Below are 47,670 nucleotides of genomic sequence, written 5' to 3'. Positions count from 1 at the left end.
ACAGCCATAACCCTTCATGTATATGGGGTCATGGCTGTTTTTTCTTTGTTTTAACTGCAAAACTCAGGTTATTATAGCACGTTTTCAAAATAGCTAAAACCCCAACAAAAAAACCACCCAACTCGGGTGGTTTCTAGCGCCTAATCAAGCGCCCATTTATTGATCGTTAATTTTGCTTGGCCTTCGAAAGCAACCAGATCATGATTTTGCTCCGGATACATTCGTGTCGTCAACACATAATCACCATCATTAACAAATATCTCTAGCGAAGAACGATCAGAAAAAATATGCAACTGAGTCAAGCCGTCAAGTTCAACTGTACGCTGATCTCGACCAAAACCAGACGCTCCTAACTCTAAATGTAAACGTTTATTATCATGATCATAACGAAGCACTGTATCCTGTCTCAAATGAAGTACAAGCTCACTTTCAACACGCTCAACCTCAACAATCAGTTCATAAACTTCACCAAATAACTGCTCATTCTGATAATGATCAGTCAATTCAAAAGTATCTTCAAAATGTTGTCCGCGAAGTTTTTTATACTCAGGCAGGGGTCTCTGCTTTAAGCGCCCCTGTTCAATCGACAGTTCTCGAGGCAATGTCATAGCATGTTGCCAGCCCTGTTCAACAGTTGGATTCGTAATCGCCCCATCCTCATCAGGCAAACCCATCCAACCCCATAAAATACGCCTCCCCTGCTCATCCAAGAATGTTTGTGGCGCATAAAAGTCAAATCCACGATCTAGCTCAACAAATTTTTCCTGACTAGAAAACTGCATCAGAGACGGATCAAGCTTACCTAACATATAGCCCGCTTGATAAACATTTTGATAGAGGTATCCTTCCGGCTCAACACCCTGTGGTGAAAAAATTAACACATCTTCACCATCAAGCGAAAAATAATCAGGACATTCCCACATATAGCCCAACTTTTGATCAGGACCTGCAAATACACCTTGATAACGCCAATCAACCAAATTATCCGACTGATAGACGATCACTTGCCCCTGACTCTCTAGATCCCTAGCACCTAGTAACATATAATACCTTTCACTATGCTTAAATACCTTCGGATCACGAATATGCTGACTAAATTCTTTAGGATAATCATCGGCATGAATCACACAACCAACTTTCTGAATCGTAAAACCACCATCATGACTCACCGCATGAACCGTATTCTGCTCACGTCCAGACGAGATATAATCATGGTCACCAAGATGCTTCACATTCCCAGTGTAAAAATAATGAATTTGCCCATCCTCAACATAAGCCGTGCCCGAATACACACCATGCAAATCATAGGGCTGATCAGGATAAAGCGCAATCCCATGATCTTCAAACGTCACTAAATCAGTTGACGTTTTATGCCCCCAATACTTCAAACCACCCTCTGCATCATACGGCGAATATTGATAATACAAATGATAGATACCATCGTGCTGCATCACACCATTTGGATCATTCAACCACCCAATCGGTGGCATCACATGATACTTCAGGCGCCACTGATCCTGGTCAACCATTTTTTCCAAAGACCCTAAGTTCATTTTTTGATAAAAATTGTTTAACTCTTTATGGAGAGGGTTCATTCGTTTCCTCCTTCTTTACTCGTCTCAATTAATTTCATCCCGGATCGTTTTTGATTGCACACGTACAAGAATAAACGCAACACTAAATGAAACAGCGATCACTAAAATATATTGGATAAATACCCAAATGCTACTCGTATAAAGTAATAAGCCAGGTACAAAGGTAATTCCCATACCAGTTGCCGCTAGGCCTAGTATAGACGTCAGCAGGCCACCAGCTGCACCACCGACCATACCTGAGATGAAGATGCGAATATGGCGTAAATTAACACCGAATAGTAATGGTTCAGTAATTCCAAATAAAGTTGAAGCCGTCGAAGATAAGGCATTACTTCGTTTCAATTTATCCCGCATTAACATCGCTGTGGCAATCGCAGCTCCAAACTGACCAGCCATACTTGCTGTTCCTAATGTATTTAACACGTTCACACCTGTATCATTGAGCAAACTTATTTCAATAATACTAAGCGAGTGATGCAGACCCGTTATTACAAGTAATTGCTGGAATGCAGCATAAATGATATAACCAATTCCTAATGGTGCCTCAACTAAATAGACAATTGAATTAATGACACCTGTCTCTAACATTTGCAAAAACGGTCCCAAAATAAGCAACATCACTGTAATCGTAACAGTCAAACTAACAAATGGCGTCACGACTAAATCGAGCATTTGCGGGACAACTTTTCTTAACCATTTTTCTAACTTAGAAATTAACCAACCTGCAACAATCGCTGGAATAATCGATCCTTGATAGCCAACAATCGACACACCAAGCAGTGTTAACGGCTCGGCATCACCACCAGCAACTGCCCACGCATTGGGTAGCTGTGGTGCAACCATCATTAAACCAACGACAATCCCGATAATCGCATTACCACCAAACTTCCGCGTCGCACTATATGCAATTAAAACAGGTAGAAAAGCAAAGGCCGTGTCTGTTAACATTTCAAAAAGCGCTAACCACGTGTCAGACATATCCATCCCAAGTTCAACGAGTAATCCACGTAGCCCCATTAATAAACCAGTCGTAACAAGTGCAGGAATAAGTGGCACTAAAATATCAGCTAACGTTCGTACAACTCTTTGAACAGGATTTAAGTTTTTATAGACATCATCCTTAAAATCTGAATGCTGATCATCACCAGAACTTCCCCCATCCATAACTTGCTCTAAATCTTGATAAACAGCATTAACTATTCCTGTTCCAAAAATAAACTGGTGCTGACCGGTATTGAAAAAGTAACCTTTGTTTTCCGGTATCGCTTCTACTTCTTCCTTACTCACCTTACTATCATCTTTTAAAATGATTCTTAATCGGGTCGCACAGTGTTCATAATTTTGAATATTTTCTTTACCACCAACAACCTCAAGTAATTTGTCAACTGTTTCTTTGTGTTTCATTGTTTAGCCTCCTTTGAAATTATAACTTGAATTTCTCTAAAAAAATGAATGATAACAAGCATACATATTATTGATTTAACCGTTATTGACTTATGTTAAACTCTTTTTGCTTATTTATTTGTTTGTCTTTGAAGTAGTATGTGCATGATTGTAATGAATCATTACTTAGTGAGAAAAGAATAAACAAAAAAAAGGCATCAACCCGATTGATTGGTGACAATTCATATTTTGATCTTTAAACGCAAAAATCGCCTTCTATATAGAAGACGACTTGTGTATGTTGATAAATAATATTGCCACGATTGTTACCACGGCTTGTTAAAAGCCACTCACACCAATAGTTAGCTATGTATTGGTGGAGGCGGTGGGAGTTGAACCCACGTCCAGAGATATCGCCACTCAAGCATCTACATGTGTAGTTGATCTATTAGTGTTTCGCTAGCGATTCCGCCAATCAACAGGCTTTCTCGTAGCTAGTCTGATTGAACTCTTCTAGATGTCTACAGACGGAAGATATCTAGCGTATCCCGCTAAGTTTGAGACCCTAGACCCGGCACACGGGCGATGCTGGGAAGGATCCTTTACCAGTGCTTAAGCAGCTGCTAAAGAGAAATTATTTTCTTTGCCAGTTATTATTGGCGTGTAACGTTTTACGAGCCGTAACCTCGACATGCCACTTGAGCTCAAACTACCCCTGTCGAATCCAGAACGCCCCCGTAAAATAAGGGACAAAACAGTTTAAGCTTCGTATGAAGTTGTTTTGTTTCTACACTTTATTATAACAAATTGACAGGATAATGCAAGTCTTATTGCAAGCTATCTTTCAGCGCACGGTCAACGTCACGCTTAGCTTGTTTTCTTTTCAGGTCTTCACGTTTATCATATTGCTTTTTCCCTTTACCTAAACCGATCAAAATTTTAGCAACACCATTCTTAATATAAATCTTTAATGGAACGAGTGAATAACCTGCTTGTTGTGTTTCACCAATTAATTTGTTAATTTGCTTTTTATGCAGAAGTAGTTTTCGTGTTCGAGTCGGCTCATGATTATAGCGGTTTCCCTGCTCATATGGGGAAATATGAAGATTATACAAAAACACCTCGCCACGTTCAACGCGGGCAAAGCTATCTTTCATATTAACACGACCGGCGCGGATCGATTTAATTTCTGTACCTTGGAGTACGAGTCCCGCTTCATACGTATCCTCAATAAAATAATTATGTGACGCTTTTCGATTTTGAGCAATTGCTTTACTTTGATTTTTGGGCATCATCAACCCTCCTTCACTTTAAGACAGTTACAATTTTAACAGGTTCAGACTACAAATACAATCATCCCAGCAGTTGGGACTCTGTTTAAAATAATAGAAAACAAGCTTTCTACTGGATAGAAATAAACTGACTATGCGATGATAAGGTGATACTTCAATCAGTGGAGGGCTATTGACAATTGCACTGCGATATCTTTTGAATTTAAACCATTATCGAATTACCCCCACTGATCACCGATCAAAAATTAGCTGAGACACGTTTTTAACAAAATGAAAAGCAAGACTGCTGGTTATTGATTTCGGACAATATCAAAGGGGATTCCTATGCGCAAGTGCGTTATTTTTGGGATGATTATTTTAGTGAACCTGGATTATTTGAAACTATTCAATTTGAGCTTGCGCACTCCACTGCAGCGAGGCACGCGTGGTTTGATTTTACTCCTGAGGTATTTGGGAAAATTCCAAATAAAAAAGCCTTTGAAGTTCAAGACGGTTGGGTGTTATACGGTGATTTTATTAAGTAAATATGACAAATAGAGCTAATCGTGCCCTATCTCGCTGGAAAATCGTCAGAGAGGTAATGAATAGCACTTAATCGTACCCTGTCTCGCTAGAAAATCGTCAGGGAGGTAACGAATAGCACTTAATCGTGCCCTATCTCGCTAGAAAATCGTCAGAGAGGTAACGAATAGTACTTAATCGTGCCCTATCTCGCTAGAAAATCGTCAGAGAGGTAACGAATAAGCACTAATCATCAGAGATCCCCTCAAAATCGTAACGATCTCTAACGAATAGGAGTTAATCGTCAGAGATCAACCCCTGAATCAACCCGATATCTAACGAATAGAGGCTAATCGTCAGAAATCAACCTCTGAATCAACCCGATATCTAACGAATAGAGGCTAATCGTCAGAAATCAACCTCTGAATCAACCCGATATCTAACGAATAGGAGCTGATCGTCAGAGATCAACCCCTGAATCGATCCGATCTCTAACGAATAGGGGCTAATCATCAGGTATCTCACTTAAAATACCTTTGATATACAATGAATAGCAACAAATTGTTAGACATTACTCATAAAGGCCCTTAGACATTTAACAAGTACAAAGTTATCCATAACTAACGAAGTTTGTAATTTTCTAAACTAGTACGAACTAAAGCATTCGCCTAAAGGCTTGGCGAACGCTAAGTTTTCTAATGAAAAATTATTTGCGTTTTTTATTCTTGCGCGCTTTCGGTGGTTTAAGTTTTTTACCTTGTTTTTTATTCTTTGATTTTGGTTGTTCATGCTTTGGCGTTTCTTTTCTACGTGCTTTTTGCTTCATACCAACGACTTCGAAGTCAACAGAATGTTCCTCTAGATTGACATCTGCTACTTTAATTGTGATCGCATCCCCAATCCGAAAGACATTGCCGGTACGCTCACCAATTAAGGCAAAACTTCGTTCATCAAAGTGATAGTAATCATCGGTTAAATCGGTGACGTGAACTAAGCCTTCTACAGTGTTTTCTAGTTCAACGAATAAACCAAAGCCTGTCACTGAGCTGATCACACCATCAAATTCCTCGCCGATCTTGTCTTGCATAAATTCTGCTTTTTTCAGGTCGTCTGTTTCTCGTTCTGCATCGACCGCGATCCGTTCGCGTTCAGATGTATGTTTTGCGATTTCAGGCAACTTCGATTTCCAATGGTTTTGTATTTTTTGATCAATTTTACCGTTAATTAAGTAGGTCCGAATTAATCGATGAACAATTAAATCTGGGTAACGTCTAATCGGTGCAGTAAAATGTGTGTAATATTTAGTTGCTAAACCGAAATGCCCGATGCTGTTAAAGTCATATTTTGCCTGTTTTAATGACCGAAGCATCAATTTTGAAATCACCATTTCCTCTTGCTCACCTTTAACGAGATCAAGGACTTGTTGCAACGCTTGCGGATGAACTTCATTTGCTGTTCCTTTTATGTTATAGCCAAACTGACCAACAAACTGATAAAAAGTTTGCAGTTTTTCTTCATCTGGATCTTCGTGAATTCGATAAATAAACGGCATCTCCATCCAATGGAAATTCTCGGCAACAGTCTCGTTCGCAATCAGCATAAACTCTTCAATTAATCGCTCTGCGACGGATCGCTCACGGATAACAACATCTGTTGGGTGACCCGATTCATCAACGAGTACTTGTGCTTCTTTGAAATTAAAGTCGATAGCCCCACGTCCAAACCGTTTTTGACGTAAAATTTCTGCTAAGTCTTCCATCGCTTCAAATAATGGAACAAATTCCGCATATTGATCCCTGACGGATTGATCTTGATCGACGAGGATTTGATTGACCTCTTTATAGGTCATCCTTGCCGAACTATTGATCACACTTTGGAAAATATCGTGACTGACAACAACACCTTTTGGATCGATTTCCATTTCACAGCCCAATGTTAACCGATCTTCACCAGGATTTAATGAACAAATTCCATTTGACAGTCGATGTGGCAACATTGGAATCACTCGATCAACTAAATAAACGCTCGTCCCACGATCGTATGCTTCTTGATCCATCGGTGAATCTTGTTCAACATAATACGATACATCTGAAATATAAACACCGAGCTTATAATTGCCGTTAGCCAATTTTTTAACAGAAATTGCGTCATCTAAATCCTTCGCATCAGCACCATCGATGGTGACGATTTGTTCATCTCGTAAATCACGACGTCCTTCAAGTTCACTTGGCTCAATTGTTTCAGCTGTTTGCTCAGCTTGCTCCATCACTTCTGCTGGAAAATCAATTGCAATTCCGTATTTATGAATGATCGACAAAATATCCATGCCTGGATCATTTTTATGTCCAAGAATTTCAACAATTTCTCCCTCAGCTGACATCGTACCTTCAGGGAATTTAGTAATCTGGACGATCACTTTATGACCGGTAACCGCACCAAGTGATTCACTTTTTTTAATAAAAATATCATTTGGAATCCGTTTATCATCAGCAATGACAAAACCGAAGCTACCTTTGTCTTCATAGGTACCGACAATTCGTGTTGAATGGCGTTCAATGATCTGTTCAACGACACCCTCAAATCGCTTATCACCAACTGGATCGGAGATAATCCGAACAAAAACAATGTCACGGTTCATCGCCCCTTTTAAGTCTGTCGGATTGATGTAGACATCTGCTCTACTTTCATCCTCTGGGATTAGAAAAGCAAACCCCTTCTTATGCATTTGGATTGTTCCTTTAACTAAGCCAATTCGCTCTGGTAGCGAGTAACGGTTTTTCCTCGTTAAAATCAGCTCTCCATCTTGTTCTAAACTGTTTAATGCTTTGATAACTGAAGCAAAAAGTTGACCATCGTTACTGTCAAGTTCTAATGCCGTCATCACTTCCTCAACTTTAAGCGGTCGGTCTGATTCATCTTTAAAAAATCCCAATAGTTTCTCTCTTAAATCTTCCATTATCTCACCTTCTTTCTATTTAATATGTGCTTATTTTTTTGATTTAATCCCAGTTAAGTGATTCTAGAAATTGATAAATATCTTGATGAACTTGATCTCTTTTATTCCCTAGAGTAATCGCATGCCCCGCATCTTGATACCAGTTAATTTCTTTTGGATCTGCTTCAACGTGATCGTAAATATAAGTCGCACTTTCTGGATTAATAATTTGATCATCTTCAGCTTGAACAACGAATGTCGGTGCATAAATTAAATCTAGCGATTGGCGAACTTCGTTGATCAACTCGGTAATTTGACTAAATAGTGGTGCTGACTTTTTCACAAGCACCTCAACTTCTTCCTCAATCACGTCATCACTTTTGCCTTCACGTTGTTTATATTGGCTTGCATAAAAACGGAAGCCATCATCAAGTCGATGATCTTCATCTAAAATCATTGGAGTACACATAGGAACTATGCCAACGACTGGATCAGAATAACTAAGTTTTAACCCTAAAATACCACCTAAAGATAGACCGGCAACAGCGATCTTCTGATAACCTTCGTCTTTCAGCTTCTGATAGGCGTCTTGCACATCTGCCCACCACGCTTCAGCTCCACCTTCTAGCAATTGTTCTGGATTCCCACCATGACCTCGATAAATCGGTGCATAAGTAGTATAGCCTTTTGTCTGTAAGAAACGTCCGAGCATTCTAACGTCAGCACTATGGCCAGTAAACCCATGTAGTAATAATACCGCACGTTCCCCTTCTTTAAACATAAATGGTTTTGGTTGTTGCATTTTCATCTCTATTTTTCCCTCCACGAGCTTTCTCTCTAGTATGTCATTACTTTATCTTAACAAACTTACCCACCATCTGCATTAATAGTGCCTTATCAATTTTATTTAGACAACGAAAAAACCCCTCATTTTAATTAATTGAGAGGTTTGGCTCGATTCATTATTATAGTACGTAAGCTAACAGGAAAGTTAGTACAAAGAAAATTACAGAAGCAATGACTGTGGCACGGTTTAAAAACGCATCAATTCCGCGCGCCTTTTTCTTTCCAAAAAGTTGTTCTGCACCACCTGAAATTGCTCCAGATAGTCCTTCACTCTTACCTGATTGTAATACGACAAGCACAATAAGTGCGATTGAAGTTAAAATTAATAATGTTACGGCAGCACCTTGCATGGGTGTGCACACCTCCTAGACAATCTTGACAAATAATATTTTAATAACTTGGTTCAGTAAAATACACTACTACTAATTTAGCACAAACTAAGCTATATCTGCAAGCTTTTTCAGATTTTATTCTCAAGCTTCTTTCTGGTCTCTCGGTTCGGCAATTTTTAATGGATGGGTTGAATGGTTTTGGGTGTTCTATTTGGTTTAATATTTTGTGAATTCTTCTACTAATAAGGTTATTCCACTTTAATTTAGGGTATGGTACAATCAGTGTATAGCTAGAAATAATTGAGGAGGTTTTTTTGATGGCAGTAGAAAAAACAGTACGTATTACTTCAGAAACAGGTGTACATGCACGTCCTGCAACAGCGTTAGTTAATAAGGCAGGGCATTATTCGTCTGATGTTAGGTTGGCCTACAATAATAAATCGGTCAATTTAAAATCGATTATGGGTGTCATGTCGCTCGGTATTCCACAGGATGCAGAGTTGACAATTATTGCTGAAGGCTCGGATGAAGTGGAAGCACTTGACGCTATTATCGAGGTTTTCAAACAAGAAGGACTAGGTGAGTAGATTATTATGAAAAACTTACAAGGGATTGCAGCATCAAATGGGATTGCGATTGCTAAAGCATACACGCTCGAAGTACCTGACCTTTCCTTTGATACGATTAAAATTGAGGATACAGAGACAGAAATTAATAGACTACATGATGCGCTTGATGTTTCTAAGCAAGAGCTTGAAAAAATTAAAGAACATGCGCGTGTGTCTGTTGGTGATGAGCATGCAGAGATTTTCTCAGCACATTTACTTGTGTTGAGTGATCCAGAGTTAATTTCACCGATGGAAGATAAAATAAAAAATGAGCAAGTCAATGCGGAAGTTGCGCTTGATGAGGTGGCTCAAATGTTCATTAAGATGTTTGAGGATATGGATAACGAATACATGCGTGAGCGTGCGGCTGACATTAAAGACGTGACCGAGCGTGTCATGGCGCATTTACTTGGAGTGTCTTTCCCAAATCCTGCGTTGATTGATGAGGAAGTTATTGTGATTGCGGAGGATTTAACGCCTTCAGATACAGCACAATTAAATAAGCAGTTTGTCAAAGGATTCACGACAAATATCGGTGGGCGTACATCACACTCTGCGATCATGGCACGTTCATTAGAAATCCCAGCAGTCGTTGGGACGAGAACAGTTACCAATGACATTAAAGATGGTGATTTAATTATCGTTGATGGGATTGAAGGGAAAGTTTTTATCAATCCTGAGAACGATTTATTAGCTGAATATCAGGACAAGCAAGCTGATTTCGCTAAGCAAAAAGAGTTATGGGCAAAGTTGAAAGATGAGCCGACAGTTTCTAAAGATGGTGTGGCTGTTGAGTTAGCCGCCAATATTGGTACGCCGGCTGATGTTGAAGGTGTGCTAGATAATGGTGGTGAAGCGGTTGGGCTTTATCGTACCGAGTTTCTCTATATGGGAAGCAATGATTTCCCAACTGAGGATGAGCAGTTTAATGCTTATAAGTCAGTACTCGAGCAGATGGGCGACAAAGCTGTTGTCGTTCGGACGTTAGATATTGGTGGCGATAAAGAACTGAGTTATCTCGACTTACCCGAAGAAATGAATCCATTTTTAGGTGTTCGAGCCATTCGTCTTTGTTTAGAACGAAAAGACATTTTCCGTACTCAGTTACGTGCATTGTTACGTGCTAGTACGTATGGTAATTTAAAAATTATGTTCCCAATGATCGCAACATTAGAAGAATTTCGCGAAGCAAAAGCATTGTTATTAGAAGAGAAAGATAATTTAGTGGGCGAAGGTGTGGAAGTTGCTGATGGGATTGAGGTCGGCATCATGGTTGAGATTCCTTCAACTGCAGTTGCTGCCCGACAATTCGCTAAAGAAGTTGATTTCTTCAGTATTGGTACGAATGATTTAATCCAGTACACAATGGCTGCCGACCGAATGAATGAAAATGTCTCTTATCTCTATCAGCCGTATCACCCAGCAATTTTGGCGCTCGTCAATAATGTGATTGAGGCTGCCCATGCTGAGGGCAAATGGACAGGTATGTGTGGCGAAATGGCTGGTGATCCAATCGCGATTCCAATTTTACTCGGACTTGGCTTGGACGAATTCAGTATGAGTGCGACATCAATTTTACCAGCACGAACGCAAATTAAAGAACTATCTAAAGAAGAAATGGCATCATATAAAGATGAATTGCTAAGCATGTCAACCGCTGACGAAGTTGAAGCATTTATTCGTGAAAAAACAGGTCAATAACGATTAAAGCAAAACCCCCTGATGCTTCTTTTAAGCACGAGGGGGTTTTTGATTGACTTAGTCGATTTTCTTTTCAGCAATTTGTTTCAAGTAATCATGAATATAGTAAAGTAAGACTAGAGCAGTTGATAAAAACAGATTAATTCCAAGCGCACCCACAAACGCCCAAAACTCTGAAACATGTTCTGCCAACACTCCTCCTATTGGTAGCGTTGTCGCTCCGAAAAGAACCACCACAACAAAAACAATAAAACCCAACTATCCCACTCCTTTTCAGCATGATATCCAATTAATTTCAGTATAGCAGAAACCATTCGCTAAAAAGTGGTTTTTTCGATTTTATTTGTATTAATTATCCTCACTTATTACCGACCATTTAGTTCTGTTTAATTTCCTAGCAACTTAGGCGCTATTCGTTACCTCAACTAAGCATTTACCGATGTGACAGGGTACGATTAGGGGCTATTCGTTACCTCAACTGAGCATTTGCCAATGTGACAGGGTACGATTAGACCCTAGATTATTAAACCTTTTGGCAAAAACTCACCAGCCAACATCAAAAAAACTCCAACAAGTGGCTCGTCACCACTCGTTGGAGATTTTAATTTTTCAGACCAATCTAAAAATTAGTCTAAGTTATAGAACGCAGCTTTTCCAGCATATTTAGCTGTATCAACTAGCTCGTCTTCGATACGTAGTAATTGGTTGTATTTAGCAACGCGGTCAGTACGTGAAGGAGCACCTGTTTTGATTTGGCCAGCGTTTGTTGCAACAGAGATGTCTGCAATTGTAGCATCTTCAGTTTCACCTGAACGGTGTGAGATAACTGCAGTGTATCCAGCTTTTTTAGCCATTTCGATTGCTTCGAAAGTTTCTGTAAGTGTACCGATTTGGTTCACTTTGATTAGGATTGAGTTACCAATGCCTTTTTCGATACCTTCAGCAAGTTTTTCAGTGTTTGTAACGAATAAGTCGTCACCAACTAATTGTACTTTGTCGCCTAGGCGGTCAGTAAGTAGTTTCCAACCATCCCAGTCGTTTTCATCTAAACCGTCTTCGATTGAAACGATTGGATATTTGTCAACCATTTCAGCATACCAGTCAACCATTTCTTCAACAGAACGGACAACACCTTCACCTTTAAGGTTGTATTTACCGTCTTCGTAGAATTCAGAAGCAGCAACATCCATTGCTAATTTAACTTCTTCACCTGGCTTGTAACCAGCTTTTTCAATTGCTTCGATAATTGTTGATAAAGCTTCTTCATTTGACTTCAAGCTTGGTGCGAATCCACCTTCATCACCTACAGAAGTGTTATAACCTTTAGCAGCTAAAACGCTTCTTAAGTTATGGAAAATTTCTGCACCCATACGTAGAGCTTCTTTGAAAGTTGGCGCGCCAACTGGCATTACCATAAATTCTTGAATATCAACGTTGTTATCTGCGTGCTCTCCACCGTTTAAGATGTTCATCATTGGTGTTGGAAGTAATGTTGCGTTAAATCCACCTAGGTAAGTGTAAAGTGGCATACCTAAATGATCAGCAGCAGCAATTGCAGCAGCCATAGACACACCAAGGATTGCGTTAGCACCTAATTTACCTTTGTTTGGTGTACCATCTAAACTATTTAATAATTGGTCAATTACAACTTGACGCGTAACGTCAAAACCTAATAGTTCTGGTGCAATAATATCGTTTACGTTCGCAACTGCTTTAAGAACACCTTTACCAAGGTAACGATCTTTGTCACCATCACGTAATTCAACTGCTTCGTGCTCACCTGTTGAAGCACCACTTGGTACTAGAGCGCGACCGAACGCACCTGATTCTGTATAAATTTCTACTTCTACTGTTGGGTTACCACGAGAATCCATTACTTCACGTGCAAATACATCTGTAATATAAGGCATATTCTTTATTCTCCTTTGAATTTGTATTTATTTTATTAATGATTGACCAGTCATATCTTCTGGCTGATCAACATCTAATAAATCTAATAATGTTGGTGCTAAATCACCTAGAATCCCACCATCACGAAGCTCAATCCCCTCTTGAGTCACGATAACTGGAACTGGATTCGTTGTATGTGCCGTCATTGCTGTTCCATCTAATGAAACAACTTCATCAGCATTACCATGGTCAGCCGTAATAATCGCCCGACCACCTTTTTCAAGAATCTTATCAACAACTTTTCCTAAACACTCATCAACCGCTTCAACCGCTTTAATCGTTGGCTCAAGCATACCCGAGTGACCAACCATGTCAGGATTAGCAAAGTTTAAGATAATCGCATTTTGGTTACCCTCATCGATTTCCTTAAGTAACGCTTCCGTCACTTCATAAGCACTCATCTCTGGCTTTAAATCATACGTCGCAACATCCGGCGAGTTAATCAAAATTCGCTTCTCACCCTTGAATTCCGCTTCTTGTCCACCACTCATAAAGAATGTCACGTGTGGATATTTCTCAGTTTCAGCGATTCGCAACTGATTTAAACCATTGTTTGCTAAAACTTCACCAACCGTATTTTTCATTTCGACTGGTGGATAAGCGATCTCACTATTAACAGTATCACTGTATTTCATCATTGATACGAGCAAGATATTTTTTGCTGCACCTGCACCACGATCAAACTCTTCAAAATCATTGTTCGCAAAAGCTTGTGAAATTTGAATCGCACGATCTGGGCGGAAGTTATAGAAAATAATTGCATCTTCTGATTCAATTTTTGCAATCGGTTTGTCGTTAGCATCAACCATTACCGTTGGCACAACGAATTCATCATAAACGTCAACCGCATAAGCTTCATCAACAACAGCTAACGGATCTTGTGCTGTTGGACCTTGATTATAAACCATCGCATCATAAGATTTTTGAACTCGATCCCAGCGCTTATCACGGTCCATTGAATAATAACGACCTGAAATTGTCGCAAACTGACCAACACCTAATTCATCCATCTTCGCTTGAGCAGCTTCAATATATTGTTTTGCTGATTTTTGACCGACATCACGGCCATCTAGGAAGCCATGAACATAAACCTGATCAAGTCCTTTAGCTTTAGCTAATTCTAAAATAGCAAACAAGTGATTAATATGACTGTGTACACCACCGTCAGATAACAAACCGAAAATATGGAGTGCTTTATTTTTCGTAAGTGCATGATCCATTGCCTTTACTAATGATGCATTTTCGAAAAATTCACCTTCACGAATTGCAAGGTTTAGTCGAGTTAAGCTTTGATACACGATGCGACCTGCACCGATGTTCATGTGACCGACTTCCGAGTTCCCCATTTGCCCATCAGGTAAACCGACTGCTTCACCTGAAGCAATCAATTGATTATGAGGAAACTGATTCCAGTAACGATCAAAGTTCGGCGTCTTCGCCTGCTTAACCGCGTTCCCTTTTGCTTCATCACGGATCGCAAATCCGTCAAGAATAATTAATGCTGCTAATTTGTCCTTACTCATTTTGCACCAGCCTCTACTAACTTTAGGAATGAGTCAGCTTCTAAGCTCGCCCCTCCTACTAGCGCTCCATCAATATCTGATTGAGCTAATAGTTCATCGATATTATCTGGCTTCACACTGCCACCATACTGAATTCGAACGGCATCTGCTACTTCTTGTGAAATAACGTCAGCAATTGTTTCACGAATATGTGTACATACTTCATTCGCTTGTTCTGATGTTGCTGTTTTGCCTGTACCGATTGCCCAGATAGGCTCATAAGCAATCACTGATTCTTTCACTTGATCATCAGTTAAACCTGCAATTGCTTGTTTAACTTGATCAGCAACTAAATCCATTGTTTGATTTGCTTCACGTTGCTCTAATGTTTCACCACAACAAATAATTGGTGTGATACCATATGCAAAAGCAGCGTGTGCCTTTTTATTAACTGTTTCATCTGTTTCTGCAAAATACTCACGACGCTCAGAGTGACCTAGTACGACATATTCAATGCCTAAATCTTTCAACATTGCCGGGCTAACCTCACCTGTAAATGCACCATTTTCTTCATAGTGCATATTTTGGGCAGCAACTTTTAAATCTGTCCCTTTCGTCTCTTCAACGAGTGCTGCTAAGTATGGAAAAGGCGCACATACAATTGAGTCGACCTGATCTTGCGCTGGTACTTTAGCTTTTGCATCAGTTACAAAGCTTTTTGCTTCCGCTAATACTTTATTCATCTTCCAGTTTCCTGCAATAATTGGTTTACGCATAATCTGCTCCTTTTCACTTCTTGTCTTGTATTGTTTGCGAATTATTTATTACTAATCGCTGCTAATCCAGGTAATTCTTTACCTTCTAAGTATTCTAATGAGGCACCGCCACCAGTTGAAATGTGTGAGAATTTCTCAGCAAAACCTAATTGCATTGCTGCAGCTGCTGAATCTCCACCACCGATAATCGTTGTTGCATCAGAAAGGTTCGCAATCGCTTCACAAACACCAACTGTTCCTTTAGCGAAGTTTGCCATTTCAAATACACCCATCGGTCCGTTCCAAACGACTGTTTTTGCACCTTTTAATTCTTCTTCATAAAGCTTGATTGTTTCAGGTCCAATGTCTAGGCCCATATAACCATCTGGGTGCTCATCGACAGGGACAACTTTAACATCACCTTCATTAGCAAATTCTGTATTAACAACAGAGTCAATTGGTAAAACAATCTTACCATCAGCACGTGCTAATAAATCTTTTGCTAAATCAACTTTATCAGCTTCAAGTAATGATGAACCAATTTCTTTACCTTGGGCTTTAAAGAATGTAAATGCCATTCCACCACCGATAATAACTTTATCAGCTTTCTCAAGTAAGTTTTCGATTACACCAATCTTGTCACTAACTTTTGCTCCACCTAAAATAGCGACGAAAGGACGAACTGGTTGATCAACAGAATTTCCGATGAACTTAATTTCTTTTTCCATTAAGAAACCTGCTGCTGATTCGATATTAGATGCAATCCCAACGTTTGAAGCGTGAGCACGGTGAGCTGTACCAAAAGCATCATTTACAAAAAGGTCACCTAGACTAGCCCAATACTTGCCTAATTCAGGATCATTTTTACTTTCTTTGCTACCATCGATATCTTCAAAACGTGTGTTTTCAAACATAAGAACTTGACCATTTTCTAGAGCATCAATTGCATTCTCTAGTTTTTCGCCACGAGTTTCTGGAACAAACTGAACATCTTTAGCTAATAATTTTGCTAGACGATCTGCAACTGGTTGAAGTGACTTACCAGCTTTGTCTTCCTCAACTTTCACACGACCTAAGTGAGAGAACAGAATAACTTTAGCGCCTTCTTCAATTAGATGCTTAATTGTTGGAAGTGCTTGAACAATACGGTCATCATTTGTAATTTCTCCATCTTTCATCGGCACGTTAAAGTCCGCACGAACAAGAACTTTTTTACCGGCTACATCTAAATCAGTAACAATTTTTTTAGCCATTTAAAGATCCTCCAATAAAGTAGATTTAATTAAATAAGCGAGAAGCGCGAGCGCTTCCCGCTTTAAAAGCATTGTTAGTCTTGTGATAAAATTAATTAACCAAGTTTAACCATGTAGTCAAGTAAGCTAACCATGTTGCTTGTGTAACCATACTCGTTATCGTACCAAGCGTTTGTCTTAACTAATTGCTCACCATCTGTTTCGATTACTTTAGTGATTGTTGCATCAAAGATTGAACCGTAAGTACTTCCAATTACGTCACTTGATACAATCTCATCTTCAGTGTAAGCAAATGCACTGTTCGCAGCTTCTTTCATTGCAGCGTTAACTTCTTCAGCAGTTACTTTTTTATCTAATACAGTGTAGAACTCTACAAGTGAACCTGTAATTGTTGGAACACGAACTGCAGTACCGTCAACTTTTCCTTGAATATCAGGAATAACACGTCCAACAGCTTTTGCAGCACCAGTTGAAGCAGGGATAGCGTTAGCAGCACCCGCACGGTTTTTACGTCCGCCTGGAGCATCTTGCATAGCTTGTGTTGCTGTATAAGCGTGGATTGTTGACATTAGACCACGTTTGATACCGAATTTGTCATTCAATACTTTAGCAACTGGAGCTAAACAGTTAGTTGTACATGAAGCAGCAGAAACGATTACGTCGTCTTTGTTAATTACATCTTCGTTTACGCCGAATACAACCATTTTAGTTTCTTTATCACCAGCTGGTGCAGAAATTAGAACTTTTTTAGCACCTGCATCGATGTGTGCTTGTGATTTTTCTTTGCTTGTATAGAAACCAGTACACTCAAGAACGATATCAACACCTAAATCGCCCCATGGTAATTTGCTTGCATCAGCTTCTGCAAATGCTTTAACTTCTTTACCGTCGATGATTAAAGAATCACCTTCAGCTTTAACATCATATGAAACAGGACCTTGAGCAGTATCATACTTTAGAAGATATGCTAAGTCTTCGTTGCCAGTTAAGTCGTTAACTGCAACAACTTCCATGTTAGTTTCTCCTAATTCTTTGATTCGGCGATAAGCCAAACGTCCAATACGACCAAAACCATTAATAGCTACTTTAACTGTCATTCTTGTTTCCTCCTTGTATTTGAAAAAAATTTATTTAAAGGGACGAGCCCTTTATTAACATTTTTGCGGCGCCCTCATCTGTGATGAGAACATTACTTCTTCCTTGCTTGAAAAAGGATTCAATTGCTTCAGCCTTCGATTTCCCTCCAGCAACAGCAATGACTGTCTTAACATTTGACAGATCCTCTAGTTGCATGCCAACCGTTCTTACTTTAGATACAACTTGGCCTTGCCGATCAAAATAATAACCAAAAGCCTCACTTACTGCGTTTCCCTTTTTCAGCTTATCTAAAACATGATCAGGGGTTTTTCGTCTCTCGGCCATCGTACATGCGTCACCAATACCATGCATGACGACATCTGCTTGTTGAATCATTTCTAAAACTTCTCTCACACCTGGTTCTTGAATGATCGACTGATACGTTTCTTCACTTAATGGATCTGGTACATACAGTAATCGATACTCGCCGTTCATCTTATTAGCCATCTCAGCACAAATCGTGTTTGCTTGATTCTCAACACGCTCACCTAGACCGCCACGAGCAGGAACAAACAAACAATTTGTCCCATTCGTCGATGGTTGCATCATTTCGGCAACAGCCGCCATTGATGTACCACCTGTTACTGCAATTGTATCATTTGGTTTAAGTCTCGTCTGTAAAAATTCATACGCACGTCGACCTAAATCAAATTTAACCCACTCTTCCTGATCGCTATCTCCTGGTGCAATAATGACATGATCGAGATTTAATATTTGCTTTACCTTCTCTTCTAATACATCGAAACGATGCATTCTTTCAAGATAAGGTCTTAAAGCTGTCATAATCTCGTTGCCATGGTTTGTTAGCGTAACACCTTTTGGGCTCACACTGAGCAAACCTTGTTGAGTTAAAAAATCTAACTCGGTTCGGACAACCCGCTCTTTCATATTAATCTGATCAGCCAAACTGCGTCTGCCAATCGGTTGAAGCAAGTGGATTGTATGTAAGATGCGATATCTTTTTTGCATGGTTTCTAACAAGTCGGGGCATACTATCATTTGTAAATCAATTAATGAATGCATATAGTAACTCCCTCCCCTGTTTAACCTTTCGGGATGTTTTTTGACCCGGGACGGTTTTTTTTGACCCGCTCATAACAAAAAAATATCTCAACAACCAAAGTATAGCAGACCGCCTAAAATTACTCAAGATATTTGATGTAAATTTTTCTTTACAAATGAACTTTCTTGTTAGATTGCTGTTCATTATTGAGATAAGAGTTATTGGATGTTTCTTTCTTAAGCTTATCTAAATCAACTTTCAAGTCGAATAAGTAAGCAAAATACATAATTAAGCCAATAAAAGTATCTCACATCAAACACCTCAATATGATTCATTGCGACATGTTCATTATACCGAATCATAAGCAAAATGTGAATGATTATTCACCTATCAATAATTCATTAACCCCTGACAAATATGTCAGGGGTCAGTTAATTTAGATTTCGTTGTCTGGAATATCCTCATCTAAATGCTCTGTTGAAATCGGTTCTTCTGAAAACTCTTCGGCAAAACGGTGCTTACCATAGCGTTGTAGTTCTTCTGCTTTACGTCGTTCTAGCCGTTTAATTTTATTGCTCGTTCTAATGTCTTTATCGTTTTTCATGATCTGATCTCACCCCCTACAGAAAATAGTTTGGCTCGATCAGAGAAATCTATGTGTTATTTTTAGCGAGTATGATTTGGCTAGCTTTTTACTATTTAATGAAGGAACACGAATCAGGTTATTTTGACATGAGCGACTAGGAAAAAATAAAAAAAGCTTAAATGAGTGGTCATCCACTATTTAAGCAAGAAATTTTTTTGTAAAAAAGACACGCTCGGAGGGATTCGAACCCCCGACACTCGGTCCCGGAAACCGATGCTCTATCCCCTGAGCTACGAGCGCACGAATTAAAAGTGACAAGCATTATTATAGCGGATATTGTTCCTTATTTCAATTGATATTTTTTTGATTGTATTTTTTTCTAAAGTTGTCTTGCTTCTGTTATAATAGAGCTAGGTTTAATTTCCCAACTGTTAGGGAAAAATAAAGCTAGTATAAGAAAGATTAAATAATTTGACCTTTATTGACCAATTAGTTAATATAAAGGTAGAACTATTTTATCAAGTGGATATAAGGAGGAACAAGAATGAATTTAATTCCAACAGTTATTGAACAAACAAACCGTGGAGAACGTGCATATGATATTTATTCTCGTCTGTTAAAGGATCGAATTATTATGTTAGGGAGTGCAATTGATGATAACGTCGCAAACAGTATCGTCGCACAATTGCTTTTCTTAGAAGCAGAGAGCCCAGATAAAGATATTTCAATCTATATCAACTCACCTGGTGGATCGATCACAGCAGGAATGGCGATTTTTGACACAATGCAATTTATTAAGCCTGACGTGTCAACAATTTGTGTCGGTATGGCTGCATCGATGGGCGCATTTTTACTTGCTGCAGGTGCACCTGGAAAGCGTTATGCGCTTCCAAATAGTGAAGTCATGATTCACCAACCATTAGGTGGAACACAAGGTCAAGCAACTGATATTCAGATTCACGCAAAACGAATTATTGAAATGCGTGATAAGATCAACCAAATTTTATCTGACCGTACTGGGCAGCCAATCGAAGTTATCGATCGTGATACTGATCGTGATAACTTTATGTCTGCAGACGCTGCATTGAAATATGGTTTAATTGATAAAATTATGGAAAAGAAATAAGTAATAAAACATAACACCCGCTCAATTTTTCTGAGTGGGTGTTATGTTTTTCTTAAGCTTGTTCACTATAAAGTTCTTCTAAAGGCTTAGTAATTGTACGACTTACTTCGTTAATTAAGTCATTTACACGTTGTTCTTCAGCCATTAATGCTGAGATTTGCTCGTGCTGCTGAACTGTTTCAACTACTTTACGTGCTTGATCAACTTCTTCTTCCGTGATCTCTAGACCTTGCATTTGCTTTTGTTGTAGCTCAATTTGAACATTTCGGAAATTATCAAACATTTTTTTAGCGATCTCATCATTCATAACCGCTTCATAAGCTGATTTTAATCCTTGGAATTCTTCACTTTCTCTTAGCGCTTGCTCTAGTGCAGTTGCACTTTCTTGAATTGCTGACATAATCTTAAATCCTCCTAAATAATTGAGTTCTACTTACCTCGTTCATTTTCCACTGTTCAACTATAACAAACTTAAAACAAGAAACCAACTGATAACGATTATTCTTCGAAGATTTTCATTTAACACTCTAACATACGACACCAACTATTATTTTTGTTATAATTAATTCAATTCTATAACATCTGCTTTCATTTAAAATTACGAACACTTACTAAATGATCTCTAGCTAATGTACAGATGAGGGGATTCCAACAAGTGATCGTAACGACGGGTGGCGACGTCTAACTGACATACATCCTGTAGCACCGAAAGCGTCACCTAGAGTGAAAATCACTTGCCTAGCACAAACTTAAGTATTCATGTTTTATATGCGTATATACACGATTTACAAGCGAAAAAACAATAATAAACGAGGCCATTTTATGATTGAAAAATTAAAAAATATTTACACAAGTCTAATTGTCAAACAACCGAATCAAATTGAACGAGCAGCCGATTATCAATGGTTTATTACACCTGCCAATGAAATCATTGGCATTGAAAAACAAGAACTCGATAAGAAAGACCAGTCCCTATTACGACTGTTCTTAACACCATATCAGGGTGCACACCCACCTGTCACAACACGTGAAGAGAAATGGTATCAGCTTATTAACGAACAAGAAGAACCTAATTTCAAACAACAACCTAGTTTGTATCGCTTTATATTATTTACCCTATCTGAACCATTAATTGATCCAACTGATTTTCGTGAAGCGATTGATGGCTTATACTCTACTCGACCAGCAATCGTTTGGGTGAACCAACTTTCTGGAATGATCATTGAAGAAGAATCAATTATTGATGAAGAGATGCTTTCTTATGAAGAGATGATTGAAGTATTTACAACAGACTTTTATCTAGATGTTCGTTTTTACATTGGACCTTATTTATCTGAACTAAATAAAGCACATGATTACTTTTCTTGGATGCAAGATAGTTATCAGAAGCTTAACAAATTCAGTACAAAACCAGTTATGAGCTATGTAACAGCAATTCCTTATCTGTTAACGACAATCACAAATCAAGCAGATGGACGTTTCTTAATAGAAGCGATGTTAAAAGATACGGCTGACGATGAAGAACTCTTACGATCAATTCAAATTTTTCTTGAATGCAATTCCAATGTTAGTCTAGCGGCAAAAGAACTTTATATGCATCGCAACAGCTTGCAATATCGGATTGATAAGTTTATTGAAAAAACGACGATTGATGTCAAACAATTTGAAAATGCACTTGCTGTCTATTTAGTTTTATTGCTTAAACGACATTTTGATTGAAAAATTTTAGTCAATTTGTAAGCATGCACAAAAAGGTGAACTGTTTTTTGTGCAGTCTGTCCATTTACCTAATTGGGCAAATTGTGTAGACTAAGTTTATAAAGTTAAACGCTTTCAAAACAGAGGAGGATTTTATAATGGCAGAACTGTCACTAAGAAATATTGATAAAGTTTATGAGAAAGACGGCGTTAAAGCGGTATCCGACTTTAACCTTGAAATTAAAGATAAGGAATTCGTTGTTTTCGTTGGTCCATCAGGTTGTGGTAAGTCAACAACACTACGTATGATCGCTGGATTAGAAGAAATTACATCTGGTGAATTATATATCAATGGTAAATTAATGAACGATGTTGCTCCAAAAGACCGTGACATCGCAATGGTTTTCCAAAACTATGCACTTTATCCACACATGAACGTATATGATAACATGGCATTCGGTTTGAAGTTACGTAAGTTCAAAAAAGATGAAATTGACCGTCGTGTTAAAGAAGCTGCTGATATTTTAGGTCTTGAAGCATTCTTAGACCGTAAGCCAAAAGCACTTTCAGGTGGTCAGCGTCAGCGTGTTGCTTTAGGACGTGCGATTGTTCGTGACGCTCAAGTATTCTTAATGGATGAGCCTTTATCAAACTTAGACGCGAAACTTCGTGTTCAGATGCGTGCAGAAATTCAAAAACTACACAAACGTTTAGAAACAACTTCTATTTACGTTACACACGACCAAACTGAAGCGATGACAATGGCAACTAACCTTGTTGTACTTAAAGATGGTCTTATCCAACAAGTTGGTGCACCTAAAGTAATCTATGACAAGCCAGATAACATTTTCGTTGGCGGATTCATTGGATCACCTGCAATGAACTTCTTCAGTGGTACATTAGAAGATGATGGTTTCCATGTTGGCGGTAATGGCCAACTAATTCAAGTTCCTGAAGGTAAAATGAAAGTTCTTCGCGAACAAAATTATATCGGTAAAGAAGTCGTCTTAGGTGTTCGTCCAGAGGACATCCATGATGAGCCTGTGTTCCTTGATGCAAATCCTGGTTCAACGATTGAAGCTAATATTGATGTTGCTGAATTAATGGGTTCTGAATCATACCTCTATTCTAAATTAGCTGATCAAGACTTCGTTGCACGTGTTGATTCACGTACAGACATTAGCGGTGGCGAAACGTTAACACTTGCTTTCGACATGCACAAATGCCACTTCTTCGATGCTGAAACTGAAGAGCGTATCAAATAAGTAGTAATCAAATAAGTAAAGCGACATCTATAAAAGATGTCGCTTTTTTTATTTGAAATTATTGTTCAGTTAGATTAATTATTTGGACCCATTTGTTCTTGTGCTTGTTGGACAAGTCGCTTGGTAATTTCTCCACCTACAGATCCATTAGCACGGGCTGTTTCGTTTGGTCCAGGATTAACACCAAATTCTTGAGCAATTTCATATTTCATTTGATTTAATTTTTGCTCAACTCCGGGAACAACTAACTTGTTTGAACGATTTCTATCTGCCATTGTTGTTCACCTCCTTACGACTAGTATGGATAAACCTCGCAAGTTTAATCGCGCTAATAACTAGTTAGTAAGGGAAATGCTACCTCTATCAGTCAGTGAAACAATCGCTCACTTCAATCACTTGGTTGGATCATTTTTGCCGGATCAATCAGCTGATCGAATGCTTCTTCTGTTAAAAATTTAAGCTCTAAACAAGCTTCCTTTAATGTTTGATTGTCTTGATACGCTTTTTTAGCAATCTGACTCGCTCGATCATAACCAAGCTTCGGACTTAGTGCTGTCACTAACATCAGTGATGCATTTAAATCACGTTTCATCACATCTGCGTTTGGTTTCATCCCGATTAAACAACGCTGATTGAATGAACGAATCCCGTCAGCTAGCAAATGGACTGACTGTAAAAAATTATAGATAATCACTGGTTTATAAACATTAAGCTCAAAATTACCCTGGCTTGCCGCAATCCCAATCGTTGTATCATTCCCCATCACTTGAACGGTAACCATTGTTAAAGCTTCAGCTTGTGTTGGGTTAACTTTTCCTGGCATAATTGAACTTCCTGGCTCATTTGTTGGTAATTCTATTTCACCAAGACCAGCTCGTGGGCCACTGGCCAACCAGCGAACATCATTTGCGATTTTCATTAAATCGGCTGCTAAGGCTTTTAACGTGCCATGGGTTCTGACAAGTTGATCATGACTCGTTAACGCATGAAATTTGTTCTTTGCAGAATCGAACTGTGTTTTCGTTAGCGCTGAAATTTCTCTGACGACGAGATCGCTAAACTGAGAATGTGCGTTCAACCCAGTACCGACAGCTGTTCCACCGATGGCAAGCTCACGTAAGTAATTTAGATCTTCTGTCAACATCTGTTCAATTTTTTCAATCATATGTTGCCAGCCGCTAATTTCTTGACCGAACGTTATCGGCGTGGCATCTTGTAAGTGTGTTCGACCAATTTTAATCAAATCATGATACTTTTTCATCTGCTCGGTCAACGTCCCATTAATTTCCGCTAAAGCTGGGAGCAATTCCGTCTCAATTGTCAAAACAGAAGCAATGTGCATCGCAGTAGGGAATGTATCATTCGAGCTTTGTGAATGATTGAGATCATCATTCGGATGGAGTCGTTCAGCATGATTGTTATCTGTCAAAAACTGATTACCTATATATGCCAAAACTTCATTGACGTTCATATTCGTTTGGGTTCCGCTCCCCGTTTGCCAAACGACGAGTGGAAAATGCTCAATTAAACCGTGTTTCAGTACGTAATCACACGCATAAACAATCGCCTCTTTTTTCAATCTAGTCAGGTTTTTTAATTGATAATTTGCGATTGCTGCACTTCTTTTTAAAATTATAAATGCTCGAATCAGTTGTTCAGGCATTTTTTCAGTGCCAATCGGGAAGTTTTCTAAACTGCGCTGTGTTTGAGCACCCCAAAATTTTGACCGATCAACCTCAATCGTCCCAAGTGTATCGTGTTCTGTTCTTGTTTCCATTATTTGAACCCCCAGATTAATCAATATTTTCATTGTAGCATATTAAAAATGATTTCTAACTAGGCTAGAAATCATTTTTTCTGTTTATTCTTTTAATTCATAATGATAACCGAAGTATTCTTCAAGTGTTAAATTATTTTGATATAGGTGTTCCGCCAATTCCTGACCAACATAACGTAAGTGCCACGGTTCATAGCCATAGCCAGTGATATGTTCCTTGCCCTCCGGATAACGAATAATGAAACCAAAGCGATACGCATGGTTATTGATCCAAGTTCCCTCATCCGTCCCTTTAAAAGCCTCTTCAAGTCCAAATCCAACTACTGCTGCACTAACATCCATAGCTAAACCTGACTCATGCTCACTTGTGCCAGGACGTGCAGAATAGCGATTCGCAAAATCTTGACCACTTCTATTGACATGACCTTGATAAATACTTGCTTGTGTCGCATTGGAACGATAACCTGATACAGCAACAATGTCTAGTCCTTCTTCTGATGCAGCTGCAAACAAATCTTCAAGTGCAGATGCTGCGTCAGCTCTTAATAAGCGTCGTTCATCTCCTTTAGGTTTTGTGTGCGTCACATTTGGTTCTACAAGATCACTCGGACTATGTCCAACAGGTAAACGTCTGTTTTTATTGACATATACTTGAAGACTGTTTGGATTACTTACAATGTATAATCCCGTTTCTTTATCAATACCTGTAATATTTTCGGCGGCCTTTTGCTCTTCGCTTATAACTGGTTCAGCTTCATTTATTTCAGGTTCTTGGCTCGGAGCTTTTTCAGGTTCCTGACTCGGAGTTACTTCAGGCTCTTCTTCAACTACTTCTGGTTCTTCAACTTCTGGCAGCTCTTCGTCTACAATCTCTTCTTCGCCTTTGAATTCAATCCTATCTTTTTCAGTAAGAGCAATTCCTTCTTTTTCTGCAAGAAGATCAATTGTATGTAGTATCTCTTCACCTTTTAACTGGTTACAACCAGTCGCTAAAATTAATAAAGTTAAAATTAGTAATGTATAATTTCTCAAATCAAACACCTCTCTAAGACTCCTTCTATTGTAGCATAAAAATTAGCTAAAAAAAGTATTTATCACTGCTAATTATCAATAATAAGCTAAAGTAACTTTTGCCATCAGTCAACAATCATTGCCTTGTCAATCATTTTTGCTCTAGACCCACTCGTATTTGCAATGATACAGTAACAATACAATCTTTTAGAAAGGTCGTATATAAATGAATCAATATGAACAAATCAAACGAGGCGAACGAGGCGCATGGCTAAGTATTGTCACTTATCTCTTGCTTGCTTCGCTCAAAATAATCTTTGCTCAGTTGACAAATTCGCAAGCACTTCGAGCAGATGGACTCAATAATGCGACGGATGTGATCGCATCTGTCTCAATCTTAATCGGTATGAAGATTTCCCGTAAGCCACCTGATCACAACCATCATTATGGTCATTTTCGAGCAGAATTAATTGCATCATTAATCGCTTCATTTATTATGGTGACAGTCGGTTTACAAGTGATTTTAAATTCAATCCAGTTTATTTGGAAAGATCATACGAGCGAACCAGCAATGCTTGGCGGATGGGTTGCTTTAGGATCGGCAATTTTAATGTTAGGTGTTTATTTTTTCAATCGAAAGCTGGCTCAAAGAATAAATAGCCAATCACTTTATGCTGCTTCACAAGATAATAAAGCGGACGCACTGATCAGCTTAGCTGCATTTATCGGAATTGTAGGTGCGCAATTCGGCTTAATATGGCTTGACCCTTTAGCAGGAATTTTAGTCGGTATTTTAATTGTTTATACAGCATGGAAAATTTTCAGGGATGCAAGTGTCACATTAACAGATGGCTTTGAGATTGAATCGGTCATAGAAATCAGAGCCTTTATTGAAAAAGACCCAGACATCATATTGGTGAAAGATATCAAAGCTAGACACGATGGTAACCAGATTTACCTTGATTTAATTCTCTATGTCGACCCAAAAATGACGATTGAACACGCCCACAAGATTACCGATCGCATTGAGCGTGGATTGGCAGTTGAATTTAATGCTGATCAAACTCATATTCATCTTGAACCTGACCCTAACGACTCATGATTAACGATTAAAGCATAAAGTAGACAACAGCAACTGCGCCCATGACAACGAAAATAATATGTAATCGAAAGACTGCTAACACGAGCGCAACAAACCCACCAACAACCCCAATCAGTGGTTGATCAGAAACAATATTGATAATACCAGGGAATATCAATGCCCCTAAAGCGGCGTAAGGAATTAATTCAAGCCATTGAGCGACCCAATCTGGGAATTTTATTTTATCGACGATAAATGCGGGTAAAATACGAGGGATGATCGTGACAATGCTCATTAAAATAATCATCATCCAAATTGTCATAATACTCTCCTCCTTAACACTAGAAAACCAAGCCCACTAGCAACAAGCGTTGAAAGGACGATTGACCAACCTTCTTGAAAGAATTGCCCGAAGCCAAAATTTAAGATCATCGCAAGTAAGGCAATTAATCCGTAGCGAAAGTTATTCTTGACTGATGGGACGAGTAAAGCGATAAACATAGCGTATAGTGCAATACTAAAGCTTTGACTAATTGAATCTGGAATAATATCACCAACAAAGCCACCGATAAACGAACCGACAACCCACGATAAGTAAGAAACAAAGACAAAGGTGAAATAAAATAGATGACCATTCGTTTGTTTGGCCGCGTCTTTTTCAACTGTTGTGACTGAAAATGTTTCATCCGTGATAAATAATGTTGATGCGACACGCCATTTTAACGGTGTCGCCATCGTCCGATGGGCAAAAGAAAAACTCATGATAAAATGTCTAAAATTTAACACAAATGTTGCAATCACAATTTCAATCGCACTGGCATGGAGCAAAATCATATTGATCGCCATCATTTGAGAAGCGCCACCATAGACAAGTAGGCTCATCCCAGTTAATTCAAAAACGGATAAACCAGCTTGACTCGCTAGTACGCCATATGTTACCGCAATTGGAAAGTAGGCAAGCATAATCGGTAAGCCAACTTTAAAACCTCGTTTAATTTGATTAAGTGAACGCATCGAACTCCTCCTTTGATCTTATTCGGAGCTTAAATCAAAGAAATAGCTAGCCTGAAGCTAGCTACTTAATCGTCTTGCTCAGTTAAAATAAGTGGACCATTTTTTGTAATAATGAGTGTATGTTCAAATTGTGCTGAACGCCCACCGTCGATCGTACGAGCTGTCCAACCATTATCATCCATCTTACTTTGCCAAGCGCCTTCATTTAGCATTGGCTCAATTGTAATTGCCATCCCCTCTTTTAAGCGTGCGCCTTTTCCAGGTAAGCCATAGTGCGGAATATGCGGAGATTCGTGCATTGTCGGTCCAATTCCGTGTCCAGTAAATTCACGAACAACAGAGAATCCTTCCGCTTCTGCATACTCTTGAATCGCATGCCCAATGTCACCAACTCGATTGCCAACTTGTGCCTGTTCAATTCCACGGTAAAGTGATTCTTTCGTCACTTCCATTAATCGCTGTCCTGCTGGATCAACTTCTCCAACTGCATACGTCCAAGCTGAATCTGCTAAAAATCCATTTAAATTAACGACCATATCAATTGTAACAATATCACCACTATTTAGTTTGTCTGGTCGTGGAAATCCATGACAGATTTCATCATTGATCGATGCACATGTTGCATATTCATAGCCGTTATAACCGATTTGTTCTGGAACGGCCCCTCGGTCTCGCATATACTTTTCTGCGAATTGATCGATTTCAGTTGTTGTAATACCTGGTTTAATCATTGTTGCGATTTCTTTATGAATTTCAGCGAGTAGTTTTCCCGCTTCAGCCATTAATTGAATTTCGCGCTGACTCTTTCGTTGAATCATTGAGATAACCCCCTTCTTTCCATACATACTATAACATATTTAGATTTACTGTGTCTTATTTATCGATTTATCCCAACGAAAAATATCATTGAAGTTTATTCCGCTTTAGTATAGCGCTATCACTACCGCTTCGTCAAAATACTTTACTTACCGCGGAAAGCATCCACCTAGAGTGTAAATCACGAGTTTGCACTCTAACTCAATTGGTCATATTTTATACTGATTTAGTAGCGTTGCATAAAAAATTAAACTAAAATCAAGTGATTTGATCAGCTCTAAGTGAGAGGATCACACTCGCAGCTGAGAGATGTTTCGCTTTCCTCGAAAATAAAGATCAATTTTCTTCGTGCGATGCGTTTTCGAAGAAGCTTTCCTTATCCTACGGGCAGGTGTTTATGGTGGGACGAGTAATCGCAAATTACTTCGGTGGGACGAGTAACCGCAGTCCCAGTCCCAAGGCTTGAGCTAACTTAGCCAAGCAAAGACCGCTTGTCAAAGTGGATCTCAAGCTCTTGCTTTTCCTGTGGGAGTCTACACATCTCTCATCTGCTAAATTGTATCTTTCCTGCGTTAAATTGCAAAAGCTCTTTTTTATTCTGTAGGAAAGCAGACATGAGCGTAGGGAAAATATGAAGACACCAGCGGGAAAAGCGTGAGCCGAAGATCCACTTGGGGGAATGTTAGACTAAGATCGCCACGTCGTGTGGCAACGTCTAACTGACCCACGTCCTGTGCGCCCGAGGCACGCCCGCGGTAAGCGAAATATTTTCCCGTAGCGGTTGTATTGATCGATCAATATCCGTTATCTCAAACCACAATGATAAAACTTGACTTAGGAAAGAAAAGTTTATGCAACACTATTGATACTGATTAAGTAATTATGAAATTCACTCAATTAACAAATCATAAACGGCTTTATTTATGATTAAAAAATACACTTCAATTATTAGAATGTGTCCAATAATTGAAGTGCGTTTAGTTTGATTATTTAATGATTGTTCTGACGCCGTATAGACCTCCAGCAATCTTATCTTTACCAGCTTGGAATTTTACCTCAACCTTATCTTTGTCTTTCGTTTGCTCGATCGGAATTGAATATGTCCGATCAATTAGCGCACCCGCTTGAGGTGATTCAATTCTTTCCGATCCAACAACAACGCCATCAACTAAAATATCAAATTCACGATCAAAGCGAATACCATCAATATGCAGATGGTGGTCACCGCCATGATACGTCACGATTAAGCTATTTTCTTTTGCCGGATCAACCGCCATTTGATAGCTTACAAAGCCGCCATCACGCGCATCACGCCAATGACGATCAACTAAGTTGAAGTAACCCATCAATGAATTGTTTGACTGGATACCATGATCCGTTTCAGGTTGTTGCTCACCTGGTTGAACAAAATCAACGGTAATCTTACGTAACGCATCGGCTTGTTCCTTTTCATGATCAACGAAATTTTCATAAGCTTCTTGCGTTAAAACATCCCAATACACTGTGTAGCGTTCATGATGTAAATCATAAAACGGAATTAACGTCAGCTTTTGATTGCCTGGTTGACCAATTGCTTCTGTTTCAAACGTTAATGTCTCAGCATCAACTAATTGAAGTGTCGTTTCAGGTGCTTTTTCTGTCACCAATGTTGGTACATCGATTAATGGATGGTTATTGTACACTTGATGGTCTCCAACAATGTCTTCTGCAGGGTAGTTTTCCCGCCCCAATTTTCCAGCCAGCAAAATTGGTCCATAGAAAAAGGCTTTCTTTTCAGGTTGATCTTTTGCAGTGTAAGTACGCAAGCCCATCGGGAGTTGGAATGTCACCGTGTCATCCGTAAACCATTCACGCTCAATCTCATAATAACCATCGACTAATTCAAATTCAACAGCTTCTCCATTAATCTCAACCACCATATCCCCTGCCAACCAGTCAGGTTTACGGATTGAGACCGTTAATTTTTCACCATTACCTTCTTTAACGAAAAATTTACCTGATTGCTCATATGGGAACTGTGTTGCTTGAACAAATTGAAGCTCTTTATCTTCAAGGGTAATCGTTGACGGGATAAAGAGATTAACAAATAGTTGATCCGCTTTTCTCGTATAAATATTTTTCGTATAACGTGCAGGGTTTTCCATCCCACTTCCGGTACAGCACCAGAAGGAATTGTCTGGTGAGCAGTAAACTTTAAAGTGGCCTGGTTCTGTTGGAATAAAGTACGATTTCATTCCTGACTCTGGATCTTGTGAACCTAGAATATGATTGTAAAGTGCATTCTCATAATAATCCATATAGCGACTATCTGGTTGCCAATCAAATAAATGCTCCGTTAATTTTAACATATTGTATGTGTTACACGTCTCAGTTGAAATAATCCCAAGTGGTTCTGCCCCAGATGGACCAAAATGTTCCGCATTACTATTGCCACCAAATGCGTATGATCGATGGTTAACGACTTCCTCCCAGAAGAAGCGCGCAAGTTTTTGATAATCTTGATTTCCAGTAATATCGTAAAGCTTCGCCGCACCGATTACTTTCGGTATTTGCGTGTTCGCATGTTTTCCAGCTAAATCATCAATCCCTTCAACGAGAGGATCCAACACTGCTTTATGATTAAAACGTTCAGCAAGTTTCAAGAAACGTTTATCACCTGTAATTTGATAAACATCTGCCATCGTTTCATTCATACCACCAAATTCACAAATTAGCATCCGTTGAAACTGCTCATCAGTCAGCTTGCTTAAGCCCTGATCAGCCCAATTAGACAATTTGACGAGTACTGTCTTGGCTTTATTGCATGAAGCTAGTCGATACGCATCAACAAGTCCAGCATAAATTTTATGAATACTATACCACGGTACCCATGATCCACCTAGACCAAAGTTATCTACGCGAAACTCTCCTGTGAAAACTTCATCGAAACAGTCACGTGGAAAACCACTTAAATAACCATCAGGATCAAAGGATTGGACTAAAGCAAGTTCATCAATCGCATACTCTAACTTTTCTTTTAATAATAAATCACCCGTTACGTTATACATCAATGCTGCTGCCGACAACCAGTGTCCGATCGAATGCCCAGCAATCTCCATCGATTCCCACCCACCATAACGAGGTGCACGTGCTTTTTCTCCAACCGCTTCATAGCACGGTGCAATTAAACGATCGATATCAAGATAAAGTAAGTACTCTTTCCCCTTCTGCTTCGACTCTTTAAACATACCTTGATTTAAGTTTACCTTTATCACTTTTGTCATCCTTTCCACTTAGATATAAGTCTATTATGTCAGTGACCTAGTCATTAAAGAATACCGTCATTTTTAGTAAACCTATCTTTTTTTGTGTTATACTATAAATAAAAAAGGTGACAACAATGACACAAATTAAATTGTTAAGTTATCATTTACCCCTTGTTAATGAAGCAGATTACCTTGAGGACATTGACGGAAAATTAGCACATCCAAATCGATTATTAACAGATTTACATGTCTTTATCTTTGTCCAATCAGGCGAAATCGAAGTGATTGAAGATCAAACAACTTACACGCTCAAATCAGGGGACTATCTTTTTTTACACAAAGGGATTAATCATTGGGGAACGAAGCCATACAAACCGAACACAAGCTGGTATTATATCCACTTTTTCACAACCAAAACAGATACAACGAATGAATATCAATGGACAAGTTCACCCTCGATTATTGCTCAAGACAGCTATGAAAAAGTATTAACATTGCCAAAAACGGGAGCTGTCGAGCAGGTTGATTATTTTAGCACAAAACTTAAACAACTGATTGACCATCAGCGTAATGGACCGTTAATTCAATCGCTCAACTGTTATCAACTTTTTTTAGAACTTTATCAGCAAGATAAACAAACGGCACGGAAACCGCATGCAGATAAAATTGTCAAGCAAGTCCAACAACTTTGCCAAGCACATGAGCATAAACTGTCTAGTCAAGTCATTGCACAACACTTACATTTGAATTATCCATATATTTCAACAATTTTTAAAAAGGAAACCGGCAAAACCATCAATCATTATCAAAATGAATTAATGATTGAGCGCGCAATCACACTTTTTAACCAAACCGATCTCAATATAACTGAGGTCAGCGAACGATTAGATTTTCCGAATCCATTTTATTTTAGTCGAGTCTTTAAACAAATCACCGGCATCAGCCCATCCCTCTATCTAAAACAACGTTACCGACAATGATTTGTTAAAAATTCACCAACAAAAAAATCGCGATAGATATAACAAATAGAGCTAAGCGTGCCCTGTCTTGCTGGAAAATCGTCAGAGGGGTAACGATTAGCGCTTAATCATGCCCTGTCTCGCCGGAATAAGCGTCAGGGAGGTGACGAATAACACTTAATCGTACCCTGTCTCGCTCAGAAAATCGTTAGAGCGGTAACGAATAACACTTAATCGTACCCTGTCTCGCTCAGAAAATCGTTAGAGCGGTAACGATTAGCGCTTAATCGTGCCTGTCTCGCTGGAATAAGCGTCAGAGAGGTAACGAATAAGCACTAATCATCAGAGATCCCCTCAAAATCGTAACGATATCTAACGAATAGGAGCTTTTCGTCAGAAATAAACACCTGAATCAACCCGATTTCTAACGAATAGGGACTTATCGTCAGAAATCAACACCTGAATCGAGCCGATCTCTAACGAATAGGGGCTAATCGTCAGAAATCAACCTCTGAATCAATCTGATCTCTAACGAATAGGGGCTAATCGTCAGAAATCAACCTCTGAATCAATCTGATCTCTAACGAATAGGAGCTTATCGTCAGAAATCAACACCTAAATCGATCCGATCTCTAACGAATAGGGGCTAATCTTCAGCCTGAATTATTCATAGTTTATCGCAAAGTAAGTGATACCGCTTAAATAAATGCCTTTCGTTTATATGTACGCACTCACTTAAAAAGTGAACGAAATAATGAATAGTCATCTGAAGACACGAAGACTCCAGCGGGAATAGGATGAGCCGAAGATCCACTTTTGTAGCGATTTTTGCTACAAAAGTTAGCTGAGGCCATCCCCGCGGAACGCGAAGTGTCTTCAGATGACGACCTCTTGTATGAATAATTAGGGCGTCAGGTATCTCACTTAAATAACCCTTATTTTACAATGAAAAGCGACAAATTGTTAGACATTACTCATAAAGATCCCTAAACATCTGACCCGCACAAAGTTATCCAAAACTAACGAATTCTATAATTTCCTAAACAACAAAAAAAGAGGATCTCAGTTAGACTGAAATCCTCTCTCGTAATTAATAAGCACCGTAGCCCCAAGAAGCTCCGATAATGATTAATAAGATGAATAAAACAACAATTAACGCAAAACCTGACCCATAGTTATAACCTGCACCCATCTTGAACCCTCCTTTTGCTATCAATTCATTATAGAATATGATCGGAAGTTAGAAATGGGAGAGTTTTATGAAAAAATGGGTCAATGCCTGTTAAAGATAGTCTTTAATACTGTAATACTTTCCGTTAATGATCGCCGTATCATCTAAAAGAATCTTAACGAGTACATTTGCGACATCTGTCGTATTACTTAATTTATTATCTGCTTTATATTGCTTAAACTGCTCAACATCTTGAAAAGCTTCTGGACTTGTTGAGCGAATGTCACCTTGCATATTTGTATCCATAATGCTCGGATCAAATAAAATCACTTGATGACCTGTTTTTAATTCCGCTTGCTCTAGGGCAACCGTTTCTGTATAGCGATTAAGCCCGGCCTTTGATGAGCCGTATAAACTCCATCCATATGTTGAACGTCCAGCCGCTCCTGAGGAAACATTGGTAATAACCGTTTTGATTCCACAATGTTTCGCCCGCTTTAATACGAGTGAGGTTGTTAAAATTGGAGCAATTAAATTCAGTTGCATATGAGCTTGTACCGCTTCACTCGTCAGCCTCGTTGCGATATCAATCGGTTTCACGGTTGCTGCATTATTAATCAAGTAAACTAGTTCAGTATCTTTTTTAAAAACTTGGTCGTTAATTTTTTCAAAAGTCCGATCTAATTGATTTGTATCTGACAAATTACAGTTAAAATGCTGATAAGTGGCACCTGTTTCTTTGGCAACCTGCAGTAAGGAATCATTCGTCTCTCTAGCAATCCCAACAACATGGACACCAGCTTTCAATAACTGTTTAGCAGTTGAAGCGCCGAGTCCTTTTGATGAACCAGTGATAATCGCATATTTCATCTCCACCAAACCTCCAGTTTATAATCATTCACGCTATTAATTATATCGGATTTATCCCTGAAGTTCCAATCGTTAGGGAATAATTATTTAATTCAGTGCCTGAGTTAAAACAGCGATATTTCGTTCCATCAATGAAAAGTAATCATCCCCATTTTCAATATCTTCTGTTGTTAAAACCGCTAAATTGTGAATCAACAATTGTTCTAAACCAGACTCAGCTTGAATCACTTCCGCTACTCTCGGTTGGATATTTTGCTCAAATAAAATATAGTTAAGTTCTAACGCTTCAATCTCGTCCAACAATTGTGTCAGCTGACGTTGTGACGGCTCTTCGGTCGCAGAAATACCTGTAACTGCAATTTGCTCGATGTTATAATCGCGCTCCCAGTAACCAAATGCTGCGTGCGTCACGAGTATTTTATTGTGACGTGCTTGTTCGATCATTTCGGTAAATGCCGCATCTAGGTCTAATAACCGATTCGATAACTGATCGAAATGATTGTTAAAGTAATCCTGTTGTTCTGGCATCTGTTCGATCAATCTCATTAAGATGTTTTCAGCTAGTTCGTTCATCAGTTTGGGACTGATCCAAACGTGCGGATCTAAATCACCGTGATCATGTCCATGCTCATCGTCCTCATGATCGTGGTCATGATCATAATTTATTTTATCTAACCCAGCTGATGCTTCTAAAAATTCCACTTGTTCGTTTATTAACGCATCTTTAATCGTATGTGCGTAACTCTCTGAAACTTCGTCATTAAAAATAAATAAATCTGCTTCAGCAATCTCAACCATCAGCTTAGAAGTAGGTTCAAACGAGTGTGCATCAGAACCTGCTGGTAAAATCGATTCAACTTGAACAAAGTCACCACCGATTGTCTCTGCAATAAAAGCCAATGGATAAATTGTCGTATATATCGTCAACTGCTCTGCCTCACCAGTATCAGGTAAAGTTTCAGTTACTTGATCTTGATCCTGACCTTGATCTTGAGTAGCCTGACAACCTACCATTGCCAACAGCGCAAGACTGATCACAATAATCCGTACGTATCTATTCATTTATCGAACCTCTCTCTTCATCAATATCTTTTTGAATTATATCGTAATGATTCCGTTTTGTAAATAGGAATCGTTACGTTTTACAGAAACTTAACTGAATAACATTAGTTTATGTAACGACAGTTGAAGAAATGTGGATAAAAAATAACCTGGACAGCTTAATACCAATCTGTTCAGGTTATATATAAAAGAAACGATACAATTATATACGAAAAAAATTTCATTAGTACCTGTTAACCTAATGGATTCACACGATAACACCGCCTAAAGAAAGTCTATCAAGTGATTGGAACGTCGGGTGGCGACTCCAGCGGGAAAAGCACGAGTCCGAAAATCCTTATTGCGACACGACAGTGGAGCAATAAAAGTTGAGGCCGGGCCCGCGGAAAGCGTCCACCCAGAGTGGAAATCACGGGGATTGTAGAAACTTGATAGTTCCTATTCTAAACTCATTAAGTTTATTTCTTGCTAATCGCTTCTTAACGGCTCTTCACTAATAAGTCTACTGCCGTTTCAATTACTTGCTTTTGGTCCTCTTTTTCAAACTGTTCAGACTCTAAAACACAATTGACTAAATTCGAACTGACAACTAGACCCATCGTCCGATCAATCGCCGTTCGAGCAGCAGACATTTGAGTGATCACATCCTTACACTCTTTACCCTCTTCCATCATCCGAAGAATTCCCCTTAGTTGTCCTTCGATCCGCTTAATTCGGTTTTTCATTTGAGGACTATATTCCATGACGATTCTCCTTCTTTTTAAATAAATATAGTTACGCAAATTTTGTCATTCGATTTTTACAGCAACATTTTTTATCTAAAATTGTATAACCTACAACTTGATAGCCATAACGCTTTAACAACCGAATTCCGATGTTTTTTTCAACAATTGAGCCGGCAATTACATAAAGTGACCCATTCGGCAATTCATGATGAAATCGCTTGATATAGGCTACTGGTAATGCAATTGATTGATCGATCTCTTCTTTAGCTGAATCATTGTAATCACGCAGATCCACCTTGATCTGATCTTGATCGAGTTGATGGTAATCGACGCACTTGACAGATCTCACTGGCACATAACGAAAATAAATTGTATAAACAATCGGTACGAATAAAACAAGGGAGACAACCCACATTTTATAAACCTCCCAATCAAATCTAATAGCTCTATTTTATACCCTAGATCGTATATGGTCAATCAAAATGCAACGAAAAAAAGAGTACCATCCGTTAGTAACGAATAGTACTCAAAAGCTTAAAATGAAGCTAAATAATCAACGATCGTCACAAGACCACGATCATAATTCTCTAACAGAAAACTTTCATTTGGTGAATGGAGTCGATCATCAGGTGTGCCAAATCCAAGTAATACAATTGGCATCTTAAAAATATCATCGATCCACTCAACAACTGGAATTGATCCACCCATTCGGACAAAAACGGCTGGCTGATTGAATGCTTCACCATAACTTTTGGCAGCCTGCTGAATCAACGGATGATTAGGATCCACCTTATACGCTTTCGCCGAAAGGGGCTCACGTTCGATCGATACTGTCACACCTGGCGGGAGAGTTTTTTCAATATGATTCACTAATGCATCTTGGATTTTCTCGGGGTCTTGTCCAGGAACAAGTCGACAGGTTAACTTGGCAGTCGCTGAGCTCGGGATAATCGTCTTCGTGCCCTCACCTTGATAGCCACCAAACATGCCGTTAATCTCAAGGGTTGGGCGTGCCATCGTATGCTCGACAGCTGTATAGCCTTGTTCAGAGACCGTTTCAGGAATGCCGGTTGTCTTGGTAAAATTCTCACTCGGTGCATCTGCCATTAATTGGCGCTCTTCCACTGTGATCGGTTCGACATCATCATAAAAGTGCTCAACCTGAACAACTTCATTTTCATCCTTCATCGACGCAAGCACATGTGCCATCGCCATTAATGGGTTCCGAACTGCACCACCATAAATCCCTGAATGAAGATCATTTTCAGGTCCATGAATGGTAAACTCTAAGCCAGTAAAACCTTTCAATCCGTAAAGAATCGTCGGCTGGCCTTCCGTGACCATGCCAGAATCAGAAATCATCGCAAAGTCAGCGCTGAACTGATCCTTTTTTTCTTTCAGGAGTGTGTACAAGTTTTCGCTTCCAATTTCTTCTTCACCTTCAATACACACCTTGACGTTGATCGGAAGCTTACCCGTCGTTTTCATAAACGCCTCAAAAACCGCTAAATACATAAATACTTGACCCTTATCATCACTCGCACCACGAGCATAAAGGCGACCATTGCGAACAGTCGGCTCAAATGGATCCGTCTCCCACAGCTCAAGCGGATCAGCAGGCTGGACATCGTAATGCCCATAAACAAGCACAGTCGGCGCATCCTCACCCGCCTCCAACCACTCGCCATAAACGAGCGGATGCCCCTTCGTTTCCTCTATTTCAACCTGGTTAAAGCCAATTTTAGTTAAATAGTCAGCCACAAACTGAGCCGCATCACGCACATCCTTCTTAAACTTAGAATCCGTACTCACACTCGGAATTCGCAGGAAATCGTTCAAAGCATCGAGTTGTTCTTCACGATGCTCAGTTAAATAGTTTAAAACTGTTTCTTTCAAACCCGTCACTTCCCTTAGTAAAAAATTTTCTTACGATTTATTCAGAAAAGACATTTGGCCAGCTATCTTTTTTAGCAAGCATATCTCTTGCGATAGCTTGCGCACCCTCTAGGCTGTGACTCGCCGCCCAACCACACTGAACCTCATTACAAGCCGGAACTTCAGTTGCATCGATCACATCATTTAGCGTTTTTTCAAGCGCATCAATAATCGCATCAAATGACTCATTATTAAGAACGCTCAAGTAATAACCCGTTTGGCATCCCATCGGACCAATATCGAGGACATTACTTAAATGATTCCGAATTTTCTCCGCCATCAAATGCTCAAGCGAATGGAGCGCCGGCATTTCCATATGCTCTTTATTCGGCTGGCAAAAACGCAAATCATATTTATAGACTTGATCACCATGCTTACCCTCTGTTACGCCAACCAAACGTACGTAAGGGGCAACGACTTTAGTATGATCTAAATTAAAGCTTTCAACATTCATTTTTTCCATTTTTCAACACTCCTATCAATGGTTCTCTTCTTATACGATATCATAACATGGAATTGAAGCCAATTTTGTTGAGCTTGTTTTAGGGGCTGGTGGGTTTTTACTAAGTGAGGTGAATCGTTAGAGATCAACCGGATTTGGCCGGTGGTCTCCGAGGATTAGAGCTTATTCATTAGAGATCTACCGCATTGGGAGAGTGATCTCCGACGATTAGACGCTATTCGTTAGATAACTACCGGATTAAGTGAGTGATCTCCGACGATTAGACGCTATTCATTAGAGATCTACCGGATTAAGTGAGTGATCTCTGACGATTAGACGCTATTCATTAGATATCTACCGGATTAAGTAAGTGATCTCTGACGATTAGCGCTTATTCGTTTCCTCTACGACGGCTTCCCGACCAGACAGGGCACGATTAGATCCTATTTGTTAAACCTGTAACGATTTCTCCACCCAGAGTAAATAGTGTCGAGCAATAAAGACAAAAAAAGTGAGCAACATGACATTGCTCACTGAAAAACATTTATCGATTACGCGTTGGGAAAACCCGTTCGATCATTTCGGTAAATTGATCAAAAAATCCTTCGATCGGTTCACCGCGATCAAGATCGCGCATATAATTTGATGTTAGATCAATAAAGTCAGGGTTTGACGATACATAAACATGATCAATTTTGTTATCAGCATCTTTAACCGCTTCGGTCACTTTTTTCTCTAACTTATCCGACAGGTCATTATTTTCATTCAACTCACGATCATTGTCGATGTGACAAGCGACATAAGCATTGTTGCCCATTGTTAAAACATAAGCACGATCAATCTCAGACACTTCATCTGTCACTTGCTCAGCAATTCGTTCGGCAACTCGATACTCGCCAGTTTGATTTGTTCGGTTTTGCATATCACGTTTCAAATCATTTGACTGCCCGTTTAAATCATTATTGTTGTTATCTTGATCAATCCTGCCATCTTCAAACATATTTCGATCACGTCCACCATCTCGATTTTGTACGATCCGATTACGTGCATTGTTCAAACCTTGGTCGGTTGAGTTTCTCCCACCTTCAGGAATTTGATTCAACTCATCCCCATACATTTCCCGTTGACCCGGCTGATATCTAACATTTTCAACCCGATCTAATTCTCTGTTATCGAATGACTCGGTATTGTTAGCACCACAGCCAAATAGCGCTGTCAAAGCTACCCCTGCTATGATGATCTGCTTAATTCGCATATTTTACCCTCCTTTTATAATGAGTCAGTTTTAATATGCCAATCAAGCCTGTATTCATACATTGAAAACTCAGACAAACAACACAAACATAACCAGTTTTATTTTAGTTTTTTCGGTCAAACTAAAACCGTTCCAAGTAGTTGCTGTAAAAGGGGCGAAAACAATGGTGAGCATTGACTATGATAAAGCTTTATACTATACGATTTGGCAGCAGTGGGATGATTTAATCGTCATCATGATCCGGACAACTGACGACCTGTTAGCAAAGAAAATCAAAAATTTTTTAAGTGCTTTTCAAACTGAAAAAAATACCGAAAAAATTATTGAGCAACATGAAAACCTGCTGCACTATTTGGATCATGCCATGGCGATTTGACAAGGGAGGTTTTCCTCCCTTTAATCACTTAATAATCGATCTAAATTTTCAATCGGAATTGCCAAACCAATTTTTCCATACTCTTGATCCGTTGTTGTCGCATAAATCACACCAATCACATCACCATAATCATTGATCACTGGGCTCCCACTATTGCCTCGGTATACTGGCGCATCAAGCATCATCACTTTTGTCTCAAGTCCATCTCTACTGGTCATTCCGATCCAGTCACCTTGATTCGCAATCCCATTAAATCGTAGCGGATTACCGATAAACAGAACCGACCGATCACGCTCAAGATCGACGTGATCAGCTAATGATAAATACGGTAAGTCAGTACCAGCAACCTGGACAAGCGCTAAATCAACTGCCCCATCCTCTGCGACTACATTTCCTATAAAAAGCCCCTCGCCAGGATAGTTAACGATTACGGTCTCTTCTCCTTCAATGACATGGTGATTAGTCACGATTAACCCATCCGCAGTAATGCCAAATCCCGTCCCTTTTCCATCACCAGTATCAATCACAACAACTGCTTCTTTATAAGTTTGTACCGCTTCGTCGGCAGATAACCTTGCTGATGTCTTTAAAAAATCAATCGCTGGAATCGAAAATGTCCGTGGCAAAATCGCAACTACATTTAGTAATAAAGCAAAGATCAACACACGCAACACCCACTTTCGAGAATGGGATTGCTCATGGTTAACTGACTGCTTAGTTTCAGCTCGCAACTTCGCTTTTTCCTGTTCAAGCAATTCCAGCATTTCCTCAGGCTCAATTTCTTCATGAAAATCAGTATCGACAACGATTTGCTCTTGATCCTGCTCCATCACCAAACCACCTCAATTCAGCACATTCTTTCATAAGTATAACAAAGTTCGACATTTCCCGGGAAATATCAACACAAAAAAGATGTTTGATTTTTCTGTCTCTTTTCTTTATGATAAGAAAAACAAACAAAAAAAGGGGATAATCAACTTGCTATTAAATGATATTTTAGAACATAACGATCAATTTGTTAATAATAAAACGTTTCAACTATATGCTACCGATAGTGTACCGAATAAACACGCTGTTATTTTAACCTGCATGGACACACGATTAACAGAACTATTACCAAAAGCGATGAATTTTAAAAATGGTGACGTCAAAATATTGAAAACAGCTGGCGCGATTATTAACCACCCATACGGCAGTACGATGCGCAGTATTTTAGTCGCGATCCATGCGCTCCAAGCCGATGAAGTTTACGTCGTTGGCACCACAACTGCGGAATGAGTAATCTCGACTCACACCAATTAGTTGAGCAGATGAAACAAAACGGAATCAAACAAGAAAACTTCGATCAACTTGAAATCAATCCACACGACTGGTTCCAAGGCTTTGATCAAATTGAAGACTCAGTAAAAAATTCGGTCGCCTTAATTAACAATCACCCACTCCTACCAACCGACGTGCCCGTTCACGGTCTGGTAATTGATCCCGCAACCGGAAAGCTCGACCTTGTCATCAACGGTTACGATTGAACTTTAAAAAGGTGCTAACACCAAAGCGTTAGCACCTTCACTATTTAGCCAGCCGATTAATCTCTTCAATCACACGTTCTGTCGCATCTTGACGTTGATACGCCATCATCGCTGACTTGATCTGATTTTCCGCGATTATTAGACCAGTTATTTTTTCTAAAAAACGCTCCTCAGTTAAATCCTCTTCAAACAATACATGCGCATAGCCTTGTTTTTCGAAAACTTCCGCATTTAAAATTTGATCCCCGCGACTCGCCTGGCGTGAGAGTGGAATTAATAACATTGGCTTTTTCAGCGCTAAAAATTCAAAAATCGCATTCGCACCTGCCCGAGAAATGACGAGATCCGTTGCCGCGAGTAAATCAGGCAATTCCTCGTTGACATACTCAAACTGCTGATAGCCAAATTTATGAATTGTCGGATCAAGATTGCCCTTGCCGCAAATATGAATGATCTGATGCGTTTTTGTTAACTCATCAAGCTGATGACGAACCGCTTCATTGATTCGTTGTGCCCCTGCACTTCCCCCCATCACCATAATGACAGGCTTCGATTCGGTCAACCCAGCAAATCTTAAGCCCCGCTTCCGATTGCCTGCAAATAACTCAGGTCGAATCACTGCGCCAATCCAGCTCGTCTTCTCTTTCGGTAAGTGCTCCAATGTCTCAGGAAATGTCGCAAGCACCTTTTTTGCAAAAGGAACGGCAATTTTATTCGCTAAACCTGGGGTTAAATCAGATTCATGAATCACCGCTGGAATCCGCTTTAGTCTAGCGCCTATTAATACGGGCACCGAAACAAAACCACCTTTAGAAAAAATCACTTGTGGCTTTGTTTTGCTCAGAACTCGCATCGTTTGTCCGATCCCTTTTAAGACTTTAAAAGGGTCTTTAAAATTTTCAACTGAAAAATAACGGCGTAATTTTCCGGTTGAAATCGAGTGATAAGTCACACCTTTGATCGGTTCAATCAACTCACGCTCAATCCCATTTTTCGAGCCGATATAATCAATTGTCCAACCCTCTCGTTGTAAGATTGGGATGATCGCTAAGTTCACCATTACGTGACCTGCTGTACCGCCACCCGTCAAAACAATTTGCTTTTTCTCCATAAGATTGTACCTCTTTCATTAAATCATACTCTAATCTATTCATAGTTTAGCACAAACATTAATCGAGAAATAGTTTTTCATGAGTGTGTTGACTGGACAACTTTAATTAAATCTTCTTTTGAAATCTGTCGAGACGGTTGATCGTCACCGATTACACTCGAGCGGAACTCAAACTTATAACTCAAACCGTTGTTTTGCCACGTTAATATTTTTGCAAAGCCATTATCAGCATAATTGGCTTTAATCGTTGAATCTATATCAATATCCTCTGCATCAGCACTGATCGCAAATGTCCCTTCTGTCACTTGAAATGTAAGCAATTCATTTTCGCGTGAGTAGAAACTAATGTCGATCGCTTCTTCATCAGTACCTGCGATTAAGTAGAGGTCAGAAATAATAAACTCGACCGGGATCGGAACATACTGAGGGTAGTCTGGTGAGAAAGATAATTGGTTAATCGTTGCTTCGACTTCTGCTGTTTCAAATTGATAATATCCTTCTGGTATTTCCGCTTCGCTTTGACAGCCTATTAGAATAAATAAACTGACAGCTAAGAGTCGATACCAGCATTTAGATTTCATAGCATCACTCCTACTTAAATAGTTTACAATTTCCCCTGTTATTAGGAAACTTGGCATTCGCCAAGCCTTTAGGCGAATGCTTTAGTTGAACTTATGTAGTAAGAAAGTTATTATACTTTCTTATCTACCAAAAATAGACGACTAAGATTAAGTTTTGTTACATTTTGAAGCATTATGTATCAAGAATATAAATTTTTTTTGAATTTAAACTTTGATTTAATTAAACAGTGTTTCTAATTTAATAACTTTTCGTGTCATAATTGGTCGTTATTTCCTGACTCTATTGTATTATAATTCACAAATAATTGCAATTTATATTCGAGCCTTTTTTCATTAAATTAAAAAAAGATACCCCATTTTGTCGAAGCATCTTCCTTTTTCTTTAATGCATATTCGGAAAGCCTTGTTGTTTTAGGACGTCATAAGCGATAATTGCCGCCGTGTTTGATAAATTCAATGAACGCACCTTATCATTTTTTGCCATATGAATCCGCAAGCAGCGATCCTCTTTGCCCTCCAATAGAGCTTTCGGAATTCCACTCGTTTCTCGACCAAAAACAAAAAATAACTCCCGACTCGAATCACTAAAATCAAATTCCGAATAGTACTTGGTCCCGAAGTTCTCAATGTAATAATACTCAGCACCACGATTTTTCTCATATAACTCATCAATCGAATCATAATATTGAACATTCACATCATACCAATAATCCAGCCCTGCCCGCTTTAACATTTTATCCTCTGTCGAAAACCCAAGCGGACGAACTAAATGCAATGTCGCATTTGTCGCCAAACACGTCCGGGCAATATTACCCGTATTCGCCGGAATCTCTGGTTGATACAAAACAATATGAATCCCCATCTCAATCACCTCTTACAAATCAATCACCCGATCATTATAGCACATCCGACCCAATCCGAAAAAATTTATACTGACACTCAGGTGTCCAAGCCATTGAGTCCTGATAATCCCAATACCGATGCCGCGAATTATTCGTATGTGCATTAACAAGTGGCATCCGATCAGCATTTTTCGCAACAACAATCGTCGTATGATCGTAACGCCCATCACCTGCAAAATCATAACAAATCACATCACCCAGATTGAGCTTAACCGGGGAATCAACCTCCGTTGCCCGCAATCCTTTCGTCGACCCACTCAAATACCAACGAAACGCATGCGCCACCGACCAACTAAAGCTCCAATCATTATTCTGATACCACCAACCCGTCGAGCGATTCGGAAACCCGCGCATCGGCGCCCCACCCGCCCGCAAACATTGAGAAATATAATTCGTACAATCATTTACCTCGAAAAATTGATACGCCGGATTGGCGTCGTTCCACCAATGTTCCGCATACCTGACGGCAGCGTTCCGATCATAAACAAATCGTTCAAGCTCTTCAACAGGTGTGAGCTCAATAATCGGATTCGAACGCTGCTCGACCTGATCACAAAATTGCTCGGGCAGCTCTTGATCCCGTTGGAGAATTTTTTTATAAAAAAGGGCTTGATGTTGGCGGCATTGCTCCTCACGGTAGAAACGCTGATTTTTTTTGATTAGGAAAGTGACATGTAATTGATAGTCGATCTGTTTCTCTTGATTTGGGAGCTCACGTTTGCTGAAGACCTGGCTTTTACCAGTGATGCGGACGACTTGATAGCCTCGTTCTTTATGTAATTGGCAAATCCGATTGATCCAATTTGGTTTGTCACTCGTTAATTGATCGCGCCAATACTGATTTAAATTCATCATAAATCACCCCTCCATAACAATTTTATGAAGGGGTGCTTGTCTATTATGTTGCGACTTGTTCAAATCGCAAACCTTTTTCCATTTCTTCAATCACTTCTGGATCAGTCTCCGTCTCCATCGCCGTTCGAATCGCTTGATAGCTATCCGATCGACCAATTTTTCCGATTGCCCATGCAGCTGTGCCACGAATGACTGGACGTGGATCGTCATTCATTAATCGAATCAGCTCATCAACCGCTGATTCCTCTTTATAGTTAGCTAACGCAATTATCGCATTGCGCTGAATCGGTTTTTTACCACGCCAAGAGCCTGCCATATTACCAAACTTCTCTTTGAACTCACGATTTGAAATTGAAAGCAGTGGGATTAGCTCTGGCTTAACAAGCTCGGGATCAGGCTCTAACTCAGGGTGCAGGTGACTATCAATCCCACGATTTTTCGGACAAACGACCTGACAGTTATCAAAACCGTACAAATGATTACCGATTTTTTTCCGAAACTGATCTGGCAGAAAACCTTTCGTCTGGGTTTGATAAGCGAGACACATTTGCGCATTTAATCGGCCGGGCGCAACTAACGCACCTGTTGGGCAGAGGTCAATACAAAGTGTGCAATCCCCGCATCCATCTTCAACCTCTTCATCTGCAGGAAACGGCAGATTTGTAATCATCTCGCCAAGATAAACATATGAGCCAAATTCAGGCGTGATAATCAAGGTGTTTTTTGCACTCCAACCAATCCCAGCCCGCTCTGCAACCGCCTTGTCAGCTAGTTCACCTGTATCAACCATAATTTTTGACCGAAAACCCGGCACACGTGATGCAATATATGTCTCAAGCATTTCAAGTTTTTCCCGAACAACATAATGATAATCTGTTCCCCAGGACGCCCGACAAAAAGTCCCGCGCCTCTTTCCGCGTTCGTTCTTAACACGTTCCCGCATCTTGGATGGATAGGCAATCGCAATCGCGATAATTGATTCTGCCTCAGTTAAGTGAAGCTCAGGTTCCGTCCGTTCCTCGATTGTTCCTTTTTCAAAACCCGATTGATAACCTGCATCCTGCTGTGCTTTTAAGCGAGCTTTCATCTCAGAAAACGGATTGGCCGCGGCAAAACCAATTTTATCGATACCAATTGTCTTAGAATACTCAATGATGTCTTGTTTTAACTGTTCATTAGCCAATCGTCAACCTCCTTTATGTAAATATACAGTACTCACCATGGTTAAAAATGGGTTATACGCGATATAATTATTTTACCCGCGAATTTTTTGATCTGCACGCGATATTCAGATTCTGCACGCGATATTTCAAATTTACACGCGAAATTCGCAATCTGCGCGCGAACGCGGATAATAATACATTTACTGGATCAACCGCGGGTGAATTTTTCACAAAAAATTTTTTCTTACATTTACCCTGCATTATTCATAACTTGATTTTTTATAGGTGATTTGCCCATTAAATTGCCAAAAGTGAATGCCAGTTA

Annotated in this window: 45 protein-coding genes, 1 tRNA gene, 1 other RNA gene and 1 pseudogene; 10 read left to right on the top strand and 38 right to left on the bottom strand. The window is 39.4% G+C overall.

The genetic code is table 11. The features are described 5' to 3' along the window. Nucleotides 1-140: 140 nt before the first annotated feature. The 4 genes from ABD814_RS10645 to smpB all read right to left on the bottom strand — a co-directional run bounded on the left by ABD814_RS10645 (nucleotide 141) and on the right by smpB (nucleotide 4,270). On the bottom strand, nucleotides 141-1,595 hold the full coding sequence (locus ABD814_RS10645; RefSeq protein ID WP_344912972.1) for a glycoside hydrolase family 32 protein: 1,455 nt from the start codon (nucleotides 1,593-1,595) through the stop codon (nucleotides 141-143). 24 nt (nucleotides 1,596-1,619) lie between these two features. After that, entirely contained in the window at nucleotides 1,620-2,999 is a 1,380-nt protein-coding gene (locus ABD814_RS10640; RefSeq protein ID WP_344912971.1) for a PTS transporter subunit EIIC, read from the bottom strand. Nucleotides 3,000-3,352: 353 nt separating this feature from the next. Continuing rightward, nucleotides 3,353-3,715, bottom strand: a transfer-messenger RNA (tmRNA) gene (ssrA, locus tag ABD814_RS10635). A gap of 90 nt (nucleotides 3,716-3,805) precedes the next feature. Further along, nucleotides 3,806-4,270 carry an SsrA-binding protein SmpB gene (gene smpB / locus ABD814_RS10630; RefSeq protein ID WP_344912970.1) on the bottom strand — a complete coding sequence of 155 codons (465 nt, stop codon included), beginning with the start codon at nucleotides 4,268-4,270 and terminating at the stop codon, nucleotides 3,806-3,808. A gap of 332 nt (nucleotides 4,271-4,602) precedes the next feature. Between smpB and ABD814_RS10625 the strand changes: the two genes are divergently transcribed. Further along, nucleotides 4,603-4,794 (top strand): hypothetical protein, encoded by a 192-nt coding sequence (locus ABD814_RS10625; RefSeq protein ID WP_344912969.1) that lies wholly within the window; start codon nucleotides 4,603-4,605, stop codon nucleotides 4,792-4,794. A 683-nt stretch (nucleotides 4,795-5,477) separates the two neighbouring features. Here the strand turns inward: ABD814_RS10625 and rnr are convergent. The 3 genes from rnr to secG form a co-directional block, all read right to left on the bottom strand. Beyond that, nucleotides 5,478-7,727, bottom strand: coding sequence for a ribonuclease R (gene rnr / locus ABD814_RS10620; protein WP_344912968.1), 2,250 nt, complete (start codon nucleotides 7,725-7,727; stop codon nucleotides 5,478-5,480). Between the two features lie 43 nt (nucleotides 7,728-7,770). After that, on the bottom strand, nucleotides 7,771-8,514 hold the full coding sequence (locus ABD814_RS10615; protein WP_344912967.1) for an alpha/beta hydrolase: 744 nt from the start codon (nucleotides 8,512-8,514) through the stop codon (nucleotides 7,771-7,773). A 157-nt stretch (nucleotides 8,515-8,671) separates the two neighbouring features. Then, complete coding sequence (gene secG, locus ABD814_RS10610) at nucleotides 8,672-8,902, bottom strand: preprotein translocase subunit SecG (protein WP_344912966.1); 231 nt, start codon at nucleotides 8,900-8,902, stop codon at nucleotides 8,672-8,674. 299 nt (nucleotides 8,903-9,201) lie between these two features. Here secG and ABD814_RS10605 point away from each other — a divergent pair, with 299 nt between their 5' ends. Together ABD814_RS10605 and ptsP are read left to right on the top strand one after the other, a co-directional pair. Next, on the top strand, nucleotides 9,202-9,471 hold the full coding sequence (locus ABD814_RS10605; protein ID WP_344912965.1) for a phosphocarrier protein HPr: 270 nt from the start codon (nucleotides 9,202-9,204) through the stop codon (nucleotides 9,469-9,471). 6 nt (nucleotides 9,472-9,477) lie between these two features. Beyond that, nucleotides 9,478-11,193 carry a phosphoenolpyruvate--protein phosphotransferase gene (gene ptsP, locus ABD814_RS10600; RefSeq protein WP_344912964.1) on the top strand — a complete coding sequence of 572 codons (1,716 nt, stop codon included), beginning with the start codon at nucleotides 9,478-9,480 and terminating at the stop codon, nucleotides 11,191-11,193. Nucleotides 11,194-11,250: 57 nt separating this feature from the next. On the opposite strand, the gene ABD814_RS10595 is transcribed toward ptsP, so the two are convergent. From ABD814_RS10595 to ABD814_RS10555, 9 genes are all read right to left on the bottom strand, one after another. Then, on the bottom strand, nucleotides 11,251-11,451 hold the full coding sequence (locus ABD814_RS10595; protein WP_344912963.1) for a hypothetical protein: 201 nt from the start codon (nucleotides 11,449-11,451) through the stop codon (nucleotides 11,251-11,253). A gap of 368 nt (nucleotides 11,452-11,819) precedes the next feature. Next, nucleotides 11,820-13,103, bottom strand: coding sequence for a phosphopyruvate hydratase (eno, locus tag ABD814_RS10590; protein ID WP_344912962.1), 1,284 nt, complete (start codon nucleotides 13,101-13,103; stop codon nucleotides 11,820-11,822). 27 nt (nucleotides 13,104-13,130) lie between these two features. Further along, nucleotides 13,131-14,666 carry a 2,3-bisphosphoglycerate-independent phosphoglycerate mutase gene (gene gpmI, locus ABD814_RS10585; protein ID WP_344912961.1) on the bottom strand — a complete coding sequence of 512 codons (1,536 nt, stop codon included), beginning with the start codon at nucleotides 14,664-14,666 and terminating at the stop codon, nucleotides 13,131-13,133. Continuing rightward, nucleotides 14,663-15,421: a triose-phosphate isomerase gene (gene tpiA / locus ABD814_RS10580; RefSeq protein WP_344912960.1), complete on the bottom strand. Its 759-nt coding sequence runs from the start codon at nucleotides 15,419-15,421 to the stop codon at nucleotides 14,663-14,665. Before tpiA ends, gpmI begins: the two co-directional genes overlap by 4 nt. A gap of 41 nt (nucleotides 15,422-15,462) precedes the next feature. Continuing rightward, nucleotides 15,463-16,653 carry a phosphoglycerate kinase gene (locus tag ABD814_RS10575; protein ID WP_344912958.1) on the bottom strand — a complete coding sequence of 397 codons (1,191 nt, stop codon included), beginning with the start codon at nucleotides 16,651-16,653 and terminating at the stop codon, nucleotides 15,463-15,465. A gap of 95 nt (nucleotides 16,654-16,748) precedes the next feature. Then, nucleotides 16,749-17,750 (bottom strand): type I glyceraldehyde-3-phosphate dehydrogenase, encoded by a 1,002-nt coding sequence (gene gap / locus ABD814_RS10570; protein WP_344912955.1) that lies wholly within the window; start codon nucleotides 17,748-17,750, stop codon nucleotides 16,749-16,751. A 34-nt stretch (nucleotides 17,751-17,784) separates the two neighbouring features. After that, nucleotides 17,785-18,813, bottom strand: coding sequence for a sugar-binding transcriptional regulator (locus ABD814_RS10565; protein ID WP_344912953.1), 1,029 nt, complete (start codon nucleotides 18,811-18,813; stop codon nucleotides 17,785-17,787). Between the two features lie 416 nt (nucleotides 18,814-19,229). Continuing rightward, the gene (locus ABD814_RS10560) at nucleotides 19,230-19,397 is read right to left on the bottom strand and encodes a hypothetical protein (RefSeq protein WP_344912951.1); all 168 of its coding nucleotides are present in this window, start codon (nucleotides 19,395-19,397) and stop codon (nucleotides 19,230-19,232) included. 209 nt (nucleotides 19,398-19,606) lie between these two features. Further along, nucleotides 19,607-19,679 (bottom strand) — tRNA-Arg (locus ABD814_RS10555). Between the two features lie 244 nt (nucleotides 19,680-19,923). On the opposite strand from ABD814_RS10555, the gene clpP reads away from it, so the two are divergent. Further along, on the top strand, nucleotides 19,924-20,505 hold the full coding sequence (clpP, locus tag ABD814_RS10550; RefSeq protein ID WP_344912949.1) for an ATP-dependent Clp endopeptidase proteolytic subunit ClpP: 582 nt from the start codon (nucleotides 19,924-19,926) through the stop codon (nucleotides 20,503-20,505). Between the two features lie 52 nt (nucleotides 20,506-20,557). On the opposite strand, the gene ABD814_RS10545 is transcribed toward clpP, so the two are convergent. Next, nucleotides 20,558-20,905, bottom strand: a complete 348-nt coding sequence (locus ABD814_RS10545) for a YlbF/YmcA family competence regulator (RefSeq protein ID WP_344912947.1) — start codon at nucleotides 20,903-20,905, stop codon at nucleotides 20,558-20,560. A gap of 422 nt (nucleotides 20,906-21,327) precedes the next feature. Here ABD814_RS10545 and ABD814_RS10540 point away from each other — a divergent pair, with 422 nt between their 5' ends. Both ABD814_RS10540 and ABD814_RS10535 read left to right on the top strand, forming a co-directional pair. After that, entirely contained in the window at nucleotides 21,328-22,224 is an 897-nt protein-coding gene (locus ABD814_RS10540; protein WP_344912945.1) for a helix-turn-helix domain-containing protein, read from the top strand. Nucleotides 22,225-22,361: 137 nt separating this feature from the next. After that, a complete protein-coding gene (locus ABD814_RS10535) occupies nucleotides 22,362-23,468 on the top strand; it encodes an ABC transporter ATP-binding protein (RefSeq protein ID WP_344912943.1) in 1,107 nt (368 codons plus the stop codon). A 74-nt stretch (nucleotides 23,469-23,542) separates the two neighbouring features. On the opposite strand, the gene ABD814_RS10530 is transcribed toward ABD814_RS10535, so the two are convergent. From ABD814_RS10530 to ABD814_RS10520, 3 genes are all read right to left on the bottom strand, one after another. Continuing rightward, nucleotides 23,543-23,743 carry an alpha/beta-type small acid-soluble spore protein gene (locus ABD814_RS10530; RefSeq protein ID WP_344912942.1) on the bottom strand — a complete coding sequence of 67 codons (201 nt, stop codon included), beginning with the start codon at nucleotides 23,741-23,743 and terminating at the stop codon, nucleotides 23,543-23,545. 113 nt (nucleotides 23,744-23,856) lie between these two features. Continuing rightward, the gene (fumC, locus tag ABD814_RS10525) at nucleotides 23,857-25,245 is read right to left on the bottom strand and encodes a class II fumarate hydratase (protein ID WP_344912940.1); all 1,389 of its coding nucleotides are present in this window, start codon (nucleotides 25,243-25,245) and stop codon (nucleotides 23,857-23,859) included. Between the two features lie 84 nt (nucleotides 25,246-25,329). Further along, complete coding sequence (locus tag ABD814_RS10520) at nucleotides 25,330-26,286, bottom strand: M15 family metallopeptidase (protein WP_344912938.1); 957 nt, start codon at nucleotides 26,284-26,286, stop codon at nucleotides 25,330-25,332. 196 nt (nucleotides 26,287-26,482) lie between these two features. Between ABD814_RS10520 and ABD814_RS10515 the strand changes: the two genes are divergently transcribed. Then, complete coding sequence (locus ABD814_RS10515; protein WP_344912936.1) at nucleotides 26,483-27,358, top strand: cation diffusion facilitator family transporter; 876 nt, start codon at nucleotides 26,483-26,485, stop codon at nucleotides 27,356-27,358. A 7-nt stretch (nucleotides 27,359-27,365) separates the two neighbouring features. Here the strand turns inward: ABD814_RS10515 and ABD814_RS10510 are convergent, their stop codons facing one another. From ABD814_RS10510 to ABD814_RS10495, 4 genes are all read right to left on the bottom strand, one after another. Beyond that, the gene (locus ABD814_RS10510; RefSeq protein ID WP_344912934.1) at nucleotides 27,366-27,659 is read right to left on the bottom strand and encodes an AzlD domain-containing protein; all 294 of its coding nucleotides are present in this window, start codon (nucleotides 27,657-27,659) and stop codon (nucleotides 27,366-27,368) included. Next, the gene (locus ABD814_RS10505) at nucleotides 27,656-28,351 is read right to left on the bottom strand and encodes an AzlC family ABC transporter permease (protein ID WP_344912932.1); all 696 of its coding nucleotides are present in this window, start codon (nucleotides 28,349-28,351) and stop codon (nucleotides 27,656-27,658) included. Before ABD814_RS10505 ends, ABD814_RS10510 begins: the two co-directional genes overlap by 4 nt. Nucleotides 28,352-28,416: 65 nt before the next feature. Continuing rightward, nucleotides 28,417-29,169 carry a type I methionyl aminopeptidase gene (gene map / locus ABD814_RS10500; protein WP_344912930.1) on the bottom strand — a complete coding sequence of 251 codons (753 nt, stop codon included), beginning with the start codon at nucleotides 29,167-29,169 and terminating at the stop codon, nucleotides 28,417-28,419. A 984-nt stretch (nucleotides 29,170-30,153) separates the two neighbouring features. Continuing rightward, nucleotides 30,154-32,430, bottom strand: a complete 2,277-nt coding sequence (locus ABD814_RS10495) for a beta-L-arabinofuranosidase domain-containing protein (RefSeq protein WP_425549080.1) — start codon at nucleotides 32,428-32,430, stop codon at nucleotides 30,154-30,156. Nucleotides 32,431-32,546: 116 nt separating this feature from the next. Between ABD814_RS10495 and ABD814_RS10490 the strand changes: the two genes are divergently transcribed. Next, a complete protein-coding gene (locus ABD814_RS10490; RefSeq protein WP_344912927.1) occupies nucleotides 32,547-33,392 on the top strand; it encodes an AraC family transcriptional regulator in 846 nt (281 codons plus the stop codon). A gap of 1,069 nt (nucleotides 33,393-34,461) precedes the next feature. On the opposite strand, the gene ABD814_RS10485 is transcribed toward ABD814_RS10490, so the two are convergent. The 8 genes from ABD814_RS10485 to ABD814_RS10450 form a co-directional block, all read right to left on the bottom strand. Further along, complete coding sequence (locus ABD814_RS10485; RefSeq protein ID WP_344912925.1) at nucleotides 34,462-34,563, bottom strand: YjcZ family sporulation protein; 102 nt, start codon at nucleotides 34,561-34,563, stop codon at nucleotides 34,462-34,464. A gap of 90 nt (nucleotides 34,564-34,653) precedes the next feature. Continuing rightward, nucleotides 34,654-35,412: a (S)-benzoin forming benzil reductase gene (locus ABD814_RS10480; RefSeq protein WP_344912923.1), complete on the bottom strand. Its 759-nt coding sequence runs from the start codon at nucleotides 35,410-35,412 to the stop codon at nucleotides 34,654-34,656. 87 nt (nucleotides 35,413-35,499) lie between these two features. Beyond that, nucleotides 35,500-36,474: a metal ABC transporter solute-binding protein, Zn/Mn family gene (locus ABD814_RS10475; protein ID WP_344912921.1), complete on the bottom strand. Its 975-nt coding sequence runs from the start codon at nucleotides 36,472-36,474 to the stop codon at nucleotides 35,500-35,502. 479 nt (nucleotides 36,475-36,953) lie between these two features. Continuing rightward, nucleotides 36,954-37,217, bottom strand: a complete 264-nt coding sequence (locus tag ABD814_RS10470) for a metal-sensitive transcriptional regulator (RefSeq protein ID WP_344912919.1) — start codon at nucleotides 37,215-37,217, stop codon at nucleotides 36,954-36,956. 31 nt (nucleotides 37,218-37,248) lie between these two features. Beyond that, complete coding sequence (locus tag ABD814_RS10465; RefSeq protein WP_344912917.1) at nucleotides 37,249-37,614, bottom strand: hypothetical protein; 366 nt, start codon at nucleotides 37,612-37,614, stop codon at nucleotides 37,249-37,251. Nucleotides 37,615-37,733: 119 nt separating this feature from the next. After that, nucleotides 37,734-39,095, bottom strand: a complete 1,362-nt coding sequence (locus tag ABD814_RS10460; protein ID WP_344912915.1) for a dipeptidase — start codon at nucleotides 39,093-39,095, stop codon at nucleotides 37,734-37,736. A gap of 37 nt (nucleotides 39,096-39,132) precedes the next feature. After that, nucleotides 39,133-39,597 (bottom strand): S-ribosylhomocysteine lyase, encoded by a 465-nt coding sequence (locus ABD814_RS10455; protein WP_344912913.1) that lies wholly within the window; start codon nucleotides 39,595-39,597, stop codon nucleotides 39,133-39,135. A 523-nt stretch (nucleotides 39,598-40,120) separates the two neighbouring features. Next, entirely contained in the window at nucleotides 40,121-40,831 is a 711-nt protein-coding gene (locus ABD814_RS10450; protein ID WP_344912911.1) for a YhcN/YlaJ family sporulation lipoprotein, read from the bottom strand. Nucleotides 40,832-40,994: 163 nt separating this feature from the next. Here ABD814_RS10450 and ABD814_RS10445 point away from each other — a divergent pair, with 163 nt between their 5' ends. Continuing rightward, nucleotides 40,995-41,207 (top strand): YhdB family protein, encoded by a 213-nt coding sequence (locus ABD814_RS10445; protein ID WP_344912909.1) that lies wholly within the window; start codon nucleotides 40,995-40,997, stop codon nucleotides 41,205-41,207. Nucleotides 41,208-41,227: 20 nt separating this feature from the next. Here ABD814_RS10445 and ABD814_RS10440 read toward each other — a convergent pair whose 3' ends face one another. After that, complete coding sequence (locus ABD814_RS10440; RefSeq protein ID WP_344912907.1) at nucleotides 41,228-42,037, bottom strand: S1C family serine protease; 810 nt, start codon at nucleotides 42,035-42,037, stop codon at nucleotides 41,228-41,230. Nucleotides 42,038-42,185: 148 nt separating this feature from the next. On the opposite strand from ABD814_RS10440, the pseudogene ABD814_RS10435 reads away from it, so the two are divergent. Then, a pseudogene (locus tag ABD814_RS10435) lies at nucleotides 42,186-42,733 on the top strand (beta-class carbonic anhydrase). A 40-nt stretch (nucleotides 42,734-42,773) separates the two neighbouring features. Here ABD814_RS10435 and ABD814_RS10430 read toward each other — a convergent pair. The 5 genes from ABD814_RS10430 to queG all read right to left on the bottom strand — a co-directional run bounded on the left by ABD814_RS10430 (nucleotide 42,774) and on the right by queG (nucleotide 47,365). Then, complete coding sequence (locus ABD814_RS10430; protein WP_344912905.1) at nucleotides 42,774-43,844, bottom strand: undecaprenyldiphospho-muramoylpentapeptide beta-N-acetylglucosaminyltransferase; 1,071 nt, start codon at nucleotides 43,842-43,844, stop codon at nucleotides 42,774-42,776. Nucleotides 43,845-43,921: 77 nt separating this feature from the next. Further along, entirely contained in the window at nucleotides 43,922-44,425 is a 504-nt protein-coding gene (locus ABD814_RS10425; protein ID WP_344912903.1) for a hypothetical protein, read from the bottom strand. Nucleotides 44,426-44,807: 382 nt separating this feature from the next. After that, nucleotides 44,808-45,287, bottom strand: a complete 480-nt coding sequence (locus tag ABD814_RS10420) for a tRNA (cytidine(34)-2'-O)-methyltransferase (RefSeq protein ID WP_344912901.1) — start codon at nucleotides 45,285-45,287, stop codon at nucleotides 44,808-44,810. Between the two features lie 34 nt (nucleotides 45,288-45,321). Then, the gene (locus ABD814_RS10415; RefSeq protein ID WP_425549081.1) at nucleotides 45,322-46,179 is read right to left on the bottom strand and encodes an amidase domain-containing protein; all 858 of its coding nucleotides are present in this window, start codon (nucleotides 46,177-46,179) and stop codon (nucleotides 45,322-45,324) included. Between the two features lie 46 nt (nucleotides 46,180-46,225). Next, a complete protein-coding gene (gene queG / locus ABD814_RS10410; protein ID WP_344912897.1) occupies nucleotides 46,226-47,365 on the bottom strand; it encodes a tRNA epoxyqueuosine(34) reductase QueG in 1,140 nt (379 codons plus the stop codon). Nucleotides 47,366-47,670 lie beyond the last annotated feature (305 nt).

Origin of the sequence: Amphibacillus indicireducens, from assembly GCF_039539605.1 — a bacterium.
GTDB classification, from domain to species: domain Bacteria; phylum Bacillota; class Bacilli; order Bacillales; family Amphibacillaceae; genus Amphibacillus; species Amphibacillus indicireducens.
Note: the sequence above shows the minus strand (reverse complement) of the source record. Positions and strands in the feature narration are given on the sequence as shown.

Excerpts from the sequence above, each read along its gene's own strand:
- ABD814_RS10545 (WP_344912947.1), bottom strand. The coding sequence starts at position 20,905 with ATGTCAGCAATTCAAGAAAGTGCAACTGCACTAGAGCAAGCGCTAAGA.
- ABD814_RS10475 (WP_344912921.1), bottom strand. The coding sequence starts at position 36,474 with ATGAATAGATACGTACGGATTATTGTGATCAGTCTTGCGCTGTTGGCA.
- clpP (WP_344912949.1), top strand. The coding sequence starts at position 19,924 with ATGAATTTAATTCCAACAGTTATTGAACAAACAAACCGTGGAGAACGT.
- ABD814_RS10415 (WP_425549081.1), bottom strand. The coding sequence starts at position 46,179 with ATGAATTTAAATCAGTATTGGCGCGATCAATTAACGAGTGACAAACCA.
- ABD814_RS10470 (WP_344912919.1), bottom strand. The coding sequence starts at position 37,217 with ATGGAATATAGTCCTCAAATGAAAAACCGAATTAAGCGGATCGAAGGA.
- ABD814_RS10510 (WP_344912934.1), bottom strand. The coding sequence starts at position 27,659 with ATGACAATTTGGATGATGATTATTTTAATGAGCATTGTCACGATCATC.
- ABD814_RS10530 (WP_344912942.1), bottom strand. The coding sequence starts at position 23,743 with ATGGCAGATAGAAATCGTTCAAACAAGTTAGTTGTTCCCGGAGTTGAG.
- gap (WP_344912955.1), bottom strand. The coding sequence starts at position 17,750 with ATGACAGTTAAAGTAGCTATTAATGGTTTTGGTCGTATTGGACGTTTG.
- secG (WP_344912966.1), bottom strand. The coding sequence starts at position 8,902 with ATGCAAGGTGCTGCCGTAACATTATTAATTTTAACTTCAATCGCACTT.
- eno (WP_344912962.1), bottom strand. The coding sequence starts at position 13,103 with ATGCCTTATATTACAGATGTATTTGCACGTGAAGTAATGGATTCTCGT.
- fumC (WP_344912940.1), bottom strand. The coding sequence starts at position 25,245 with ATGGAAACAAGAACAGAACACGATACACTTGGGACGATTGAGGTTGAT.
- ABD814_RS10420 (WP_344912901.1), bottom strand. The coding sequence starts at position 45,287 with ATGGGGATTCATATTGTTTTGTATCAACCAGAGATTCCGGCGAATACG.
- ABD814_RS10465 (WP_344912917.1), bottom strand. The coding sequence starts at position 37,614 with ATGTGGGTTGTCTCCCTTGTTTTATTCGTACCGATTGTTTATACAATT.
- ABD814_RS10455 (WP_344912913.1), bottom strand. The coding sequence starts at position 39,597 with ATGGAAAAAATGAATGTTGAAAGCTTTAATTTAGATCATACTAAAGTC.
- ABD814_RS10640 (WP_344912971.1), bottom strand. The coding sequence starts at position 2,999 with ATGAAACACAAAGAAACAGTTGACAAATTACTTGAGGTTGTTGGTGGT.
- ABD814_RS10485 (WP_344912925.1), bottom strand. The coding sequence starts at position 34,563 with ATGGGTGCAGGTTATAACTATGGGTCAGGTTTTGCGTTAATTGTTGTT.
- ABD814_RS10440 (WP_344912907.1), bottom strand. The coding sequence starts at position 42,037 with ATGGAGCAGGATCAAGAGCAAATCGTTGTCGATACTGATTTTCATGAA.
- ptsP (WP_344912964.1), top strand. The coding sequence starts at position 9,478 with ATGAAAAACTTACAAGGGATTGCAGCATCAAATGGGATTGCGATTGCT.
- ABD814_RS10575 (WP_344912958.1), bottom strand. The coding sequence starts at position 16,653 with ATGGCTAAAAAAATTGTTACTGATTTAGATGTAGCCGGTAAAAAAGTT.
- smpB (WP_344912970.1), bottom strand. The coding sequence starts at position 4,270 with ATGCCCAAAAATCAAAGTAAAGCAATTGCTCAAAATCGAAAAGCGTCA.
- ABD814_RS10450 (WP_344912911.1), bottom strand. The coding sequence starts at position 40,831 with ATGCGAATTAAGCAGATCATCATAGCAGGGGTAGCTTTGACAGCGCTA.
- ABD814_RS10615 (WP_344912967.1), bottom strand. The coding sequence starts at position 8,514 with ATGAAAATGCAACAACCAAAACCATTTATGTTTAAAGAAGGGGAACGT.
- ABD814_RS10495 (WP_425549080.1), bottom strand. The coding sequence starts at position 32,430 with ATGACAAAAGTGATAAAGGTAAACTTAAATCAAGGTATGTTTAAAGAG.
- ABD814_RS10515 (WP_344912936.1), top strand. The coding sequence starts at position 26,483 with ATGAATCAATATGAACAAATCAAACGAGGCGAACGAGGCGCATGGCTA.
- ABD814_RS10430 (WP_344912905.1), bottom strand. The coding sequence starts at position 43,844 with ATGGAGAAAAAGCAAATTGTTTTGACGGGTGGCGGTACAGCAGGTCAC.
- rnr (WP_344912968.1), bottom strand. The coding sequence starts at position 7,727 with ATGGAAGATTTAAGAGAGAAACTATTGGGATTTTTTAAAGATGAATCA.
- ABD814_RS10480 (WP_344912923.1), bottom strand. The coding sequence starts at position 35,412 with ATGAAATATGCGATTATCACTGGTTCATCAAAAGGACTCGGCGCTTCA.
- ABD814_RS10505 (WP_344912932.1), bottom strand. The coding sequence starts at position 28,351 with ATGCGTTCACTTAATCAAATTAAACGAGGTTTTAAAGTTGGCTTACCG.
- map (WP_344912930.1), bottom strand. The coding sequence starts at position 29,169 with ATGATTCAACGAAAGAGTCAGCGCGAAATTCAATTAATGGCTGAAGCG.
- ABD814_RS10445 (WP_344912909.1), top strand. The coding sequence starts at position 40,995 with ATGGTGAGCATTGACTATGATAAAGCTTTATACTATACGATTTGGCAG.
- gpmI (WP_344912961.1), bottom strand. The coding sequence starts at position 14,666 with ATGAGTAAGGACAAATTAGCAGCATTAATTATTCTTGACGGATTTGCG.
- ABD814_RS10560 (WP_344912951.1), bottom strand. The coding sequence starts at position 19,397 with ATGAAAAACGATAAAGACATTAGAACGAGCAATAAAATTAAACGGCTA.
- ABD814_RS10425 (WP_344912903.1), bottom strand. The coding sequence starts at position 44,425 with ATGAAATCTAAATGCTGGTATCGACTCTTAGCTGTCAGTTTATTTATT.
- ABD814_RS10540 (WP_344912945.1), top strand. The coding sequence starts at position 21,328 with ATGATTGAAAAATTAAAAAATATTTACACAAGTCTAATTGTCAAACAA.
- ABD814_RS10535 (WP_344912943.1), top strand. The coding sequence starts at position 22,362 with ATGGCAGAACTGTCACTAAGAAATATTGATAAAGTTTATGAGAAAGAC.
- ABD814_RS10645 (WP_344912972.1), bottom strand. The coding sequence starts at position 1,595 with ATGAACCCTCTCCATAAAGAGTTAAACAATTTTTATCAAAAAATGAAC.
- ABD814_RS10490 (WP_344912927.1), top strand. The coding sequence starts at position 32,547 with ATGACACAAATTAAATTGTTAAGTTATCATTTACCCCTTGTTAATGAA.
- ABD814_RS10565 (WP_344912953.1), bottom strand. The coding sequence starts at position 18,813 with ATGCATTCATTAATTGATTTACAAATGATAGTATGCCCCGACTTGTTA.
- ABD814_RS10605 (WP_344912965.1), top strand. The coding sequence starts at position 9,202 with ATGGCAGTAGAAAAAACAGTACGTATTACTTCAGAAACAGGTGTACAT.
- tpiA (WP_344912960.1), bottom strand. The coding sequence starts at position 15,421 with ATGCGTAAACCAATTATTGCAGGAAACTGGAAGATGAATAAAGTATTA.